Raw genomic sequence first — 55490 nt, forward strand, 5'->3', positions numbered from 1 at the left:
CAACGGTTCGCTCGAGGTGCGATAAACCGCAAAGCGGTTTACGCTGGTAACGCGGGGTGGAGCAGCCCGGTAGCTCGTCAGGCTCATAACCTGAAGGCCGCAGGTTCAAATCCTGCCCCCGCAACCACTGAGACTTGAATATTTGCCCATTCAAGTCGCTTCACAGAAAGCTCCTCCGCGTAAGCGTCGAGGAGCTTTTTTTGTTTCTGCTCCGTGTCGAGTTCGCCGGCGCGAAGCTTCTCCAGGTAATCATGCTGCTTCAGTGCCTTGAACTGTTTCTCCAGGATCGTTGCGGCTTCCATCGCCGCCAGGATGGAGGCGATCCGGCCGTGGACTTCAAGGGATGCCGGCTGGTGGCCGGGTGTCTTGCCGATGACGACCTTCTGGATGAACTGGCGCACGATGTTGACGAAAGGCTGCTTCGTCTCGGAATCAGCGTGCTCGCGCATGTAATAGAATGCGGAGTTGATGATCAGCTCGACGGCCTGCGGACTGACCTCCGCCTTCAGTTTCCTGATCTTCTCCCCGAAATCCTCCACCGCCGGCATCTGCTTCAGACGCGCTTCGAGGCCGGCACGGCGCTCCTCGAGTTTGTCGAGCATATCGTCGAGTGCAGCCAAACGAGGGCGGCCTTCAGCCGCGCGGTCGCTGATCTGCTGGATGATCTGGCGCTGTTCCTGCTCGGCAGCCTTCAACTCCCGGGAAATCTGCTGGTGCTCGTCGGGTTCGTTCTGGATCGAAGCTGCGAGGTTTTGGCGAGCCTGTCCGGCGACGTCGTCGAACACGCCCATGCCGAAGAAGGCGGCGGGGAGGCAGGACAGCACCCGGTCCTCCAGGTTCTTGCGGAGAATGGTCTTCTGGTTGGTGCAGCACGCGCCGCCAAGACCATCGACCGGCAGCTTGCTCTTGTGGTTGGAGCAGCCGTAGCGTTCCTTGGCCATGATGGCGTAGGAGCCGCCGCATTCGGCACATTCCAGCATGCCGCTCAGCAGGTAGCTCGGCCGGTGCGTCCTGTTCAACCGGTTGGTGGTCGTCCGGGAAAAGTTCTCCAGTGTCGTCAGTTGCCGTTCCTTCACGCGCGCCCAGAGTTCATCGCTGACGATACGCATATGGGGGACTTCAGTGACGACCCAATCGCTTCTGTCATTGAGGCGAGCGGTTCGGCGTTCGGTCTCCGGGTTCTTGCGGTAGTTCTGCTTGTTCCAAATCATCCGGCCGACATAGAGTTCGTTGTGGAGGATGCCGGCCTGCCGCTTGCCGTCGCCACGGATCGTGTCGTCGCGCCAGTACTGTTCCTGTGGCGCCGGAACACGGCGATCATTGAGGTTCTGAGCGATTGTCGCCGGACTGACGCCGCTCGCATATTGCTCGAAGATCCAGCGGACGGTCTCGGCCTGAGCAGGGTCGATCTCACGCAGACCGCGGATACGATCGCCGTTAGCGTCGCGCTGCTGGCCGAGGCAGTAGCCATAGGAGATGCGTGTCGTTGCCTTGCCCTTGCGCGCCGCCGTCTTCATACCCTCTCGTGTGCGGAAACGGATCTGCCCGACAAGCTCGTGGCTCAGCATGGCGCGAAACGACATCTCCATGTCCGTGACGGGGGTGCCGGCGTGGACCGTCCAGAGATCGACATCGCGATAGCGCAGTTCCTTGAGGATCTTATGGCTGTGCTCGATATCGCGCGACAGGCGATCTACGGTCACGCAGAGAACCACATCGATGCGCTCCTCCTTCACGCGTGCGAGGAGTTGCTGGATGCCGGGGCGCAGCATGAAGGACGTTCCGCTGACCGCAGCGTCGCAATAGTTCTCCACCAGCTTCCAGCCCTGCTTCTCGACAAAGGACTTGCCGAGTTCGATCTGCGTTTCGATCGATACCTCGTCTTGGCGGTCGGTGGAGTAGCGGGCATAGAAGAGGACGTTCTTGGTCATCGGATACTCTCAAGTTCGGGCAGGAAAGATGGGGCATGGTAGCAGGCGTCGCAGGGCCCGGGAGCCCCGCTTGAGTGCTAAGCCGGTATGGCCATGCTGCGCAAATCGGTGATTATGCGGCAGGCCAATCAATCAGAAGACAACGGGACGAGATCTCGATCTGTTCGATGAACTCGGCGGCCATCTCGTTCAGCGTCCTGGTGATGTCGTAACCCACCTTGCAAATCAGGTCGCAGGCGCTAATCGTGTCACGAATCCGCATGCACCCAACCGCCGTCGCGATCAGCATAGCCATAGCGCCGTTCTCGCTTGCATCGCGGGAGCGCAGCTCGAACGTAATGCGATAGCCGGCGGTGTGTGTGCGCTTTCGTTGCGGCGCTTTGCCGGAGATTGCAACACGGTTGGCGGTGACCGTCACGAAGATCGGCTTGGAAAGGAAGCAGCAGCCATTCTCGATCTTACCATTTGCATTCGAGAGCGCATCCAAGAGGTAATTAAAGGCTTGGCTATTCTGGCCGACGAAGGCCACGATATTCTGGTGGTCTTCGATGGAGGCCACCAAGGTGAAGGGAAGCTTGTTCGCCCAGGCATTGGGTAGCATAAAGTGTCCTTTTTTGAGTTCGAAATTGCGTCGCAGGGACCTGTCCTCGGCGCGCGTTAGGTTCGTAGGGAAGGTGAGGCTTGGATCGTGCGGCGACGTCGCCGTGCATGGCGGGCAAGGGCGCCGGACCTTTGTTCGGTCTCGGCGCCCTTGTCGTGTTATGAGTTCGCCGCCGCGGCGCGGTACGCTGCAGCTTCAGCGGTATCACCGTTCAGATAGCCGGTGTTCGGCCCCAGAAGTGACTGTTCAACGGTTTCTACCCCGCCGATCCACTCCCAGCTGCCATAACGTGATGTCTGGATATGAACATCACCATCCGACGTCACCCTGATCCGCGCCGCGCCCGTCTCGGCCTTAATGGCCTTGCGAAAGAGCTGATCCAGCTTGCGGGTTGCTCCACGCGGCGTCAGGGTCGGTGTCTTCGTCGGAATATGTTCTACCGGCGTAATGCGGCGAGTGATGACAAATGCCTTCTGCACCCGCTTGCGTCGGCCGGGAGCGTTGTCGGCATCAACGACTTGCCCCTTACTGAAAGTATCGCAGAACAGCCAGCCGGCGACTGCGACGTAGTGGCCAGTGACGAGAACGATGCAAGGATGCGTGCGCTGAACACCAGTTCTCGCTTCGAGGTAGGCCGCAAGGGTAGGCTGACCCAGAACGTTGTGCCAGGTGCCGGTATAGCCGAAGAGCCGGAGAACCTGTTCTGTTTCCCAAAGTTGAGTTCCCATGATCGCCGGGGCGCGCTTCCAGCTTGTCCAGTCGGCGCCGTGACGCACCAGACGATAGCAATCCCGTGTGCGGGAGATCGGCTCTCCCGTAATGGCTGCCACCACAGTCGGCCCGCAGAAGGAGCGGGATTTCGTGTCGTTGACGACGTCGTGAAGGTAGCCTGTTCTGATTGCGCCGGCGTCGGGATTTGCGCAAGGGGTATTGGTCATTTCGGTATTCCTCAGGCATGCGCGCGACCGTACGGCTGCTTTTTGCAGTCGGGTTGCGTGGTGGCGCGTCAGGTTGCGGAAACCCGGCCTTGGGCAGGCTGCGAAATGACGCAGCATGTCAGCGGTCGGGCGAAGAAGCCGGACGCGCTAGGGCAGGCAGTGCCCGCGTGAGAAACTGGAAAGGTATTCAGGGGAGTTGATCTGCATGATGACCTTCGCGAGTCCAGAGTGGATTTCGAAGGAATGCGCTCGCCACTATGGATCCCTCAGACGTCCGCTCGTCCTCGATCCGATCATCTCTTGTCTGCTTAAGCTCACCACACGGAACAGGTGATGCAGACTGCTCGCTCGCTTTATCTCGTCGTTTCCGCCGCTGGTTTCCCGTCCTTCGGCAGAGGTCATTTGATTTGGTGGTTCACCACCCCCACAAGTACGGGCCGGGGAGTAGCGCCGGAATTTTCCTCTTGCCAGGGCCGTTCCAGGATGTCGCTCGAAAGTTCTTATGTCCAACCTAGCCAGGCAAGTAGCATCGGTTAGTGCGCATTCCAGCCTCGGCGGTTGCCTAAGCTGACAGCACAACTGCAGACGGCGTGTACTGCTGTCAAGTGGTTTATAAAGTGGTGGTTGATCAGGAAATAACGGCCCACCAGCGTTGTCCCTAATTGGCACAATGCGCCATCTCATAGCTCTCGACACGCTAACGTAGAGGGGAGGGCCATTAACCGGACCCAAATGCACCTCCGAAAACCCGATTCGGAATCAAACGGCGTTTGGAGAAGTAATGGGGGGAGGCGGCAACAAACTGCAAACGCCGTTAGGTGTTCCATCGCTATCGACGCACATTCGAGGACGGCGCCACCACAGTCCAAGACGTAGCCGATTATTCGTTCTGTTCGATATCGTCGGAATAGAGAAGGTGCACCTTCCTGCGAAACGGCCAGGTGCCTGTCCGGTATTTTGAGACGAGGTCGTCGAAGATTGCGTCCGATGCCCTTTCATCGAATCCCTGCGCGACCAGCATCGCCACAACACGATCCTGAAATTCCTCGAGAGCATCGTCGGCGCCCCTGGTGGCCATTGCAGAGATCGTCATGAAGAGCGCCGTCCTCGCGACGTCGTCTCGGTCAGGCCGCCGTGCCTGCCTGTTCGCATCACGCAGCCTCTGCTGCCGATCCCGCTGCTTCTTGTTTCTCTTGTCGTCGGGCATCACCGCACCACTATGTCCCTTCCGCTGGCGCCAGACCTGCCAGCTACCCGCCCGTATGGCAACGCCGTTTGCATCGGAATCGGAAATATTGGTTCATGAATCGTTTGCGCAGAGGTTTGAATCGAATGAGCGCAATTTGAAACACGTTGCGGGCACGTTGAGACAAATCGAGATCACTTGCACGCTTGCAAACGGCGTTCGCGAATCGAAGCATCAGAACAATGAATCAGAAATCTGGAATTCGGAATCAAACGAACGCAATTTGTTTTGACGTGCGGGCAACTCGGCTCGACGTTTTTTAGCTGTCCGGTAACTCGAATGCACCCTGCGGAGCGGCGGCGAGGATCCCGCGGATCGGCAGCGTGATCGTGCAGGGGAGTCAGGTCTTTAATACTTGCGATGGAAAGCAAGTAAAGGTTGAAGCAACAAATTTTCCTTATAGCTTGTAGCAGGCGAAAACTGACAAAAATCTGACCTGAAAATCGTATATATGTAAGTAAAACATAAGTCTAAGGCTGAGGTGGATTTTGACTGCGGTTTGCAGATTCTACGTTTGCGTGCAATAATACGGTTGCTCGACGGATATTTTGTCGGGCTGTTTGTATCTCGTACATGGAGTCTATTATGCGTAATTCCAACAAAGCTACTGCCCCTGCCGCCACCTCTTCCATCTATGACGCGCTTGAGATCAACGCCGCGGCGCGTGCTCGTCTCGAGAGCATGGCAAGCTTCATCGCTGATCTCGGTCGCCGGTCCACGGAACAGACCTTCGAACTCGGCGACCATCTTCATTCTGCATCCGAAGTGCTGGCCGAAGGCGCCTTCGACACGTGGGTTAAGAAGCGGTGCGGCCTCAACGCGCGCAGTGCGCGCAATTACCGAGCGGTGTTCCGTAATCTGTCCGACTACAGAGACACTCTCGTTGATCTGTCCATTGGCTCGACGGTCCTGTTCCATCTGAGTTCGGCGAGACCGGAGCAGATCGATGATGCCATCGTCTTCGCGCAAAAGCAGGGGCGGCTTACGGTGGCAGACGTAAGAACCATTCTCGCCGGCGAAGCGGCGGGTGGTAGCCAGCCTGAGGCCGATCCCTCCTCGGTCGGCGGGATCGATGGTTTAAAGGCTCTGATCGCGACGAAGACGCGTGATGGCCTGAAGTCCTATATCGCGCATATCGACATGATCCGGCACGATGTCGGAGTGGCACTTGCTGGTAAGCGCGTGTTCAAGGAAATGCTGAGCAGGGAGATCCAGGATCTCGCTCGCGTGGCGCAACAGGAGCTGGCGAGCCTTGCCCGCTTCGTTGAACCGGAAATCGCGGAAGGCTATTATCCGCGTGCGACCGTCTTTGACAAAGGAAGCCGTTGGGCCGAGGTCGATGCCTTGCTTTATAAACTCGGCAGTGTCGACTACTGGCCGAAGTCCGCCGAGATGCGCGACTGGCTTGCAAACACCGTGCTGCCGACGCTGGAGTGGACAGTCTCGAAGCAGAAAAATCCGGCGTGGTCGGTCGGTCTCGGTGAGCCTGCGGCCGACGTGCCCGCAGTCCCGAACGAAGAGGCTGAGAAGCTCAGCGCTGTCACTCCCACGAAGCCGCAGGAGCTCGTCGATACTTCAGTGTCTGAAGCGGTGAAACGGATGGATGCCGGGTTGAATGCTGCGACCGGCGGGTTGATCCGAGTCATGGAGGAGCCTGTGGCACGCAAGCAGCTTGATGACGTACCGCCGCTCAGCGCCGGTGTTCCCGCAGCAGCACAAAGAGGCTTCAAGCGACCGGCCATTCTCGATCGCGCCAAGGCGGCTGCAGGTCCCAATCACGGTTCGCCGGCATCTGACAGCGTGTCGTAACTGGTGATTGATCGCGGCTGGTTGGACGGCCGCTCTGTCGAAACGCAAGGGGCCGTCCAACGGCCCTTTGAAATCTGGTGGCTTTGCAATCCTGGGGAAGGTGGCCTCGATGAACGCATCACCGGCAGCCGGGGTCTCGTGAGCCCCGCGTTAACCTTGTACCGGCTTCGTTCTCTTTTTTGTTGTCCGGGTCCTTGAGCCCGGCTCCGGGTCCTGCCAGGTTAGGGACGTTCCGGATGGTCCGGACAGAGCGGCCCAAGCCGATGTTGGCGCATCGACAAGGGCCTGACCCTCAGCCTTCTTGCAAAAGGAATCGGGCTATGACCACGTTTACCTCCGCTATCCCCAATGGGGAAGTTCTTCGTTGCACCATCGCCGCCTCGGCTGCGACCACCATGTCCACCCGCCGCACGTTCGGCTTCGGTGACCGGGCAACCATCGGCGAGCCGCCAGCGCTGCGCCGCCACCCGCATCTCGTCCGTTTCCGCGATGTCGAGGCAGATCTCGACCTCTTGATCGATCGCGCCATTGCGGCGATCGCCGACGGCGAACCGGTCGAGGACGAGATCCTCGGGCATTACGTCAACATCGCCTCGTTGGTTCGTGCGGTCTCCTTCAGGGAAGGCAAGCTGCTGGAGCAGGCGGTCGAGCGTCTTGCCAAGGCGAACTCGTCCATCACGGTCCTGACCCAGTCGCTGAAGCTGCCGCTGGTCAAGGCGGCTCTCGAGGCTGTCTCGGGAAATGACTGGGCGCAGCTCGACGGAATCAAGCTCGACTGCGAGGCACCGGCGAGGGGGAGCTATACGCCCGACCTGATCGTGGTGAACCGCGCGCGCCATACCGCCTACATCCTCGACCTCAAGCGTTCGCTTGCTTCTTACGGCGACACCAGCCGTCTCGAGGAGTTGAAAATGAAGATGATGGCCGGGGCGATGGTCCTGCCGGACTGGCTCTACAAACACCACAAACGCCTGATGGTCGATACGGTCGAGGTCGCGATCGTCGATGGTGCCAGCCGTCCGAGCGATCATGCCACCGGCATCTGGGCACTGTCCGAAATCGATGATCTTCTCGAGATCGACGGTGTCGCCATGTGCATGGCCGAATTGCGTGCCCGCTTCGGCCGTCGTGTCCGGCAGCTTCTCGAGACCGAAGCGCGCAAGGCGCTCGACGTCATGGGCATGTCGGCCATGGAAGCCGCTACCGCTGTTGCTGCCGATCTTCTCGGCAAGGCGCCGATCCGCCTGAATGGACCGAGCGTCAGCTATGAAGAGCAGCAGGCGGCTCTCTGGCAGGAAGAAGACGACGGCGCCGATGACCTCGGCTGCTTCGCCGAGGCGGAGGACGACGAACCTGAGCCTGTCCGCATCCGCGTCGGCTTCGCGCGTCGCCCCGCGGCGCACTGAGCGCTGGCTGCGGCGATAGCCGCAGCTCCCCTCACCATTCTGTCTTCTCATGAGCGCCGGACCTCTTTGCGGTCTGGCCAAGGAGCTGCCATGTCTTTCGACACACGTCCGCCATCGCGCTTTCGCCGCGAGGCCGCTTCCACTTCGATCCATCCCGCAACTCGCTGGCAGCGCGTTGATCAAAGCGATGCCACGATCGCAACCGACCTCCCGCCGATCGAGCACCTCACCAACGATCCCGCCATCCTGATCGGACTGGCATTGAGCTATTCCCGCCAGAGCGGGACGCTTGGCAATGCCATTCCGGACATTATCCTATCCAGATTGCGCGCCCATGCCGATCATGGTGACCCGGCGTGCCAACTGTTGATCGACTGGCTCGATCTTTGGAGCGGCAAGCCCGTTCGCGGTCCCAAAACGGCAATTATTGCCGCTGAAACCGGAGGCCGGTCCGATGGATAGGATCTCCCTCTTCTTCATCCGCCGCCTGCATCATCTCGCCCGCCGCGAAGCGCGCCGGAATGCGGCGCTTCACGGCCTCCTCGGATCGTGGACCAGTGAAGAGGGCGTCTATACGCTGCGGCTTTACGGTCCGGCCTTTGATACAGCGGCGCTCACCGGCGATCTTCAGCGCGATCTCGACTGGTTCCGGAGCCGCTTTGGCGCTGATCTCATCCGGCCGCCCGTGTCTGCTGGTGCGGGTACCGGCTTCGGCAGGAACGCCGATAGCACGGCCGCGACCACGGCAATGCGATCGACGGCCACGTTCGTACCCGTTCGGCGGAGGAGCAGCCGGAAGGGGCATGGGGCCACGGCGGACATTGGCCTCGACCGTCGCTCCTACGCGATCCGGCTGGTCGGCATGGCGGCGGAGCCGCCGCTGGTGAGCCATGTCGTGGCCGCCCTGGTGCTGGCCCGTGCGATTGGCAGGGGCACAAAGTCGTTGCGTGATATCGTTCGGGCGATCACGCATGTGACACCGGTCGTGGCGCTGCATGCGCCGCTTGCCGGCTTCGAGCGGGAGGTCTCGCGGCTCCTGCAAAAGTCGCGTTTCGTTCCCGGTGGTCCGTTCGGGATCGTGGATGGGGACTACACGTTCAACGACGATTACCTCGACGTGCAGGACGGAGAGACCCGCAGGCGTGTCGTCGAATTCCGAGGCGGAAGCGTACATCGAGTGACCGGCGCCGTCCTGCGGCGACGGATGCTCGGCGCCTTCGCTCGCGACCTGCCCATCGTCGCGATCGCCGAGAAGCAATCGGACATTCCCGCCGTGCTGCAGATCACGGCCGACGTGTCGCTGGAGACCGGGCAGTTCGACCGGGCGTTCATCGGCGATGTGGTCGAGGCGCTCTATCCGGACGCGGCGATCGGCGACATCGACCTGCCCGCGGATTCGGATGCGCGCTGGCTGTCGCTGGAAGATGTGATCCTCGCCTTCCGGCCGGGACGGGATCTTGCCAATGCGCTGTCCGTCCTTGCCCGGCTCGCCCGGCGCAATCGGGATGACTTCGAGGACGAAGAAGAAAACGGGGGCGGAAGAGGCACGGCCGCCGCATCCGCGCCGAAGGGATCGGACAAGAAGAAACCTGCGACGTCCTCCGAGACCTCGACACCGGCATCATCAGACAGCGACAGTGGTGGGCGCTGGAAGAAGGATAAGCCGTCGGGGGCCGAGATCGTTCAGCCGGATCCCCCGATTGAGTCGAGCCCCCGATCATCGTCCGGCGATGGCGGCGCGAAACGGGCAAAGCCGCCGCTAACCGTCGAGATCCTATCCGGCTACGGCAAGGCCCGCGACTGGGCGCTCGACCTGAAGGCGGACCTCGCCGGTTACTATGCAGGCAAGCTTGACTGGTCGGACATGAGCAGCAGGCTGTTGCTTTATGGCCCGCCCGGAACAGGAAAGACCACCTTCGCGCGGGCGCTTTGCAACAGCCTGCAGATCCCGCTAGTCGTCACCTCCGTTTCGACATGGCTGCAGGGCGGACATCTCAACGATGTCGTCGACAAGATGGCCAAAACCTTCACCGAGGCGAAGTCGGTCGCGCCCTCGATCCTGTTCATCGACGAATTCGACGGCATCGGCAAGCGTCAGCCGGCGGAGCGGGAACATGCCGATTATTGGAATACCGTCGTCAACAAGGCGCTCGAACTGCTGGATGGCGCGGTCAAGAGCGAGGGTGTCATTATCATCGGCGCAACCAACCGGCCCGATGACATCGACGAAGCTCTCAAGCGGTCGGGCAGGCTGGAGACGCATATCGAGATCCCGAAACCGGACAAGGCGGCGCTCGTGGACATTCTCGCCCATCATCTCGGTGACGACGTTGAAACATTGGCCTTCAAGGTGGGGTCGGCCGATACGTTGAATACCCAAGGCGCGCCCGGAAATCAGGAGCTTCCGCTGGATGATGATCGCATGGTGCTGGACCCACAACAGGCCGACATGCCGGATCTGACCGAAGATGTAGAACGGAAAGGAGCAGGCCGATGACCGCGACGCCAAGCAATACGATGAACGATGCGCCAGCGGGCTCTGTGGGAGCCCGTCCGGCCCAGGCTGTGCTCGAGCGGCTGGCGACCCGCGCGATGGGCCTGAGCGGCGCGGATATCGAGCGGATCATTCGCCAGGCACGCCTCAAGGCGCGCCGGGAAAAGCGGTCGATCCGTTATGAGGATCTCGAGGAGGGCATTCGGCTTGATCGGCCGCCGGTCCCCTACGACCTTCGCTGGCGCTTCGCCGTTCACGAGGCCGGCCACGCGGTCGTCCACCATGCCCTCGGTCTCGGGCCCATCCATGGTCTGAACATTGACACCGGACAGGGCGGCTACAATCTCCTCGGCTTCCATCCATCCGGGACCGATACCCCTCAGTGGTTCGAAAACATGCTCGCCATGATGATGGCCGGGCGGGCCGCCGAGGCCCTCGTCCTCAAGCGCGTCTCGGGCGGCTCCGGCGGGACCGACAACAGCGATCTGGCTCGAGCGACGAGAATTGCCTTTGACATGGAGCGCATCCTCGGCCTCGGCGTCGAGCATCCACTGCTCTATCGTCCGCACCTCAGTCCGGGCGAGGTCTTCGATCGTGATCTGGAGCTGGCCGCTCGCGTCCATGCAAGGCTGGAGGCCGCTCTGGACCGAGCGACGGCGATCCTCACGGAGCGCAGGGATATCTTCAATGGGTTGATCAGGGCGTTGTTCGACGCGCAGGCTCTCGATGAGCAGGCAGTCGTCCGAATCCTGACGAGGAGTGACCTGCAAACGGAGGCTGACAGTCGCGCTGCAGATCAGCCAAGCCGGAGGGAAGGATGAGTGTCCGCTAAAAGTTCATTGATCGAGCCTCAATCCAGACTGGAGTCTCTCGACAAGGAAATCAAGGAGCACACGGGTTCTTGCAGGTGTTGCGATAGATGTCGCGGAGAGTATCGCGCCGGTGGGACAGGTGGAAGGGTCATTTCCGCACTGGCATGGCCGAGCTGCTTCTCTGCGTAGCGCTCGTCGACTTCGGCCGAGGACGCGAGACCGGCACGCAGCGAGCGGCTGCCCTTTTGCCAATCGTTCCACGGAGATGGTGTAGGCGGCGGTTTTCCGGAACTCGTAATTTTATTACGCATTTGTCCATGTAGGAACAAATGAAGCGAGTGGGCGTTTGAGAAACGGCGAGTCTAATCCTTACTCGCCTGCCGCTACTCTCACGGCGCGGCAAGAGAGCTGCTTTGGCGTTTCCCCTTTAACTCGTCAACAGCAGGCTCTTAAACACGGCAGGGACCGCGCTCCCATGGTTCCCTGCCGCGTTTTACTCATTGGTTGAAGAAAAAGATTCGAGCTTCTTCTGCTGCCGCTAAAAACGCGCGGCGCGCTTCCTGTGTTGGAATCTTGCCCTCATGGGCATCAATCAGAGCTTGTTTTGCGACAAGGAATAAGTTCCCGTTTTGGCTTCCGGGCCATTTCTCCAGCATATATTCGGCTGCTTTTTCGGTGCTGTTGATGGTAACATATCGACCAACCAAGCGCGTTTCGATCGTCACCGGCACGGTCCACCATTGCAGCGTCATCTTCGTATCCTCCCGATATTAAACTATGATCGCTGAACGGGGTTCCAGAGCGTGTGGTGCGCTTTTTTGCCAGCGACACTCAGCCCAGCGGGAAGGGCAAGGAGATGATATTCACCCAAGCGGACCTTGAGATGGTCGATCGCCATATCGCAGAATGCGAGCAACAAGTGCTGGAGCAGGAGCAGAAACTTACTTTGCTACGCATGAAGGGCTTGGACACCGAATTGGCAGAAGACATTCCGGCAGCCTTTTACGAGACGCTGCTCATACACCACGCCAATCGCGACGTGATTGCTTCTCACCTGGAACAGCAGTGTGGTCGGCGTCGCAGTTTTTCGGAGTGACTGTGACCTCTGCGGGAACAAATGAAGCGGGTGGATGTTTAGTCGTCGGCGAGCTGTCCCTAGACTCGCCAGCCGCCCTCGCGATGCGGCATGAGAGCCGCCCCGATCAGTAGTTGGCTCTCAAGCACGGCAGGGACCGCGCGCCCTGCGTTCCCTGCCGCGTCTTTCTTGAAAATCGCATGGGCGGCGTTTCGCTGGAACGCGGCGTCCGCTATCATATTTTGGCTGATTGGCGGGCGGCCAGCGTGGCATGCGGCAATTGAAAACCCAGGTGCGGCAAGCAGAAATTCTAACGCGTCAATTCCCATGCGGTTTGGAGCGCGACTTCACCGGCGTCTATGGCGCTCTGGATTTTCTCGAAAAAGAATGGCCATTGCGAGATGAAGAGCGCCATGGGCGCGCTGTGAGAACTTGTCCCGGTGCGCTCGGCCGAGCAAGGCTTTCCGTTGTCATTTGTTTAACGCATCTTTCAACGCATTGGCCGGCTGGAAGGTCAGCTTCTTTGCCTGTGCCTTGATCGTCGCGCCGGTCCCCAGATTGCGTGATTCATACTCCGGCGTGTCCTGTCGGATAGGAACGATCCATTGCGGGGTCGCTCCTCCCTAAGAACTGTACGTGCGAGTTTCCCCGCATAGGGCTCAAGCCTCCGCTAAACCCTGTTTGACCAGAGCCGCCGGTTCCTGTGTGTCGGGAGAGTATGCGGACTCACCGCGTGGATCTGTAATTTTCGATGGCAGACCCTCCTCGCAGTGAAGTAGCTGTCCCACTTCGGATCAAACGGATTTGCGTCTGCCCGGATTTTGCAGTGGCGACGAATAGGAACGTCGGATGCAACAGAAGGGCGGCCGCGAAAGGCCGCTCTCGGTTGTTAGAACCCTTCGAGGACGACCTTGCCGATGGTCGAGCCGCTCTCGAGCTGAGCATGCGCCTTCTTCAGGTTGTCGGCATTGATCGTGCCGAGGCGCACCGTCGTCGTGGAGCGGATGCGGCCGGCATCGGCGGCGGCGCCGACCTCGTCGAGAATCCGTCCCTGTTCGATCATGTCGGGCGTCTGATAGATCGAGCGGGTGAACATCAGCTCGTGATGAATCGACACTGCCTTGCGCTTGAACAGCATGATGTCGAAGCTCTTCGGGTCGTCGATTAGGCCGAAGCGGCCCTGCGGCGATATCAACTCTGCGATCTCCACCACATGCTTCTCCGTCTGGGTGGTGGAGAACACAAAGGCAGGCGCGCCGATGCCCAGATCCGCGATCTGCTGTGCCAGGGGCTTCGAATGGTCGACGACGTGATGGGCGCCCATCTTCGTCACGAACTCACGCGTCTGCGGACGCGACGCGGTGGCGATGACGGTCAGGTCGGTGAACTGCCGGGCAATCTGGATGGCGATCGAGCCGACGCCGCCGGCACCGCCAATGATCAGAATGGCGTTCGCAGCACCCGACACCGGCTTTTTCACATTCATCCGGTCGAAGAGAGCTTCCCAGGCTGTCAGCGTGGTCAGCGGCAGAGCGGCGGCGTCGGACCAGTCCAGCTTGGACGGCTTGTGGCCGACGATGCGCTCGTCGACGAGATGGAACTCCGCGTTGGTGCCCGGCCGAAGGATCGAACCCGCATACCAGACCTCGTCGCCTGGAGCGAACCTGGTGACCTCGGGGCCGACGGCGGCGACGATGCCTGCAGCGTCCCATCCGATAACCTTCCAGTCCATGCCCTCCGCCGGGGGCGTGCTGCGACGGATCTTGTAATCGACGGGGTTCACCGAAACCGCCTTCATCTCGACCAGGATATCGTGGCCTTCCGGGACCGGCTTGGCGATCTCGATGTCTACGAGGGAATCTGCCCCGTCGATGGCCGAGGGGGTCTTGTATCCGACTGCTTTCATTTTCTGTGCTCCTTGAACTGCTTTCACTTGGCGAAGTTGCGAAGCGCTTCTTCGCCAGCTTCCTGGTCCTGCGCCCAACTTCCGCCGGAGATGCCGAGGCCGCCGACGATCATGCCGTCGTCCATGATCGGGAAACCGCCGGCCGCCGCCATCACACGCGGGACGTGGCGAAGGTTCGACGCACCTCGGTCTTCAAGGAGGTCGACCCACTGCGCGGTCGAGAGGCCGAAGGAGGCTGCCGTGTAGGCCTTGTCGATGGCGATGTTGACGGCGAGGTACGAGCTGCGGTCGCTGCGCTCGAAAGCCTTGAGGTTTCCTGCAGCGTCGACGATGGCGACGACTGGTTCGAAGCCGACGCGCTCCGATGCGGCGATGGTTTCTGCGACGAGCCTTGCGGCGGCTTCCCGTGTGATCGAACGGGAGGTGAAGCTATTTTCTGACATTGGAAATTCCTTGAGGTTGCTTTCCTGGGTGGCTTCAGCGGTCCTCCAGTTGGTGGGATCGTCGAACCAGTCACCTCCATATAGCCGTACGGGCGTTCTGTTTGGATACGCACAACGCTTGCCAATAGTATCCTTCTGGATACCGTGAAGCTGATTGCAGGAAGCGGCGACTTCTCGTCTTTACGACGTAAATTCAATAGATTGCTTGCGCTAGGTGATCGTCTTTCCAATGTCGCCGCAGGCCGCGGAATACGAATCTCGCATCTTGCAGCGACGAGAAACCTGCAATAACTACAACAGTACGAACTACATGCGAAGACGCATCTAAGGATCAAAAGGATATCGTCATGGCCAAGGCTCGTCATTCCCGCTTCGACTGCAATCCCGGCTGCTCGGTCGAGGCGGCGATCAGCCTGATCGATGGCAAGTGGAAATGCGTCGTCCTCTTCCATCTTCTAGGAGGAACCATGCGGTTCAACGAGATCCGCAGGCAGGTGGCGGGTGTCACGCAGCGCACGTTGACAAACCAGTTGCGCGAGCTCGAGGACGACGGTCTGATCGAGCGCAAGGTCTACGCGCAGGTTCCGCCGAAGGTCGAATACACGATCTCGCCGCTGGGACGCAGTCTCGAGCCGATCCTTGTCGCATTGAAGGCATGGGGCGACGGGAACATCGGCAGGTTCGGGAAGCCTGTCGCGGCGAACGCTGCCTAGCTCTTCGCCAGTCCTTCAAGGCAAGGAAACCGCGTCGCGCACCAGTCTCCTTCCAGCCCGGTCATGTGCTCGCACCCCAGAGCGGCCCGACGACGAAGCCGCTTGAACGAGAGAGCTGCTCCGAAGGCCTTCACGAGCTCCGACTGCTGGTAAGATCCCTTCCGGTCACAGCGAAGCTGCGGTTGGTATCCTTTAAAGAGCAAGCCGATTAAACTCGCGAAATCGTCGAACATCAACTTCAGCAGTTGGTCTCGCTGCATCCCCACCATATCCAGCGTTACAGTCTTCATTGGTCTCCCTGCAGGCCGCGCCAGCGCAACAGTAGTTGCGAAATGTCGACACATATGCGACCGAAGGCAGAGGTGGAGCGGCGGCCAGCTGGTTGCGTTGACGCGCCGAGTCGAAAACCGCGTACACCATCTAAGTTCTGCTAACGTATAAGACCTTGCCCGGAAATATTGGCGGTCATGCCGATGATCTTACTGCCTGATTGCCGCAAACGCTCGCAAGTGCTTCCGACCGCTGAACCATTCAGGTCGCCAGAGCGACGTTATAACCTGCTTCAATAAGCCGTTGCGCGGTTGCAATTCCTCCCTGAGCCTGCTCCCGTCACCACCACTACGCGTCGTCCCATTCGCAGACCGTTCCCGGAGATTGGGATCGACGGCTGCTGAGCGGTACGTTTGCGAATGATGCGGTCGGTCGCGCAACAGGATTCGCAAGCCTATCGCACTGACGGCTGCGAAATCTCTTGTTGCCTCGCCTGCATTTTCGGGAAGACGGCTTGACCTTATTCCCCGTATACGAAGACGCCATCCTCTCGCGCAGCCGCGATCATCGCACTTCGTGCTGCTTCGGTGCTAATTCGCCCCTCAACCGCGTCAAGAAGCGCTTGCTTTGCGCCTTCATAGGCCCTTCCGGTTTTCTCCTTCGGCCATTCGTTCAAAAGAAATCCCGCGGCACGTTCGGTGCTATTGATCCTGACCGCTCGACCCAAGTGTCTTGTTTCGAGCATCAGGGGGTGGTCCCACCATTGTCTGTCCATAGCGATATCCCTCCGCAATCCGAACAAAGCACTGGGAGCTATGTTCCCGGAGAGGCGGCATAAGGAAAATCAAAACAGGAAGTCGCGGTTTCTTGGTCCTGCAGAGCGGCCGCACTCGCCGGTTCCGCAGTTGCGAACATTGCCGTAGTTAAGCTGCGGAGGGTTCGCCTGTGAAGTAGATTCCCGACCTTGCGACAATTACAACGGCTGCGAACTCAAGAGCGCCCTCGGGTCTAAATCCTCCAAGATCGGCACCTCTTTGCCTTCGATTCCATCAGCGCCGAACAAGCAAAAAACCCGCCACCGTATGGTGGCGGGAAATCTGTCTGGGAGGATCGCGCCGAGAACCAAGGCAAAAAGGGCGACGTTCAGTCTAGTGTAAGTGGCTTAGGGTACTTGATCTGAAAACGATACTCCGGCCTCCGGTTCCGCGGCAAATTCTTGAAATTTAATAGCTGAAAATTACATCATTTTCAGTCGGCAAATCCAAAAGAGGAGGCAGGAAAGGAATGATCCGCAGGTATCTCAGCAAGCGTGATTTGGCGCTTGATTCAATTGATTTGGACACCTGTCAACGCGCCTTTGATGCCATTCTGCTGAAAAGGAACATCGAGCGCGAAAGTGAAGAAGGCGAGCTAGTGGCAGCAATGGTCATCGAACTTTTCAGGGAAGGAGTTCATGATGAGCAACAGCTTGTCGATCTCGTCGGCATCAACGATCGCCATCGCCCTGCTAGGGGGTCGCGCACCAAACGGCGGCCCGCATAGGGTCGGTTGATTTGCAAATGGCGCAGTGGAGAGACGCTCTCAACTCTTCGGGCTGTTCGTGACGGCTTGCCGATTGCGATACAATATAACGCAACCCGAATGGCGCTGATTGTGGACGCTTGAATGACCGGGTTGCCAAGGGGAGAGCTTGGCTATGGTACGCATGCCGACAGCAGGTATCCAGACGTTCCCGAGCGCAATGCCGCCAAAAATTCTCACGCCGTTGTCCACCACTCCTATTGAGCCGTCAATTGTGGGCCGGGGCCAGGGCTTGGCGCCCGCCTTGTTTATTCCGACTCCACGGAGCGGTAGAAGGCTCTCTGTAAGCATTTGCGAACGTTGTCCTAATAGCTCCTGCGAACAAGGAACCATGCTTCGATTGCTCAGTTAGGAATTGATCTAGCGATTCCTACGGGAGAGCCGAAATGAACATTCAATCTGATGATCCAAGCCCTGCGGATCTGACGTCTCGAGATGCAGACGATCGCCAAGGCATAGGAGCGGGGACGAGCCAGAAACCGAATACGGACGGTTCGGAAGAAGCAATCCGGCAGAATTTACAGGAGCTACGGCAGTTTACCGATGAGCAAACAGAGAAAGCGAAAACCGCCGTCAGCGACGCGGCCGAAGATAAGAAGAATCTTGCTGCACGCCAACTCGACGGTATCGCATCGGCATTCGAAAAAATCGGAGCCGAACTCGACGATCGAACCAACAGGCCGTCGGCCGATACACCAAGCAAATTGGCGGTTCCCTTCAGAATTTCGCGCACGACATGGAGGGTCGTGATCTTGGGGAAATCGCGGGAATGGTTGAAGACTTCGGGCGGAGGCAGCCGCTTGCCTTTCTCGGCATCGCGGCGATTGCCGGCCTGACAGCCAGCCGGCTGCTCATGGCCTCAGCCCCCCGTCGGAACAGCCCGACGGATTCCCGGACCTCGACTCCTTCAATGCCTGAAGGTGTCGAGCCCCTCAAAAACGGGTAGTACCAGAAGGATCGCGACAATGGCAAATCATTGGGATGACCGCTCTCTGACCGAACTCATGGCCGGCCTAGTGACCGATATAACCGGGCTCTTTCGCAAGGAAATCGACCTGGCGAAGGCGGAGGCATCGGAGAATCTGAACCGCGCGCTGGGAGGCATCGAAACCCTGCTCATTGGCGTCATATTCGCAATCGGTGCCATCGGCGTGTTGTTGGCCGCGGCCGTCAAAGGCCTAGCCGCTTTTCTCGTCGCACGGAACATAGCTGAGCCGAATGCCGACACGCTTTCGGCGCTTATTGTCGGCGTCATCGTCGCGGGCCTTGCCTGGGCAATGGTAGCGCGCGGGATTTCCACGCTGCGTGGCAGCAACCTAAAGCTGGATAGAACGGCGACGTCGCTGCGGCGGGACGTGGACGTCGTAAAGGAGAGAGTGCAATGAACGACAATTCTCACTCCCACTCGGCTGCCGAGCTGCAGCGAGAGATCGAGGCGGATCGGCAGAGGATCGAGGAAAAGCTCCATGCCATCGAGGAGCGCATGTCCCCCGGCCAACTCGTAGACGAACTGCTCGATTACGCGAGGGAGAGCGGCGGCGCTGAATATGTCAAAAATCTCGGCAAGGCGGTTAGGACCAACCCTATTCCCGTCACTTTGCTGGGGGTAAGCCTCGCCTGGCTGTTCGCCAATTCTGGCGCCCGCACCGAGCGGCGTGACGCCGAGGAGGAATACCCTCTGGCGATCGTGACGGGCGCCATAAGACGTATGGGTCCCATAGAGGTAAGCTTTGGCGAACGGTATAGCAACTTCACGGATGAAGGGGGCAATCGTTTCAGGGCGATGACGGACGCCGCCGGCCGACGGGCCGGCCACTTTGTCGATCAGAGCGGGAAAGCTTATCGCGGTTTTACCGACGCGACCGGCAAACAGATCCAGGACATTCGTGACGAGGCTGGCGCCTTGTTCGATGAGGCTTCCGGCTGGGTGTCTGACACTTGGCGGCAGCTCAATACCTCTGCCGATCGGCTGAAAGAGTCGATTGCGCAAGCCGGAAATTCCGTTGCTGGCAGTGTCCAAGGTGCAGCGCAATCGTTTGAGAATCAAAGCATGCAGCTTAGCGAAGCTATTCTCAGGCGTTTTCGCGATCAGCCGCTCGTCGGCGGTGCGCTTGCATTTGCGGTCGGCGCAGCGATTGGAGCGGCGCTACCTTATACGGAGTTCGAGGACGATGCCGTGGGCGAAGTTTCTGACCAGCTACGCAGGGATATCACCTCAAGGACGACTGAAGCGGCCAGCGAAGCAATCGGAACTGCACGAGAGGTCCTAGACAAGGTGGGAGACACCAGCGCAAAATACGGTCCCGCGTAAATTGGGGTGTCAAAAAGCAAAAGAGTGGGCTTCTCCCCACGACTGTTTGTTTCGTACCGCAGCAGTATTACCTGCTAGCGATGAGTTCAGCCGTTTCGCTAGGCGGCTGACCTGCCCGACGTGGCCCGTCGAAGGGCTGATAGCTATTGTCCTCTCGACGATAGGACGACGTATAGCGGCTTGCACACCAATCGGCTGGTTGTGCAGATATCGATGATCCGGCCCCGGCGCCTTCGTCCATAGAAAAAGCGGCCCACGGATCTACCTGCGGAAAAGCTCATGTTCATAGAGTTCTTGTTTCAAGCTCGGCGACGGAGCAACTGAGTTTCAGATGGTAGAGATCCGTCAGATCGAGCTTGTCCCATGGCACGATATGGCCGCTTGGCCGCTCCTTGAAGCCGAAGGGACGCAGGATGGCATGACCGATCGTGGTTGCCGATAATCTTTCGAACAATCCAAGAGCGCCCAGGTGATATTCGACAATGACGAAATCTTCTCCATCGGCTGCCGCCTTGATTTCCTCCAATCGCCCGACCGGCCGATCATTTGTGTCGTGAACCTGCATTCCAAGCAGGAGTTCCAGGTGGATCTCCGTCACGACAGTCCTCCCGGAATGTAGCGAAGGATATGTTGCCTCAGCCATTCCTGCGATTGTTCGAGCGGCGTTTCGCTTTTGTCGACATCGGCTTCGATATCGACGCCGACATCCGTGATTTTTGACCATGGGATCCGATAGGGATGCTGACCTTCGACCGCTCGCGATGTCGTGGAAAAGGCGAGCATCCAACGATACAGCCGTTGGCTCAGCCTTCGGATCCGCGTTGAGGTCCCCATTTCGATGAAGGCAACCTTGGGCTGGCTGCCATTTTCTGCGGTGAGCACGATCCCGTCGACTTTTCCGATACGAGTCTGCCGACGGTCGACGACCTGCTTATCCAGAACATCGCGAACAAGATACATGTCAGCCTCCGAGGATTTCCAGGGGTGTGGTTACAATCGAAAGTACGAATGCCATCGCGACGATGAAGACGACGGCAGCGTTGCCGACCCACCCATTTCTGTGTTCTCCCACGTAAATCGGGTCGTTCATCAAGATGAGGAAAGGAACCACGCCGAACGGCAGGCTGATGGCGGTTATCGCCATCGAGAAGATGGTGAGTTTCAGCGGATCGATGCCGACGGCTATCGGGATCATGGCAATCAGAAGCGAAGCCGTATAGACGAGGCAGAATGCCGGGTTATCTTTCGGTTTTGCGTCTTCCGACCAATTCCACCCGAAGCCCTGCGCAACCTGATAGGCCTGCGCAAGGCCCACTTCGAGGGTCGCGCCCAAGCAGGTGATCCCGAGTGACGTTGCAAAGAGATAAAGCCCCCATTTTCCGAAGGCGGGAGTGAGGATCATGGCAATCTGCTCATATCCTTCGATGTCTTCGATCCCTCCAGCGGGATAGATCATCGCAGCCAGTATCATGATGGCGGCGGTGATAATCGCGCCGAAGCTCATGCCGATGATTGCGATCGCGCGGTTGGCGCCGAAGTAGCTCTTGTCCCACTTATCTTCGATGGCGCCCGAAGAATAGAAGTAGAGGAGATAGGGAGAGATGAGGGCGCCCAATATTCCGACGACGATGAAGCTATAGTGCAGCGGATCTTCGCGGGGCAATGTCGGCACCATGCCTTTCGCGACTTCGTCCCATGGTGGCCTCATGACGAAGACTGCAACGACGAATGACAGAGCTATCAGCCCCAAAGACGATATGCCGTTCTCAATCAGGCCGAACGTGCCTCGCCAGAGCAACAGCCAGACAGCAAATGTCACCGGCAACGACCACCATTGAAATTTCACTCCGGTCAGAAACTGCAGTGCAAGCGATACGCCCCCGATTTCGGCGGCAAGAACGAGAAGATTGACGATAAATGCTATGGCTACCGTCAGAAGAAAAATGTTGGAGCCGAAGCGGGCTCGAATTCCGTCGGCGATCGTATAATGGCTCGCAATTGCGAACCGCCCCGACATTTCGACGAGGAAAATCACGCAGATCGTCCCGAGCATGATGGCCCACAGAGGGGTGAAACCATAAGCCGCCCCCGCCTGACTTGCCGTTGCGATATTCCCCGTTTCAAGAAAGCCGCCGATGCTCGTGACGACACCAAGCGATATCTGCAGCAGCTTTTTCATTGTGCTGTTCCGGCGCTTGCTTTCAACTCAGCTTCGACGCCTCGCAAATCCTCGAGATGCTGCGAAACCGTACCTATTCGGTCATTGACGATGTCGTCATGCGTGGCACCGATAATCGTGTTCAACCGGCCAGCCAGTGCGGTCAAGTCCTGGGGAGAGGTCGGAAGCTCCTTCGACAGGCTGCCGATCTCCTTTCCGCATCGCTCCATGGTGAGTGCTGTAAAGCTGTTCGACACAAGCATTTTTGCTCGTCCGTCCAGGGCCATGTCCGCCGTCGCAGTCCAGGAGAGCAACGCACGAATTTGGCGTTTGGTCTGCTGTTCATCCGAGCAAGCGGTCATGCTCACAAGCAGCAGGGCGATGATGAAAAGCTTCAACACAGTGGCCTCACGGAATGCCCAAGCTCGATCTCCGTAATATAATCGAATGGCGGCTGTAGGGTTCCCGATGCCAAGTGCTGAAGCCTCTCGATCCGTGAGAATTCAAGCCCTGTGGCCTGCGGAGGGATCGATGAAGAAACGTGATGCCGATGAAGATTCAGGGATCTCCGTGTCCTTTCGGAACCGTGAGTTCTGAACCTACGCGGGCAGTTCATCCTCGCGCGCGACGGCCCTGGAATTCTGACGAAATCTTCGAAGGACTAGGAACCAATCGGCACCAGACGCTTTGCTCAAATAGGTGCGGATTGAATGTTTGAAGGACGGCCCACCTCATCACAACAGAGTTCAGCGGCAGCAGATAACAAATGTCCAGATCGGATAATCCTGGTAACAACGATGCGGCCGAAATCCGCAAGGACGCGAGGGGCCAATATCGCCGGCTCGTTAAGAAAAGCCGCAACAACGGCGTCGCTAGCGCCAAACCGAAGGTCATTACTGGATCGGCCGACGCAACGGTGAACAAGAGGCCGCCTGCCGAGAAGAAACCGGAAAAGGACTGGGATCTGAACTACGATCCCGCGGATATGAACGAAGGCAAATATCGAGGCTAAATCGCTATTTATTTCGAGCGGGAACCTAAGACAGGGACGTTGGTTTGATAGGTGGATCGCGTAGATTTAGTCCCTTCCTGCCAGCCCTGTGCCACCTGCGCGGTCCACCCTCTTCCTTTTGCGGGGTCGTACTTCGCGCCGAAACCATGCGCATCATATCCGCGCGCATGGACGACGCGTTCGGGAATGCGCTCGTGATCGAAATGGAAGAGTTTTTCGCTTAAATGAGAGTCTTCGATAAGAGCAGGACCACGTGCCCCGACCCGCAGGCTGTTCTGATCATCGGCAACTGGACCGCCCTGAGCAGTCGTCAAGACCGGTTGCCAATCTTCCGCAAATTGATGAAGTTCGCCTCCTTCATCTCGAAAAAGTTTTTGGTCATGAACTGTGGCGACAGCACGTCCGGCGGCCTTAGAGGTCCTCTTGGCCATGGTGTTATCCCGTAAGGTAATATGTGAAGCAGCTACGTGGAAAAGCCGCTCGTCGAGCGGCTTTTTGTGAGACCTGCGTTGGTCTCAGGCCGCCTTGCCTTTAGGATTGGCCGCGGACTGCGCAAGTTGCGTCAGTTTTTTGTCCGTGGCCTCTTCTTCAGCCAGGCTCGCTTGCAGGAGCGGCACGGCGTCCTTGAGGCCAAGCTGCTTGGCCCATGCGATCAATGTGCCGTAGCGCGCGATCTCATAATGTTCGACCGCCTGTGCCGAAGAGATGAGCCCAGCGTCGAGAGCCTTCGTGCCCTTATACTCTTCCATGATCTCTTCACCTTCGGCGATGATGCCCTGGATCGCTTCGCAGGTTTTGCCGCGGGCTGGCTTGCCCAAAAGTTCGAACACTTGATCAAGGCGTTCGATCTGGGCCTGCGTCTCGTCACGATGCTTCATGAATCCTGCCTTGCCTTCCTCGAGCTGGGCGGCCCGGGCCATTTTCGGCAAAGCCTTCAGGATTTGTTTTTCGGCAAAATAGATGTCCTTAACGGTATCAAGGAATAAGTCGTTCAGCGTCTTCTCTGTAGCCATTAGATCCTCCTGGCGCCTGATTGCGTCGTCACCGAACATGGAAAGCACCTGAATGTTCCGGGAGGTGTCTCGGGTCAGAGCGTTGCAAGCTGTTGGCAGAGGGCGCTCGCATGTGACGGAGCGCCTTCGGTTGGCGTCAAACTGTGCGGCGGTCCGTGACCAGCAGGTCTTCCTCCTCGTCGCGTTGCTTTCCACCGAGAGCGGCGGCCGCCGCGGCGATGAACGCCCCGATCACAAGCGAGAGCGATCCAAGGAGCGCTGTTGTTGCAGCCGCCTTCCTTGCCTTGTCGGTGGCGGCCTGAACGGCGACCTTGGCATCATTGATCTGCTTCAGGACGGTATCGACCCGAGCACGGGCATCTGTTTCGGACAGGCCCGTCCGTGCGGAAACGATGCCGGCAATATATGCCTTATCGCCATCCGGAATTCCTCCATTTGCAGCACCTTGAAGCAGGATGCGGGAAACTTCTGTGGCCGCCGCTCCGTCGTCGTTGCGCGCCCGGTCGCCTGCGCGTTGTGGCCGAAGCAATGCATCGGTAAAGTAGGCGGTAGAGAGGTCCGTGCCCTCCTTCGAAGCGGCCGTCGTCGCACCCACGACACCGGCGGTACTAGCGACGCTGCCGACGGCACTCGCGCCGGTACCGGCAAGCGATGTCAGCGACGATGCCAGGAATCCGGCAACGAACACGGTGGCCAAGGCCCAACTGAGGAAACCGTGCGCGGTGTCGCGAAAGAATACCTCGTCCGTATGGACTGCTGTCCATTTCGTGCGCAGCCGTCCAGTCAAATAGCCGCCGAGAGCGGAGGACAGCCATTGGACGACCACGAGCCAGATCGCCGCTGTCGCGCCAATAGTGGCTGCGGAACTACTCTCGCCGGACCACGGCGATACCATTGTCAGACCCAATCCCGATCCGAGTAGAAGGAGGATGAGCGTGACACCCGTCGCCGCAACGGCGCCGCCAATAATCGGCCCCCAGGCGAGGGCGGACCTGGAGGATTCGATTGGTAGGATATCCGTCGACGTATCTTCGCGTGGAGACATGACAGCCTCCTAACGCATGAACAGAACAAGTAGGATGACGATCGGCAACGGTATGCCGAGAAGCCAGAGTAGGATGCCGCGACCCATTTGAAAAACCTCCACAAAGATTTGCGGAAATCCGAACTCTGAGGGTTGTGTTTTGTTCCTGCATCCTTTGGCGGTGACCTGTAATCGTCATCAGGCTGGAGTGAACATGATGAGCGTAGCACAGCCGCCGAAGCGCCGGTTTTTCACTGTCGCGGCCTACATCGAGAGACCCACCGGCAAGCCTTACATGCTCATCGATCTCTAGCGGCGGTCTCGGCTGAGGCCATTGCCATCGGCTGTCATCGCCGACAGGGAACAGAAGAGCTTGTCGTTGGTTCTTTGTGGGAATTAAGGATCTTCATCATGGCTACGCAACCGAGAAACGAACCACGGATAACATCCGGCAAACCTGCAGCAGGCGGATGGGGTTCAGCAAAGTCGGTGAGTAGGATCCTTCTTCGGGAGCATATCCCGATATCAGGCCCATCCCTGTTGGCGCATCAGAACAAGCCCGACGGTTACATGTGCGTCAGTTGCGCGTGGGGCAAGCCTGCCAAGCCCCATCCGTTGGAGTTCTGCGAAAACGGCGCCAAGGCCACCAGTTGGGAAGTCACACACCGAAGGGCCGATCGCGCCTTTTTCGCAGCCCATACGCTCGGCGAGCTGGAAACCTGGCCCGATCATGATCTCGAAGAGCAGGGACGATTGGCGCATCCCATGCGTTGGGACGCTGAAAAGGATAAATATATACCCGTCATCTGGCAGGACGCTTTCGAAGAGATCGGCCGCGAATTGAGGGCGATATCCCCGGACAAGGTCGATTTCTATACGTCCGGTCGCGCATCGCTCGAAACCTCGTACATGTACCAATTGTTCGCCCGCATGTTCGGCAGCAACCATCTGCCGGATTCGTCGAACATGTGCCATGAAGGCTCGTCCGCAGCACTGCCGGAAAGCATCGGCGCATCCATCGGCACGGCCATTCTGTCCGATTTCCAGAATTGCGACTGCATCTTCTACCTTGGACAGAACGTTGGCACGTCCTCGCCGAGAATGCTTCACGATCTGCAAGATGCCGTCAACAGAGGCGCCAAGATCGTCACCTTCAACCCACTTCGCGAGCCTGGGCTGGAGCGCTTCGTCAATCCCCAGATGCCCGGTCAGATGCTCACTGGCAAGGAAACGCTGATCTCGTCGGAATATTATCAAGTCAGGAACGGCGGCGATATCGCGGCACTTTTTGGCGTCTGCAAGGCACTGATCGAGGCCGACGATGCGCTGAAGGCATCCGGGACAAGCAAGGTTACGGGAACCGATACGATCCCGGATGATCCTTCCGACGCGGGAACGGTAGCTTTTGCCGCAGCGATGGCTGCTGCCGACAAGAAACATGTCCTCGATCACGATTTCATCCAGCAGCATACCGCGGGTTTCGAGGAATTCGCTGCTGCCGCGCGAAACCACGATTGGGCCGAACTGGAGCGCGTCTCCGGCTTGACGCGAGCGCAGATGCGGCAGGCTGCCTCGACATACGCCAACTCGAATGCAGTTCTGATGGTCTACGGCATGGGTCTAACGCAGCATCTCATGGGCGTCCAGAATGTGCAGATGGTCGTCAATCTTGCGCTTCTGCGCGGAAACATCGGCAAGCCGGGAGCCAATATCTGCGCGGTGCGCGGCCATTCGAATGTTCAGGGCCAGCGCACGGTCGGCATCACCGAAAAGCCGGGTCTCGTGCCGCTGGACAAGCTGGCCGCGCTTTACCAGTTTGAACCGCCGGATTGGATCGGCCACACCACGGTCGAGACTTGCAAAGCGATCCTCAATGGCGAGGCTCGGGCGTTTATCGGTCTCGGCGGAAATTTTCTGCGGGCTATCCCCGAGACTGCGGCAATGGAGAGTGCGTGGCGGAACCTCCGCCTGACCGTCCAGATCGCCACCAAGCTCAATCGCAGCCATGTCATTCACGGCAAAATCGCCTATCTCCTGCCATGTCTTGGTCGGATCGAGATCGACGAGCAGGCGAGCGGACCACAGGCCGTCTCGGTGGAAAGCTCGGTCGCACATTTTCATGGTTCGCGCGGAAGAGCCCGGCCGGCCAGTCCGCAATTGCTTTCGGAGCCGGCGATCATCGCCGGCATGGCAAAAGCGACGCTGACGAAAGGGGTCGTGCCATGGGACCGTTGGGTTGACGACTATTCGACGATCCGCGATGCCATCGAGCAAACCTATCCGGAGACGTTCAAGGACTTCAACAAGCGCATGTTCCATCCCGGCGGCATTCCAAGACCGCTGCCGGCGCGGGAGCGCAAGTGGGTCACCCGCAACGGCAAGGCCAATTTCATCACGCCCGACCGCCTGTTTCCGGAGTTTGCTCTCCACGCGCAGGGTGATGATGTCCTTCATCTCGCCACCTTGCGTTCCAACGACCAGTTCAACACGACGATTTATGGCTTTAGCGACCGCTATCGCGGCGTCGAGGGAACGAGGCGGGTTGTCTTCGTCAATAAAGCCGACATAACGCGCCTCGGTTTCCGCAACGGCGAAGCCGTCGATCTGGTGACGGCGATCGATGAAGAGACGGAGCGCAGGGTTTCGGGCTTCACTATCGTTGCCTATGAGATTCCGGAAGGATGTTGCGGTGCCTACTATCCCGAAGCCAATCCGCTGTTTCCATTGGATCATCATGACGCCAAGTCGAAGACTCCGTCCTACAAGCTGTTGCCGGTGCGCCTTATGCGTTCCGGTGCCGTGCCCGCGAATTGAAGCCTGCACAGGTTGGAACATCGAACATGGCGTGGGTGGTCAGCAGAGAATTCCTTGATCGCGCGTTCCTGATCGCTGCTTTTCTGGTGGCCCTCGGCGCGGCCGCCTTGATCGGCGATACGCGCGAAGCACGGCAATATCGAACGGATCCCCCGGTAGGGGCCGCGCTGGATGAGCTGCGCCTGCTGCCGAACGGCATCAGCGGCACTCCCCCTGAAATCTACTTCGCCCTCGGCAAGCCTTACGAGAAAACCGCTTATGACCTCAGCCAGGGTAAACGCCTTTATTCCTGGTTCGGCTGTGAGACGTGCCACGGAGACGGGCGCGGCGCGGCCGGTCCCTCTTTCCTCGACGGATGGTGGCTCTATGGCCCGGAGATGGTGTCGATCGCAGCCTCCATCCGCAACGGCAGACCCCACGAAATGCCGGCCTTTCGCGATAAGATGACGATCGATGAGATCTGGCAGCTCGCCGGCTATATCCACACAGTCGGTGCATACAAGGTAAAGACCACCGCGCCGAGCCGAAACGACGACAAACATACGCGCCCGGCGGAAAATCGCGCGCCGGCGGCAATCCTATTCGAAGAAGGTCCTGCCGGGATGAACGCCGCGCAGGGGCCGTCACCTTGAAACCGGGTGTTGCCGTTTTCGTGCTTCTGGCGGCAATCCTGATTGCAGGATGTAACGGCGCGCAGTCGGCCTTGAATGCCGAGGGTGCCGCGGCCGTTCAGCTTAAGCACTTGATCATCGCGATCGTGATCGTCTGCTCCGCGGTGTGGGCGCTGGTCATGATCGTTCTGATCCTGGCATTGTTGCGATCGAGGACGCAGCGGCAAAGTCCAAGCGCCGCGAGCGAGCGGCGGATGGGAACGTTGGTGACCGCAGCGGTTGCAGCAACCGTGCTCATCATCGCCGGCCTGACGATCGCGAGCTTCTATGGAACCCGCGGTCTCGGCATGGCTGAGGATGCCGGCGTCACGATCAAAGTGCGCGGCCAGCAATGGTGGTGGCAATTCATCTACGACGATGCCGATCCGGCCAAGACGTTCCAGACGGCCAATGAGATGCATATTCCCGTCGGCGTAGATATTCGCATTGAGCTCGAAAGCACCGATGTCATTCATTCCTTCTGGGTACCGAGCCTCGCCGGCAAGCGCGACCTCATTCCCGGCCGACAGAACACCATAATTATTCGAGCGGATCGTCCAGGCGTCTATCGCGGTCAATGCGCGGAGTTCTGCGGACTTCAGCACAGTCACATGGCGCTGTTTGTCATTGCCGAGGACGTGGCCGATTATCAGCGCTGGGCTGCCGCACAGCGCGGCAACAGCGCATCGCCGCCGGATCCGGAAGCGATTGCCGGCAAGGCCCTCTTCATGCGCAAGCCCTGCGCCTTCTGTCATACCATCCGCGGTACCGACGCATCGGGAACGACGGGGCCGGACTTGACCCATCTCGGCAGTCGGCAAACGATTGCGGCGGGCCTGCTGGACAATACACGCGGCTCGCTCGCCGCATGGATCGCCGATCCTCAGACGCTGAAACCAGGAAACAACATGCCGATGGTTCTCCTCTCGAGCGACGAACTGCGGCAGCTTTCCGCCTATATGGAAAGCCTCAGATGACGAAGGACGCCAAATCAGCTGTACCGACGGATTTGATGTTCGACGATGACGAGCTCGAAGGACGGCTGGCACAAACCTGGATGACGGGGGCCGGCGTCTGGGGCGCCCTCACGACAGTCGATCACAAGATCATCGGCCGCCGCTACATCACGACCGCATTCGTATTTCTCGCCATGGGCGGTCTCCTGGCGCTCGCGATGCGGCTGCAACTGGCGCAGCCGGAAGCGCGTTTTATCGGCCCGGATCGCTACAACCAGATTTTCACGATGCATGGCGCGAACATGATGTTCCTATTTGCGGTGCCAGTCATGGAAGCCATGGCGGTCTATCTGGTGCCGCTCATGGTTGGCACCCGCAATATTGCCTTTCCGCGCTTGAACGCCTTTTCCTATTGGATCTTTCTAGCCGGCGGATTGCTATTATGGACCTCGTTTGCTCTGGATACCGCGCCCGACGTCGGATGGTTTGCCTACGTGCCCTTATCCGGGCCGCAATATGGCGTCGGCAAGCGCGCCGACCTTTGGGCGCAGATGATCACTTTCACGGAAGTTTCGGCATTGGCCGTTGCGGTGGAACTTGTCGTCACCGTCTTCAAGCAGCGGGCGCCCGGCATGGCGCTGGACCGCATCCCGCTGTTCGTCTGGTCGATGGTCGTCACAGCCTTCCTCGTCATCATGGCCATGCCGGTGATCATGCTCGCCAGCTCATCGCTCATCCTGGACCGTCTGGTCGAAACGCAGTTTTTCAATCCCGCTGAGGGCGGTGACGTACTGCTATGGCAGCATCTGTTCTGGTTCTTCGGGCATCCGGAAGTCTACATCATCTTCCTGCCGGCCGTCGGCATGGTATCGACGATAACAGCGACTTTTTCGCGCCGCCCCGTGTTCGGGTATCTTCCGTTGGTGATGGCGCTGATCGCTACCGGGATTCTGGCATTTGGCCTTTGGGTGCATCACATGTTCGTCGTCGGGCTGCCGCGGCTCGGCGAGAGCTTCTTCACCGCCTCCAGCATGGCGATCGCCATCCCCGCCGGGGTGCAGATATTTTGCTGGCTTGCGACGCTGTGGGGCGGGCAACCCGTGTTGAAAACGCCGATGCTGTTCGTCCTCGGTTTCATCGTTACCTTCGTCATCGGCGGACTGACCGGCGTCATGGTCGCCTCCGTGCCGTTCGATACCCAGGTGCATGACACCTATTTCGTCGTCGCGCATTTCCATTACGTCCTGGTCGGCGGCGCCCTCTTCCCCTTGCTCGGCGCCATTTATTATTGGTTCCCCAAGATGACCGGCCGGATGATGAGCGAGACGCTCGGCCGCTGGGCCTTCGGGCTGCTTTTCGCCGGCTTCAACCTAACCTTCTTCCCAATGCATATTCTGGGCCTCGAGGGCATGCCGCGGCGCATCTACACCTATCAGCCGGAAATGCCTTGGGCCGGCATGAATATGTTCGTCAGCCTGAGCGCCGTCGTCCTCGCGCTGGGGTTCCTCGTCTTTTTCATCGACGTCATCCGCAGCGCTCGATCGGGTCCGATCGCCGGCGAGAATCCGTGGGGCGCGTCGACGCTCGAATGGGCGATCCCGTCGCCGCCGCCTTGCTTTAACTTCCGCCGCATTCCGGTGGTCGGCGATCGCGACCCGTTGTGGACGCAGCCCGATGAGCTTGCGGTTGCGACCGGGCTGCGCACCGACCGGCGTGAATTGATCGTCAGCAGCGTTGTTGAGGCACAGCCGGAAGCCAACGAGTCCTCGCCGCGAAATTCGATCTGGCCGCTATGGGCGGCTCTTGCCACCACGGTGATGCTGATTTGGTCGATCTTCTCGCCATGGGCTGTCGTATGGGGATCAATTCCCATCGGCATCACGTTAATCGGTTGGTTCTGGCCCAAACAGACGCCGGAGGACGAATCGTGAAGGAACGCATCGTACTCGACGTTTCAAAGTTGCCGCCCCATGGTATGGGCACGGCAAGCCCGACCTGGTGGGGAACCTGCGCCTTCATGCTCATTGAAGGTTCCGGCTTCGCTTTGGCCATCGCAGTCTATTTCTATCTGATGAGCATCGCGCCGCAATGGCCTATCAATGCGCCCGCGCCCGGCCTCATCCCCGGAACAGTGTTGACGGCCATCTTGTTGGCGAGCGTCGTGCCGAACATTCTTTTATCCCGCTGGGCGCGGCAAAGAAATCTGCGCAAGGTGCGGATCGGGCTCGTCATTATGTCGGTGCTCGGGGCAATACCACTGATCTTGCGCGCTTTCGAATTCACCGTCCTCCATGTGCGCTGGGATGACAATGCCTACGGCTCGATCATATGGACACTGCTGGGCCTTCATTCGACCCACATCATTACAGACCTCATCGATACACTGGTGCTGGCCTGCCTGATGTTTACGAGGCATGCCGACAACCCGCGCCGCTTCGGCGACGTCGAGGATAATGCGATGTACTGGAACTTTGTCGTGGTGGCTTGGATTCCCCTATATACATGCATCTACTGGGTGCCACGCCTATGATGACCGCAGCGGCAAAATACGGCGGATTGATCTTTGCTCCCCTTGTTTGGGCGATCAACACCCAGCTCGGCCAAATCCTCCCCTATGTCGATTGCAGCCGTCGCATGCACTGGTCGCTTATCGCATCTTCCGTGGCCATCCTTCTTGCGGTGGCGAGTTCGTTAGCACCGCAGATCGGTTCGAAGCCGGAGGAGGCGCGAACGGGGCTGTACATCCGCCATCTCAGCGTCTTGATAGGGCTCGTCTTCGCCTTCGCGCTTGTTCTGCAAGGGGGAGCCGCATGGCTCTTGAACGCATGCGAACACTAGGCGCTTTGATATTTCTGCTGATGATGGCGCGGCAGGCGGCAGCGCACGGCGCGGAAGCGCATTTGTTTCATTCGATCTGGACAATCGATCCGTGGATCGGAACGCCGTTAGCGATCATCGCTTTTCTTTATGGCCGGGGTTCCTGGAAATTGTGGCGGCGCACCGGAAGGAGCCGGCCCGTTATGGCGAAACGCGCCATTTGCTATTGGGCAGGCTGGCTGACGCTTGCGGGCGCACTGCTGTCGCCGCTGCACTGGCTCGGAGAGCAAGTTTTTACTTTTCACATGATCGAGCACGAAATCATCATGGCGGTCTCCGCTCCGATGATTGTCATCGCGCGGCCTGCGGGTTTGTTCCTATGGGGCATGCCGGAACGACTGAGGCGCTGGACGGGCAGGGCCATGCGGCGAGGCACGGTGCGATCAGTCTGGCGCTGGCTGAGCGGCGGAACCAATGCCACTCTGCTGCATGCCGTCGCCATATGGGCTTGGCACGCGCCGGCCCTTTTCGATGCCGCCGTCGACGACGTCGCACTGCATCGTCTGCAGCATCTAAGCTTCTTCGCCACTGCCGTGCTGTTCTGGTGGTCGGTCTTCTGGTGCAGCAATCATGGCGTCGCTGCGTGGCATCTTTTCCTGACCATGCTGCACACGGGCGCGCTCGGCGCCCTGATGGCGCTGGCCCCCCGCGTTCTTTACGTCGAGCAGACGCATGCCGCGGCAACATGGGGACTCACGCCGCTGGAGGACCAGCAGCTCGCCGGCATGGTTATGTGGATTCCCGCCGGGACGATTTATGCCGGGGCGGCACTCGTATTGGCTGCGCTATGGATTGCCAACGCCGGCAGGGGAGTGGACCATGTTCAGCGCATCCGTCCTTTATAGAAATCGCAGCGTCTGGCTGGGCGCAGCAGCCATTGCATTGCTCTGCGCTCTGATCGGCACGAACATGGTAAAGAACTGGCAGCAGCGGCTACAGGCGGCGCGCCTGCTCACCCAGGGCGGCGATCCTTCCCGCGCACCGCCGATCTTTCGTCGATATGGCTGCACCGGATGTCACCAAATCCCCGGAATCGCGGGTGCGGACGGACAAGTGGGCGGCGCTTTGTCTGGGCTTCAAACGCGGGTGTATATCGCCGGCGTAGTCAACAATACCGGCGACAACCTCGTTCATTGGATTGTATCGCCGCAGACCTTCTCTCCCAATTCGGCGATGCCGAAAACGGGGATTTCGGAAGCGGAGGCGCGCGATCTTGCCGCCTATCTCTACATTCACTAATTCGTTCAAGGATGGGGCGTGGGACGAGCCGGCAGTGACTTGATGTAGCGTGCAATGGCGTCGCGATCGCTCTGGGGCAACATTGCCGTATTGGTCACGACCTCGGCCATGGACGAGCCGACGCGGCCGTGGTCCGGCGTGTTGCCGCTCTTCAACAATTCCGCGATATCGGCTTCGGACCAATGTCCGATCCGGCTTGGTGTAATGTTGGGAATAAAGCCCGTGCCCTCGGGATCGGTGCCGCCGGCAAACCGGGTTTCGGGCTTGATGGCACCGAAAAAATTGCGTGACGAATGGCATTCCGCGCAGTGGCCTATGGTCTCGACCAGGTAGCCGCCCCGAGACAGGACGGTATCGCCGCCGACCGATGCCTGCGTCTGCCCCTCATGGAAGAACAATAGCTTCCAGAAGCCCAAGACGCGGCGTATGCGGAACAGAAGAAACAGATCATGCGGGGGCGGATGGCCGGAAACCGGTGCCAACGTCTTCAGATAGGCCCGCAGATCCTTGATGTCCTCGAGCCGCATGCCGGTATAGCTCGGATAGGGAAACACCGGATAATAGTGCCGACGTTGCGGCGAAACCCCGCCGATCATGGCGTTGGCGAGATCAACGGTGCTCCATCTTCCGATGCCATCAACGGGGTCGGATGAGATATTGGGAGCGCGAAACGTGCCGAAGGGCGCTGCGAGCGCGATGCCACCGCCCAATCGCAGTCTGTCCTGCTGGCCCGGGGTGGCGTGACAGGACGCGCAGTCGCCGGCAGCAAAAATAAGCTGCCCCCGAGCCGGATCACCATTGCCTTCAAGGCGCGGATCATTTTGAGTGAAAGGTACGGTGGGTTCCGTCACGAACCAGATCGCAGTGGCCGTCAATGCTGCGGCCAGGCACAGCCAAACTAGAATGCGCATAGCCCTCTCGACCGACACGCCGGGCCTGAGTGAAGTCGCCTCCCATAGAACTGACGAAAGGGCCATTCGTTCCACTCTAAAGGCTGGCGGTAGCTCCTCCTTCCTATGGCAACAGAAGCTTCTGGGTGGCGAGATCGACGTCGAGCTATTTTGTCGTTGCCTGTTCTTCGCCCGCTTATCGGGAACAAACGCTGACTGGAGCGGTTTGATGTGGCTAGGTAGCCACACTTTGCCAAAGGTGCTGCATTGGTCAACTTGGTCAAAGGCTACTGGTTGTCGAAAAGCAACCGCGCGTTTTACTTAGGAATTTGGCGGGGCCCATGAACAAGTACGAACTCCATCTTGCACGTCTCGCAGCCTATGCGGAAATAATGATGAATGGCGAGATGGCTGAACAATTCGGCGCAATCTGTTCACGTCTCGGCGCCGACGGAACTATCGAAGTTCTTCTCATCACCACGCGCGAAACGCATCGTTGGACTATTCCCAAGGGATGGCCGATCAAAGGTTTGAAGCCGAACGAGGTTGCGGAGCGCGAGGCTTGGGAAGAGGCTGGTGTCAAAGGCAAGGCCGAGAAAAAACCCTTTGGTTACTACACCTATTTGAAGATCTTCGATTCGGAAAACGCCACCCCATCTATGGTCGAGGTTCATCTTCTACGAGTCCAGAAGCTATGTGCCAAATTTCCGGAACGTAAAGAACGCACCACAGAATGGTTCTCGCCTTTGGAAGCTGCCAAAAGAGTGCAGGAGCCCGAATTGAAGGGCCTGCTGGTGCGCTTGATGCATTTTCCGATCGAAAACGTAGTGGCCGAAATGGACAGGAGAAAAAGCTGTTCGTGATCCCTACCATCCCTGTCCATGCCAAGACGCAGACCGCTTTGCGGGCGCAGCGGTGCGAAAAGCCGGCTTCAAATTGGATCATGGATAGCAATGCTGCCTGTGCTCGACGATCGGCGCGCCCGCTTTAGCGATGGCGCGACCAACGCTCTCATCCGCAATCGTGATGCGTTCCGAGACAAAGGCTTTAACGTGCTGCTCGTCGAGGAACGAATCTCACTTCTGCCACGGATTTCATGGCCGGTCTCAAGCGCCCTGTTATCATTGTCGCCACGAGCAAGGGAACGCAGCGTGCGGCGGAAGGATTGCGCCGGGGTGCGCGTCCGGACAAGCTGGTGCTGACCTCCGGATTTCTGACCAAAGCATCCGGTCCGGCCAAAAGCGTCGCCGCTATCCTCGGAAAGTCAGCGCTCCTACCTACGCCACTCGTCATATATCATCGTGAAGACAATTGCCGCTTCACAAGCCCGACCGGTGTGGCACCGTTTAAAGCATGGGCCGGAGCGAAGCTTGGAGTGAAGTGGTTGAGCGGAGGGAGCGAACAAGGCAATCCGTGTACCTTCAGCGCGCACCATGGTTTTGCGGGGCAGGATGCCGAATTCGTTTCTGTCATTACCGATTTCGCTGGTCGTAAGGCGGAATAGCCAGTCGGAAGCCGAGCCGTACGTTTGCGAATTGCCGGCAGCACAGCGAAATCCCGTATCGCGACAACGAGCTGCAAAATCCACCGTTGTCTCCGCACATTTTCGCGAGGGCCGCACGAGCCTACTCCCCGTACACGAATACGCCGTCCTCTCGTGCCGCCGCAATCATCGCACTGCGGGCTGCCTCGGTGGTGATTCTCTCCTCGACAGCATCAAGAAGCGCTTGCTTTGCCCATTCGTAGGCTTGTCCGGTTCTCTCCGTCGGCCATTCGTTCAGGAGAAAACCAGCAGCGCGCTCGGTGCAGTTAATACTGACCACGCGGCCAAGGCGTTTCGTTTCGAGCATCAGAAGATGGTCCCACCATTGTCTGTCCATAGCCATATCCCTCCACAACCCGAACCAGCAATCGGGAGCTTTGTTCCTGGGAGGGCGGCGTCAAAATTAAAACTCGTCGAGGTTTCTTCACGTGAACCAGCTAACGAGCATTCCGAGCATGCACGCGGCCATGGCTATCGTCGAGCCCCATCCCAGCCAGCGCAGCCAACCCTTGATAACGAAGTCGCCCATGATCTCTGGTCGGACAGTCATCGACATCATGACTGTCATCACCGGCACGGCGACAACACCATTGATAACGGCAGACCAGTAAAGCGCCTTGACCGGATCAATGGGACTGAAGGTGATCGCCGCGCCGAAGCCTGTCGCGGCTGCGAGCGTGCAATAGAACGCCCCGGCCTCTTTTGGTTGACGCGACAGACCCACCGGCCATCGAAAGGCTTCTCCGATGGCATATGCCGCAGCACCTGCCAGGATCGGGACCGCCAGAAGTCCTGTCGCCACGATGCCAAAAGCAAAGATGGCAAAAGCAAAATCGCCGGCGATCGGGCGGAGCGCTTCGGCCGCCTGGGCGGATGTCTCGATGGCGGTGGTCCCGGCTATGTTCAGAGTTGCCGCAGTTGCGAAGATGATCGCCAGCGCGATGATGTTGGAAAATGCCATGCCGATCAGTGTGTCGGCGCGAATGCGCGAAAACGCATCGAGTGCCTGACGCGGGGCTTTCAACAGAGATTTTCTGTCATGGTTGGCGTGGATATCTTCAGCTTCCTCCGAGGCTTGCCAGAAGAACAGATAGGGCGAAATCGTCGTGCCGAAGATGGCAAGCAGCGTCGTGAAGAACGCGCTGCTCCAGTCGATACGGGGCACTAATATACCTTCCAATGCTTCGTGCCATGGAATGCGCACGGCAAACAACACCGCCACGTAGGAGAACAGGCTCAACGTCATCCATTTCAAGATAAGGGCGTAGCGATCGTAATTGACGAACACGATGCCACCGACGCAAATTGCCGCGAAGCCAACGACATAAAGGGCCGCAGGCCCTCCGATCAACAGGGTTGTCGCGTCCGCCATGGCGCTGAGATCCGCGCCGATGTTGATGGTGTTTGCGATGAACAGCAGCGTCACGATGGAAAGGAGAAGCCAATTCGGGTAGTGCCGCCCGAGATTGCCTGCAATGCCATGACCGGTTGTCCTGCCGATGCGGGCACTGATTTCCTGAATTGCCGCCATCAGCGGATAGGTTAGCAACATCGTCCATCCGACCCCGAACCCGAGCTGGGCGCCGGCTTGGCTATAGGTGCCAATCCCGGACGGATCGTCATCGGAGGCGCCGGTGATAAGGCCCGGCCCCAATCGACCGAACATCTTCTTCGCTGCGGGCGCGAGAACGGAAAGCGGCCGATCCTGCTTGGGAGCCGTCAGATCATCCATGGTGACCGATCCACAGGGCGTAGGAGGCAGCTCCGGCCAGCGCCCGCCCGAGGAGGGGCAATGGAACGGTGTGTCCGAAATGCTCCAGAAGCGACAAGAAGGTGGCGCCGAAAAAGATCGCCACAAGAACTCCGATCGTTTGTACCTTGGGGATCATTCCCTGTCCTCGAGAGTGCATCTATAACCCTCTTCAAAGCATAAAGGTTCCTGCCACTGCGACAGACATGATCGTGGGTTCAGATAACAAAGTCTGTCCGGTAACGTGATCATCGACAGCAACCGGTATATCCCGGAATGCGGGGCGGCTATAGTTTGAACCTGTCCCAAACCCTGATAAGGTCGGCCAAGGTTCCAGCCTGCATCTTGCGCATGACTTGGCCGCGCCGTCGCACTATTTTACGCCGCCTGACGAGGCTCCCGCAGCTTCGAACCGATCTTCTCGATCTCGTCGATTATCGGCAATAGCTCACCACCAAGCTTGGTGAGCATGTATTCGGCCGAGGGTGGCGAACCGACGTGACCTCCCGCCCAAAGACGCGGTCGACCTCAAGGCTATGGAGCGCGCGCTGCGCATTTTGCCAAAGAGGGAGTGAGCAGTAGCGAAGCAGCCGGTAGGGGACAGACATAAACTAGCTTTCCCGCAAGCTGAACTTGCGCTTGAAGGTCTTAGCCCAGCTTTTACGCAATTCGTTGTCCAAATGAAATAATTTCGGCTGCCTGCCGTAGGCCTGTCGCAACAACCGATACCCTGAATTTCCCGACGAGAGCGTCATCGAATATCGCACCGACGATTATGTCGGCGTCGGCGTCGACCTTCTCGCGAATGTGGGTAGCGGCCTCGTCCACTTCGAACAGGGTCATGTCAGGCCCGCCAGAAATTGAAATGAGAACGCCTTTTGCACCTCTTACCGATGCTTCATCGAAGAGCGGGTTTGCAATTGCCGCTTCCGCAGCGATCTTCGAACGGTCTTGTCCGGCTGCCTCGCCAGTGCCCATCATGGCTCGCCCCATGTCGCGCATCACTGCTCTCACGTCGGCAAAGTCGAGATTGATCAGACCCTCTTTCACGATCAGATCGGTGACGCAGCCGACGCCTGCATAGAGAACGCGATCCGCTATTGTGAAGGCATCGGCGAAGGTCGTCTTTGCATCGGCGACCCGGAATAGGTTCTGGTTCGGGACGACGATAACGGTGTCGGCGCATTCGCTAAGACGTTCGATGCCCTGTTCTGCCGCCCGCATCCGTTGCGCGCCCTCGAATATGAAGGGTTTTGTGACAACGGCGACGGTGAGAATGCCGGCCTTGCGCGCAGCCTCAGCAATGACGGGCGCCGCACCGGTTCCGGTTCCGCCTCCCATCCCCGCCGTCACGAAACACATATGCGTCCCGGCCAGATGGTCCATGATTTCATCGATCGTTTCCTCAGCCGCTGCGCGCCCGACTTCCGGAAGCGAACCCGCGCCAAGACCTTCGGTCACGTTGGCGCCTAACTGGATAATGTGGGGTGCCTTTGATAGGGCAAGCGCTTGAGCGTCGGTGTTTGCAGCGACGAAGTCTGCACCCTGCAAGCCCTCTGCAATCATGTTGTTGACGGCGTTTCCACCGCCGCCACCGATACCGATCACGGTGATCCTTGGCTTCAGCTCAACGATGTTTCGGGTCGCAATCATCGCCAATCTCCAATAAATTGCTATTTGAGCCTGTCCGTCGTGAGCGTTACCGCTTCAAGCGCCAGGCAGTTTGTCCGTCCAACGCCGGAATATCGCACTGGCATTGACCCCTCCGAAGCCGAAGCCATTGGAGATTGCATAGTCGATCTCCAATGGTCGTGCTTGATTTCCCACGAAGTCTATCCCGTCCGCCGCCGGATCTGGTGCGTTCAGGTTCAAGGTTGGCGGCGCCACCTGATCCTTGAGCGCCAAGATCGTGAAGATGGCTTCGAGACCGCCGGCGGCGCCAAGCAGGTGCCCGGTCGCCGACTTCGTACCGCTCACCGCTATTGCGGAATTGGCGCCGAAGACGCTCTTGATCGCATTGATTTCGCCGAGGTCGCCGATGGGTGTGGAAGTTGCGTGCGCATTGAGGTGTTGAATATCTTCGGGCGAGATGCCGGCTTGGGCAATCGCGATCTCCATGGCTCGGCGTGCGCCGCCCCCGTCTTCGGGTCCGGAGGTGACGTGATGAGCGTCCGCCGTGGTTCCATAACCGACAAGTTCGGCAAGCGGCTTCGCGCCGCGGGCAAGCGCATGGCTTAGCGATTCAATGACAAGAATGCCGGCGCCTTCTCCCATGACAAAACCGTCGCGCAGCATATCGAAGGGGCGGGATGCTTTGTCTGGCTTGTCGTTGAAGCCCGTGGACAGCGACCGCGCCGCGGCGAAACCACCGAGGCTTACAACGTTCATGCATGCTTCCGTTCCACCGCATATGGCGATGTCGGCTTCATTCGCGCGTATAAGACGAGCTGCGTCACCGAGCGCCTGAATACCAGCGGCACAGGCGGTAACTGGTGCGCCGAGCGCGCCTTTGAAGCCGTAACGGATCGAGATCTGGCCTGCCGCCAGGTTTACCAGAAACGATGGAATCGTGAACGGCGACAGGCGTCGGGGACCGCGTTGATCCACCGTTCGAACCGCTTCTGTTATGGCCGGAAACCCGCCGATCCCAGAGGCGATGATTGTCGCCGTGCGCAGACGATCCACTTCGGACACTGGCCTCCAGCCAGCTTGCGTGAGCGCCTCTTCCGCCGCCGCCAATGCAAATAGTATGAAGCGATCGACCTTGCGCTGATCCTTTGGGGCAAAGACGGTATTCGGGTCGAAGCCGCCCTCGGGGTCGTCTTCAAAGGACGGAACCGTGCCGCCGATCTTTGCGGGCAAGTCTCCTACCACCTCATCTGCAAGACGCCGAATACCCGAGCGACCAGCCAAAAGCCGAGCCCAAGATGTCGATACATTGGCTCCGAGCGGGCTGACGGCCCCCATGCCTGTGATAACGATACGACGCATGCGTTCTCCCGCAGTGAATCTTTCCACTCGGCCCGGGCGGTCGAGGGTAAGGTTAGTGGTGGATCCGGAAACGAAGCGTGCAAGGTATGGAACAGACGCTCTATTTCCAGAACCGGCAGTTCATTCTTCTTCTGGGCAGCTCGTAATGCGCTTGACCGTATCAAAGGCCGTTTCGAGGATCCGCCGGGACATATCTTCATCCGTCATAACGCGAGAAATCGTGACGGCGCCCACCATGAGGGACAGGACAGCCATGGCCTTGTCATAAGGTTTCGAGCTGTCCGATGCCGGAATCAATTCGTCGAGAATCTGAAGATGGGCTTCAATGCCATCCTGAAAGGGGGCTCGCACTTCCTCGCTTTGGCGCGCCGCATCAGAGCCAAGGGCCGCCAGCGGGCATCCGTCGCCTACTTCCCCTCGGTGATCAGTCGAAAGGTAGAGGCCAACGACCGCCTCAAGGGGATCGGGACTTCCGGCAGCAACCGTCGACCATCTGCGTGTCGCGCTTTCCATGGCGCGCCTTGACGCCAACGCCGCAAGATCATCCTTCGATTCGAATTGCTTGTAGAATCCGCCTTGAGTGAGGCCGGCACCTTTCATCAAATCTTTTAACCCGACGCCGTCGAAGCCATGCTCCCGGAAGAGCCGGCTTGCCGCATTGATCACCGCTTCACGATTTGCCTCTGCCTGAGCGCGACTGACTCTCATATCGATCTCCGTTTAGATTTCACTTGACATCTATAACACAATTAGAGTTAGATCACAATCTAATTTAGTTGCTGCGCCCGTCAAGAAGGGTTAATGACATGAGCCGCAAAATTCTTCTCGCCTCCTTCGGCCTTCTGGCAGCCGTCGGCGCCACAGCGTTCGTCCTAGTCGCCGAGTCCTCGGAAGGAAAGGCGCAAGCCGCCGATCCGCGCACTGCGCCACCACTCATCAGATTGGTCGAAGCAAAGAGGCCAGATACAGCCGAACGGAGCTTCACCGGCACAATCGCCGCCCGGGTGCAAACTAACCTTGGTTTCCGTGTGCCCGGCAAGATCATGCAGCGTTATGTGGACGTTGGTCAGCAGGTCAAGGCAGGCCAGCCCCTCATGCGCATCGATGAGACCGATTTGCGTCTCGCACTGACAGCGAAACACAATGCAGTCATCTCTGCGCAAGCTGTGTTGACCCAAGCGCAAGCCGACGAGAGACGCTACGCTGCTTTGGCGAAAAGCGGATTGGCAGCGGCGTCGCCGCAGCGTTATGAGCAGGCAAAGGCTGTGCTCGACACTGCAACTGCTCAGCTTGCTGCGGCGGAAGCGGATGCAAGGGTCGCCGAAAACGCAGCAACGTATTCCCTGCTAGTTGCTGATGCGGACGGAACGATTGTCGAAACGCTCGGAGAGCCGGGTCAAGTCGTGGCAGCGGGACAAACAGTCGTTCGTCTCGCACAGGCCGGCCCGCGTGAAGCGCTGGTCTGGCTCCCGGAATCCCTGCGGCCGCAGATCGGCGACATAGCTGACGCCAGCATCTATGGAAACGAAACCCGGCAAGACAAGGCGCGGCTCCGGCAGATCTCTGATGCCGCTGATCCCCAGACCCGCACTTATGAAGCACGCTGGGTTCTGGATGGTGGCGCGGCATCAGCCCCGCTGGGCGCAACAGTTACGATCAAAATCTCCAATAGCGAAGCCCAATCGCATGCAGCGGTGCCTGTTGGCGCTATTTTGGATGACGGCAGCCGGACCGGCGTCTGGGTCTTTGATGAGAAATCTTCGACCGTTCACTTCAGGCAGGTGAAAATAGAACAGATCGGTGAGGATTCCGCAGTGGTTTCCAGCCTGAAAGCGGGTGAGCCGATCGTCGCTTTGGGAGCTCATTTGCTACAGGACGGCGCGAGCGTTCGTACTAGCGCGGACAAAACAGAGGCGGCGAACTAATGACCTTCAATCTTTCCGCGCTCGCGGTTCGCGAGCGAGCCGTTACCCTGTTCTTCATCGTGCTGCTGGCTGCGGCCGGTGTCTACGCCTTCGTCAAGCTCGGACGCGCGGAGGACCCATCGTTCACCATCAAGACCCTGACCGTGACGTCCGTCTGGCCGGGCGCGACAGCCCGCGAAATGCAGGATCTTGTCGCCGAACCACTCGAAAAACGCCTCCAGGAACTCACCTGGTATGATCGAGTCGAGACGACGACGCGGCCCGGATATGCGTTTTCGACGGTCACGCTGAAGGATAGTACGCCGCCCACCGCGGTCGAGGAAGAATTCTATCAGGCCCGTAAAAAGCTTGGAGACGAGACACGAAACCTGCCCCAGGGTGTCCTCGGCCCGTTCGTCAACGACGAGTACTCCGACGTCAGCTTCGCCCTTTATGCGCTCAAGGCCAAGGGCATGCCGATGCGCGAGCTTGTGCGACAGGCCGAGGTGATCCGCCAAGATCTTCTGCATGTGCCGGGCGTCAAGAAGATCAACATTCTCGGAGAGCGACCCGAACAGATCTTTGTCGAGTTCTCCTATGCGAAGCTGGCCACCCTCGGGATTTCGGCCCAGGACATCGCGGCCGCATTACAGCGCCAGAATACCGTAACGCCGGCGGGATCGATCGATACGCGCGGCCCGCAGGTCTTCATTCGCTTCGATGGCGCTTATGACAGCATCCAGGCGATCGCCGATACGCCGATCGTGGCAGCGGGACGCACGCTGAAGCTCTCGGATTTTGCCCAAGTGCGGCGTGGTTATGAAGATCCGGCCACCTATCTCATCCGTCACAATGGCGAACCGGCCATCATGCTTGGCGTGGTGATGCAACAAGGCTGGAACGGGCTGGAACTCGGCAAGGCGCTTGAAGAGAGGTCGGCGACAATCGCCCAAGGCCTTCCGCTCGGCATGACGCTCGCCAAGGTCAGCGACCAGGCCGTCAACATCCAGGAAGCCGTCGGCGAATTCATGCTGAAATTCGCCATGGCGCTGGGCGTCGTGTTGTTCGTAAGTCTGATCAGCCTCGGTTGGCGTGTCGGCATCGTCGTCGCTCTGGCCGTTCCGCTCACGCTCGCCGTGGTCTTCCTCATCATGCTGGAGACCGGCAGGTTCTTCGACCGCATCACGCTCGGTGCGCTCATCTTGGCGCTCGGCCTTCTGGTCGACGATGCCATTATCGCCATCGAGGTAATGGTGGTGAAGATGGAAGAGGGGATGGATCGCATCAAGGCGGCCGCCTATGCCTGGAGCCACACGGCGGCACCCATGCTGTCCGGCACGCTCGTGACGATTATCGGGCTGATGCCGGTCGGCTTCGCCCGCTCGACCGCCGGCGAATATGCCGGCAACATCTTCTGGGTGGTAGGCTTTGCCCTTATCGTCTCCTGGATCGTCGCCGTGGTCTTCACGCCCTATCTTGGCGTCAAGATGCTGCCGGCGATCAAGCAGGTCGAGGGCGGCCATCACGCCATCTACGACACGCCGAATTATCGGCGTCTGCGGGGGCTGATCGAGTTTGCCGTACGCCACAAGTTCGTCACATGCGCGGTGGTCGGCATCGCTATGGGAATCTCTGTCGTTGGAATGGGAGCGGTAAAGCAGCAGTTCTTCCCGACATCGGACCGCCCAGAAGTGCTGGTCGAGGTTCGTCTGCCCGAGGGCACCAGTATCGAAACGACGACGGCAACGGTCGAAAAGCTCGAAGGATGGCTTCAGAAACAGCCCGAGGCAAAGACCGTTACGAGCTATGTAGGGCAGGGCGCTCCCCGTTTCTTCTTTGCTATGGCGCCGGAATTGCCAGACCCGTCCTTCGCCAAGATCGTCGTGCTGACGCCTGACGCCGAGGCCCGCGAAGCTTTGAAGCAGCGTCTGCGGACCGCCGTGTCAAACGGGCTCGCTTCTGAAGCCTATGTCCGTGTTACGCAGCTCGTATTCGGTCCTTACACGCCGTTTCCGGTCGAATTCCGCGTGATGGGTCCTGATCCTCAGCAACTGTACCAGATCTCCGGAAGAGCTCTCGACATCATGAAGAGCGTGCCCGATGTCCGCCAGGCAAACCGCGACTGGGGCAATCGCACCCCCGTGCTGCGCTTCGTCCCTGATCAGGATAGGCTCAATCTGATCGGTCTTTCGTCGGCGGAGGCCGCCCAGCAGATGCAATTGCTGCTGAGTGGAATTCCGATCACGCAGGTTCGTGAGAACATCCGCAAAGTGCCTGTCATCGCCCGCAGCGCTGGCGAAAATCGACTCAATCCGTCAAGACTGGCAGATTTTTCGCTGATGAGTCGGGACGGTCGACAGGTTCCGCTCGACCAGATCGGCCATTCGGAAATCCGGTTTGAAGAACCGATCCTGAAACGCCGCGATCGAACGCCCGTTATCACGATCCGTTCTGACATCAATGAGGCGACACAGCCTCCGGAGGTCTCACAGCAGGTTCTGAAGGCGCTTCAGCCGCTGATTGCCTCGCTTCCAGTCGGATATCGTATCGAAATGGGCGGAAATATTGAGGAATCGCTCAAGGCGAATGTTGCACTTGCGCAGATCTTCCCCGCAATGATCGCCGCCATGCTGATCGTTATTGTTCTTCAGGTCCGCAGCCTGTCGACGATGACCATGGTTATGCTGACGGGGCCACTCGGTCTTGCCGGGGTGGTCCCCGTCCTGCTCCTCTTCCATCAGCCCTTCGGCTTCAATGCCATTCTGGGACTGATCGGACTGGCTGGCATCCTGATGCGCAACACCTTGATCCTGACCGAACAGATCAAGGAGAACAAGGCAGCCGGTCTCGACGACTATCACGCCGTGATCGAGGCGACGGTGCAGCGGACACGTCCCGTCATTTTGACGGCCCTTGCGGCGGTCCTTGCCTTCATTCCTCTCACCCATTCGGTGTTCTGGGGATCGATGGCTTACACGCTGATCGGCGGTACGGCGGTCGGCACGGTGATGATCCTGCTGTTCTTGCCAGCTCTCTATGCCACCTGGTTCCGCATCAAGCCGACTGCGGGACAAGTACATCTTCCAGAGCAAGATGCTCCAGAACTGCAACGCGCTATGGCGGCGGAGTGACATCATGTTTCGGATATGTACGGACGTGACCGGCCATGACGCGAAGGAGAAAACGAACGGTTCAACGTCGATGATCCGCGATGCTTATTGGCCGTCCGATCGACCGGAACCGGAATTTGAGGGACGAGGACCTTATTTCTCAGCTTCGGATGAAGCAATTTTAGCGCAAGGGCGTGATCGCATCCTGGATATTGCGGAAAAACACATTCGCCGTATCGGTCACCGTAAGACAACGGTTGCCGACATTGCGTCTGATCTCGGTACAAGTCGAGCGAACGTGTATCGCTTCTTTCCTGGCAGGGCCGCGATCGACAATGCTGTCTGTGGCCGTGTCGTGAAGGCGCTGACTGAAATTGCTTTTTCTATCGCACGGACAGACGCCACGGCGAGCAAAAAGCTCGTTGAACTTTTGAACGTCCTTCATCAGCACAGCAGAAGGACGCTGATGGAAGAAAGACCCATTCACGAGTTGTTCGTCGCTGCTACGAACGAAAATTGGGCAACGATGAATGCGCATAGTGAGCGAATCCGGGCGATCCTGGAAGCGATTATCCGCCAGGGTCTGCAATCGGGTGAATTCCAAGCTGAAAACGTCGACGATGCCGCACAAGGAGTGATCACGGCGTTTCTGCCGTTTTCCCACCCGGTCCTGGTCGCGCAATGTTTCCAGGAGGAAGACGAGATTGCTGCGTCGGTCAACGCCCAAATTCGTTTCATCATGCGGGCGCTCGGCAAATCTGACCGGCGGGGCACCGAGGCTTCGGAGGCAACGCTAGCGGCGACAGCGAATAGCGACCCCGACTACCTAAGCCACTTTTCCGTGCCAGTAATCTACGAATGCTCGTAATTTTGGAAGTGCTTGTTTTCGGTCCGGAAAATAGATGAAAAAACCGGGGCTCGTTGGCATGAAAGTTTCGAGGCAGGTTTCAAGGAGACCCTGGCGGATCAGCGGCTCGACGACAGCAGCGATATTGTAGGCTAGCCCTACGCCTGCCTGCGCGGCTGAGAGAGAAGTCGCAGGTCCATTTACGGTTAGACGTCCTTCCACGTCCATTGCGAAGGCTCGGGTCTCATTCTCGTTCGTGCGCTCTACAAAATCCCAGCGGTAGACCGCGCCTCCAGCGAGCCGAATGTTGATACAGGCATGATGCTCAAGCTCTTCCGGCCGCACAGGCTTCCCACGCTCTGCAAAGTAAGCAGGTGATCCCACGACAACCCTCGCAGAAGCTGGGGTTAGCCTTACGGCCACCATATCCTGCGCGATCATCTCCCCGATCCTGATGCCGGCATCGTAGCCTTCTCCGGCGACGTCGACAAAACGGTCCTCAAAGGTCAGTTCGAGTTCGATGTCCGGGTAGGCGTCGGTAAATCCCTTGAGTTTGGGTTCGATAAGCGTCTGCGCCACATAAGGAACGCTCAAGCGCAGCAGCCCTCTTGGGTTATCACTGAGCCGTTGAGCCGCCTCATATGCAGCTTCAACGTATGCGATGCCCGCCGTAGCTTGCTCCAAAAAGAGTTGTCCCGCTTCGGTAAGGCCAACCGAACGCGTTGTGCGGGTGAACAGCGGTGCGCCCACACGCGCTTCCAGTTGCTTGACAGTCCAACTGATTGCAGCAGGTGTCACACCGAGTTCGAGCGCAGCAGCGGTAAAACTGCGTCGTTCAGCGACACGGGTGAAGACGACTATTCCATCCAGTAGGTCCGCTCGCATTATCAAATCTACCTTATAAACCCATTTAGTTTTTTGCAGATTATCAAATCGAATTCCACCAAATATCTTCAGAAGCTTAGCGAGGAGTGGCCGTCAATGCCCATTACATCGATCACGCGCCGGAGCCTCGGTCTCGCTATTGGGGCGACCGCCGTTCTCTTCAGCGCAGGGAAAAATACCATGGCACAGACACTGACCGAACGAAGCCAACCAGTGCCGCAGAAAGTCAGCTTTGAAAGCGGTGACGGGTTCGTCGTAGCCAATCTTTATCTTCCGGAGGGACATAATCCATCGCGCCGCTATCCAGCCGTCGCGGTCGGCGGATCGCTAACCTCGGTGAAGGAGCAGATGGGCGGAAATTATGCCGGCGAGCTTGCCCGGCGCGGCATCATTGCGCTCGCAATTGACTATCGCAATTACGGCGAGAGTAGCGGTGCGATGCGGCAGTTCGAGGACCAAACTTCAAAGGCAGAGGACTTGTCGGCCGCCCTGCGGTACCTGAAGAAACGTAGCGACGTGGCCGGGACCGGTATCCTCGGAATTTGCACGTCCGGCGGCACGGCTCTTTACACAGCCGCGAAAGATCCCAATGTGGGCGCGCTAGCCATCGTTGCAGGATTTTTCTCCGACCCGGAACTGGTGTTGAAGATGTTCGGCGGCCAAGAAGGTATCGACAGCCGGATCGCGGCTAGTCGAGAGGCGCGTAAGCGCTATGACGACGAAGGGGTAATCCAAACGGTCTTCGTCTATATGCCGAACGACAAAACTGCGGTGAGCTCCGGCCCCAACGAATACTATATGGATCGGTCACGCGGCGGGAGCGTTCGTGCCTGGCGCAACGAGTTTGCAGTTATGGCGTGGGAGCCTTGGCTCGCGTTTGATCCTTTGGCGCAGGCTCCGCATGTTACGGTACCAACTCTCATAGTTCACTCAGATGGCGCAGCGTTCCCTGATCAGGCTTGCAAAATGTATGGCCTTTTGGCGGGTCCGAAAGAATTACATTGGACAGAGGGAAAACACTACGACTTTTACGACCAAGCCGAGACAGTGCGCCAGGCTGCTGACCGGGTTGCGTTGCACTTCCATGATAAGCTCGGTTAAGACGAAGCAGAGGAGCCGGTGTGTCAAGGCGAGGCGATCACCAGATTAGGGTAGCGTCAGGCAAGAAACCGCTCCTCGTTTGCTCGATCGTCCATTGTTCATCATAGCGTGCCGCACACGTCGCGGCTTCGAACACAACCCGACGTGGTCGCGCTAAGCACGTTGGCAATGCTGCGGCGTCATCAATCGACTGCGCAGCACTCCTGCCACGTATCTCGGCCGCTGCAGCCGAACCCGGCACCCGCGACAGCGTCACCGGAAAATGCTCCAAAACAGCGCGAGCGTTCATTTTATATGTTGATCGACATCCAAAATCGAGTTAGATTGCGAACGACCTCTAATTGAACGTCGTGCGAAGCAAAATGCGGAATTCCACTAAGGGAACAAAAAATCCGATCCCGCTGAAAGGTTCCTAGCATTCGTTCGCGCAAACCTCAGGAGTATGCATGTCCAATCAGAAAGTCGCCGTTATCACCGGCGCATCATCCGGGATAGGCGAAGCCACAGCGCGCCTTCTCGCACAAAATGGCTTCAAGGTGTTTGGAGGCGTACGCAACCCTAACCGGGCCAATTCAATTCCCGGCGTGCGCTTCGGAGCCGTTGACGTCAACGATGACGTATCGGTTACGAACTTTGTGGAGTGGGTTCTGACCGAAGCGGGCAAGATCGATATTCTGATCAACAACGCCGGCGTTTCGCTGGTCGGCCCTATCGAGAACACCTCAACCGCGGAAGCACAAAGAGTATTCGATACCAACGTGTTCGGGCCGTTGCGCATGATACGTGCCGCTCTGCCATCCATGCGAACCGCCCGGAGTGGGCTTATCATCAATGTTAGCTCGGTTTTGGGCTTCCTGCCTGCACCGTTCATGGGAGTATATGCCAGCAGCAAGCATGCGCTTGAGGGGCTGTCGGAGTCGCTGGACCACGAAATCCGCGAGTTCAACGTCAGGGTCGTGCTGCTCGAACCCACCTTCACCAACACGAAGCTCGACGTAAACGCGGCACATACCGAGGCCCCCTTGGACGTCTATGAAAAGCAGGCCTATGCGACCATCGAGACGGTGCAGGCACAGATCAAATCTGCTCCGTCGCCGCAGGTAATAGCGAAGAAAATCCTGGCCGCCATCAATGGTCCGTACCGAATGCGTCAACCGGCCGGCGGCAACGCGACGCTTCTAAGCCGGCTGCGCAGATTCATGCCGGCGAACGCGGTCGATAAGAGTTTGCGCAAGACATTCGGCTTCGGTAAGTGAAGTGCGCGCCTACAAGCGTTGCTGAAATACCAGATGTTCTCATCTCTGGCATCGCTTTGCTTGCTCTGCACCTTCGCCGGCGACGGGCGATTTGGTCTGATGTTTGATAATTTGCGAGGTGTTGCGACACCTCGCTGTCAATAATCCATCATTTGACGACAGGCGCTTAGGTCGAATTTCGGATATTAGTGAGCTCGGCTTTAGGGAGATGACGGGGAGGGGGAGGCTTCGGGCGTGGGGAAGTATCTGACCGATTGTGTAATCTATGGCGGGGCCATTGGAAGAGGGACGACGCTCCCTCGGCCTAGCAATCTTAGAGTCAGTTCGAAATCTCCCTCGGTTTTATGGGCGTTCACACTGCCTGAGACGCTTGGGGTCAGAGCTCTAACGACATGGGGCAATATTGCGAGGAAGTGATCAAGCGTTTCTGTCAAGATCGGTCGTCTGCGCTGTGTCATCCTGACGGTGACCAGCTTCGACCAGCGGCCAATGCCCGGGCGCGACCGACCTCACCGCCGTCGTCCTCGAAAGACTTGCGAGAAAGGCGGCCGGCATCACGATTGTCGACTCGTCCGTCGATATCCCAGCTCCCCAACCTTGCCGTCTAGCACGAGCGGACCCGTCGCGATCCGAACGTCAATGGGCATGCGCCTTGCTCTTCGGGACCTACGGCTGATTTGAGGCAGGCGACCTCAAATCGCCTGCGCACGGTCGACCGGCAATCGCAAAACACCTAACGAATAATTGAATAGGAAAGTGATGACCATAAGCTCTCGGTCACCGGCTGTCGGGGGACTTTCGTCAAGCCCGCGCCAATCGCTGCGACGTGTGACAATCAAACGCTTTCTGGACTATACATCTCGAACCCGAATGTGATCCGGAACACACCTGCGTCTCGGCGGGCGTTCTTTGCTTTCACAAGTGTGCTGATGGTTTCTGAAGCGAAGCGCTCGATAGGGTGTGAGATGATCAGCGAGATCGTACCGTCTATCAATGCGGCACGCGTATCCTCAAAGAGTTCATAGCCTACAGTAACGAAGTCATCCCGTTTTGGAGTGGCGCGAAGCGCAGCTATGGCACCGGTAACGCCACCCCCTGAAATGTAGAGGCCACACATGTCCGGATGGTCTGTAAGCAGTTTCTCTACATGTTCACGCGCAACCACGGCGGACTCGTAAGTTGGCAGGGGTTCGAGTAAGGTGAAGCCCGAATTATGTTCACGGAAATAAGAGCGAAAGCCGCTTTCGTTCATTTCCTGGTTACGCAATCGATGGCTCCCCACGAGGATGCCAATCTTGCCAGGCTCTCTCACCATCCGGTCAAAAGCCCATGCGGCGGTCCGTCCTACCTTCCAATTATCGAGCCCTACAAAGCTGACGCCTCCTTTTGCGGTAAGTGGACCAATAAGCGAAACGACGGGCACTCCATTCTCAAGAACGGTATCAATAGCATCTGCCACGGCTGGATGCTGTGGTGCCACAATTGCAAGGGCTTCGCATCGGCCGCCTAAAGATTGAATATGGGCCGCGACTTTTTCGGGCGTGAGGTCCTCCATGTACTCAACAGTGAGATCAATATTGCCAGCGGTGTAGGCCTCTGCTGCTTGCGTAATGGAATCACCGAGTAGCCGGTAGAAGCGACGTTCTCTTCTCTGCAATAGGACGCCAATGCAGTGTGTCACCTGTTGTGCCTTTGCGGCCTGCTTGATCGTGCCAAGACCATAGAAGCCTATTTCTTCAGCCGCCGCCAGAACGCGGGTACGCGTATCGCTCCGAACCGATTCAGGTTTGGAAAGGACTCGATTGACTGTCGAAACGGATACGCCTGCGGCTTTTGCAAGGTCTGGAATGGTTGGTCTCTTCATGTCAAAAAGTCCATTTGACCGATGATACAAATCTCAAAACCTCTCACACGGTACCTGTTGCCGAAATGAATTGAGACGATTTTCTGAAACGATAGTAATCCACATTGACGTAAAAGATGTCAATGTAGCATTCATTAGGCGTTGACAGTGCACATCGATCTTCGAGCCGTCAGCGCTTTGGGGGAGGCCCAGCCACACTTTGAAAGAGAAAATCCTGCGTGCAGACGCCGGGATCGTGGGAGTGTGCCTGCCTTCTGAAGGCGGGCCGATCTGCCAAAACCATATGTCGAGCCGCAAGCGTGCGGCTTTAACCTGAGGGAGGAATTCGACATGTCGTTCACTATGAAAATTGCTACCGCAGCCATGGCCGTCATGCTGACTTCCAGCGCCCATGCAGGGGATACGGATATCGCTGTCATTGTGGGCTCGGCCCAGGATGGCTTCTGGAACATGGTCAAAAAGGGCGTTGACGATGCCTCGCTGATGGTCAAGGCAAATGGCGGTACCGTCAACTTTATGCAGACCCAGAACTATGACAACTTCGGTCCCGACCTCGCATCGCTGATCGAGCAGGCTGTAGCTCAGGGCGCGAAGGGTATCGCTATCCCGAACTGGCTGCCGGAATCCGAGACCCCTGCTCTGAAGGCTGCGCGTGACAAGAATGTCGTTATCATCTCCTTCAACGCTGGCCAGGGCGAAATGGATAACTACGGTTCGCTGAACTATTTCGGTTCGGACGAATATCTGGCAGGTGTTGAGGGCGGCAAATACCTTGCTTCCCACGGCGCCAAGAAAATCCTTTGCCATATCCAGAACCCCGGTGCCGTGAACCTCGAAACTCGTTGTAAGGGTGTTCAGGACGGTGCGAAAAAGGCTGGTGCTGACACCTTTATCCTTCGCGTGCCTGCTAACCTCGACCAGGACATGAACGGCACCTCTGAAGCCATCAAGTCCGAGCTGATCGCCGATCCGTCTATCGACGCCGTCATCACCCTCGCCGCATGGGCCGCTGATGCTGCTGCCAACTCCATCGACCAGCAGGGCAAGGCCGGCAAGATTCAGCTCGGCACCTTCGACATGTCCGCCTCGGTTCTCGACCGCATCTCGAAGGGAACCCAGACCTTCGCTATCGACCAGCAGCCTTACCTGCAGGGCTTCCTCGCTACCTCGATGCTTTTTGCGAACCTGAAGTTCGGCACGGCTATCGCAACGAAGCCGGTTCTGACTGGTCCGGCTATTGTCGACAAGACCAATGTCGCTTCTGCGATTGAAGGCGTGAAGCTCGGCGCACGTTGAGGCTGCTCAAGCCCGAGACCCAGCCGCAATCCTGGCCGGGTCTCATCAAGCCTACCTCTTCATGACTTCGCCTATAAAACTGGGGACTGTGCTTTCATGATCGTCACAAACCTGAAAATCGATGTCGTTGAAAAAAACACCGTCGAGAGCAAATCGGCCAGCTCATCCCTTAAGGCCTTTTTTCGTAGCCCCGCCGCTGGCGCGTTTATGGGTTTCGTGGCTGTCTTCATCCTTTTTGCGATGTTTGGATATAGCCGCAACTTTCTGTCCGTGGCCGGTGTCACAACTTGGGTGAACTTTGCATCACTCGTCGGAATGATCGCAATTCCGGTCGGGTTCCTGATGATCGCGGGTGAACTCGACATTTCGACCGGTGCCGTGCTTCCTGCATCCACGATGACCGTTGCTGTTGTGTGCGAGCACTACCAGATGCCCGTCGTTGTAGGTATTGCCGCAGCGCTGGCAATCGGTGCACTGATCGGCTTCATCAATGGCTACATCGTCACTCACACACGCGTGCCCTCCTTCATCGTGACTTTGGCTACCCTGTTTGCTGTCGCTGGCATCACCCTTTATCTGTCGATCTTTTTTATCAACAACACCAATTCTTTCTACCACGCCCCAGATTGGGCAAAGGCGCTCTTTGGCGGGAAGGTTTACGGCTTCAATTCCTCCGTGTTCTGGTGGGCCGGTCTCATCGCAGCCTTCGTCTTCTTCCTCCATTACTCCCCAAAGGGCAGCTGGGTCTTCGCGCTCGGCGGCGACCAGGAAAGCGCCAGAAACGCCGGTATTCCTGTGACCGGGATGAAGATTGCGCTCTTCATGCTGTGCTCCACTTCAGCCGCTTTCGCTGGGGTGCTTCAGGTGATGACCTTCAGCTCCGCGACTTCGCAGGCAAATTTCGGCCTTATTTTCAACACCATCATTGCGGTGGTCGTAGGTGGGGTGCTTCTCACCGGTGGTTTCGGTACCGTAATGGGCATCGTCTTTGGTGTTCTGACCCTTTCCATCGTCACTCAGGCCATCGGCTTCACCGAGATCGACAGAAACCTGTCTTTCCTCATCATCGGTGTCATGCTCCTGATCGCCGTTCTGCTCAACGACACGTTCCGCCACCTGGCCACCAGCTGGTCGGCGCCCAAGAAGAAGTGAGGGGGATCATGTCCGAAAAGAAATCTGTTCTCGAACTGCGCAACGTCGAAAAGTCCTTCGGTCCTATCGACGTTCTGAATAACATCAGCTTGAAGGTTGGCCAAGGCGAAGTGCTTTGCCTGCTCGGCGACAATGGCGCAGGAAAATCCACGCTCATTAAGACCCTTTCTGGCGTCTATCATCCTACGCGCGGCGAAATCCTGATGGACGGTCAACCGACAGTCTTTTCAAGTCCCCGCGAAGCTCAGGAGCGTGGCATCGCGACCGTTCACCAGTTCGGCGGCACCTATCCCTTGATGTCCATCGGGCGGAACTTCTTCATGGGTTCGGAACCGACAAAGGGTTGGGGACCTTTCAAGTATTTTGACCGAAAGACAGCAAACCGGGTGGCTGTAACAGAAGTCCAGAAGATGGGGATCACGCGCATCACCGAGGGAGATCGTCTTGTCGGTGGTCTTTCCGGTGGCGAGCGCCAGTCGCTCGCCATTGCCCGTGCTGTGTATTTCGGAGCCCGCGTGCTCATCCTGGATGAGCCGACTGCGGCGCTAGGCGTCAAACAGGCGGCGCATGTGCTGCGGATCGTCAACGAAGCCAAGCGCCGAGGACTGGCCGTTATCTTCATCACCCATCAGGTTATGCATGCCATGGCAGTCGGTGATCACTTCGCCGTGCTGATTCGTGGCGCAATCGCTGCCGATTTCCGAAAGGGCGAGAAGACCCGCGAACAGATTGCTGACCTGATGGCAGGTGGAGAATCCATGGCTGATCTCGAAGCCTCAATCGAAGGCTATATGCAAAAGCATGATGGGCATCCGCCACCGCTTGCTCATTGAGGGCGTCGTGGCCGGAGGCATCCGGATACAATTAAATCTACTGACATGCAGCAGTTGGCCAGCAGGCTGACTGAACGGAAGGAGTTTGTCCAATGTTGCGAATGGCAGTCGTTGGCGCAGGGCTGATGGGCGCTGACCACGCAAAGATCGTTGCAGAAGAAATGCCGGGAGCCGTGCTCCAGGTGGTCTGCGATATGGACGAGTGCCGCGCGAGAAGGGTGGCCGATGCCCATGGTGCAGTGGATGTGGCAAGCAATCCGGAAGCCGTGATTGTTCGTGCGGATGTGGATGCCGTTATCGTCGCAAGCCCCGACTTCACCCATGCGCCGCTGTCGCTCGCCTGCATCAGTGCGGGCAAGAAGGTACTCTGCGAAAAGCCGCTGTCTCAATCCTCCCAAGACTGCCTGGCCATCATGCAGGCCGAACAGGCGGCGGGAAAGCGCTTCGTGCAGCTCGGCTTCATGCGCCGCTACGACCAGTCCTATGTCGAGATGAAGAAAGCGATCGAGGACGGCGAGCTCGGTCGGGCGCTGATGATGCACAACTTCCACCGCAATGTGGAAACGCCCGCGTCCGACTTCACCGGTGCGATGGCGATCACCAATTCCGCCCCGCATGAATTCGATGTGGTGCGCCATGTGCTCGGCACCGAATACGTCTCGATCTCGGCCTTCCAGGCGAGGCGGTCGGATGTCCGCGTCGCTCCCGTATTCATGGTTCTGGAAACCGTGGACGGCCAACTGGTCAACATCGAGATCAACAATAATGCCTCCTATGGATACGACGTTC

At 58.4% G+C, this 55490-nt stretch carries 57 protein-coding genes, 1 tRNA gene and 4 pseudogenes (1 of these 62 running past the window's edge); 35 read left to right on the forward strand and 27 right to left on the reverse strand.

Going from position 1 to position 55490, the window contains the following annotated elements:
* Positions 1–50: 50 nt before the first annotated feature.
* Positions 51–127 (forward strand) — tRNA-Met (locus ACXHXG_RS28855).
* On the opposite strand, the gene ACXHXG_RS28860 is transcribed toward ACXHXG_RS28855, so the two are convergent.
* The 4 genes from ACXHXG_RS28860 to ACXHXG_RS28875 all read right to left on the reverse strand — a co-directional run bounded on the left by ACXHXG_RS28860 (position 84) and on the right by ACXHXG_RS28875 (position 4563).
* The gene (locus tag ACXHXG_RS28860) at positions 84–1931 is read right to left on the reverse strand and encodes a recombinase family protein (protein ID WP_457901589.1); all 1848 of its coding nucleotides are present in this window, start codon (positions 1929–1931) and stop codon (positions 84–86) included. The genes ACXHXG_RS28855 and ACXHXG_RS28860 overlap by 44 nt on opposite strands.
* Positions 1932–2043: 112 nt before the next feature.
* Positions 2044–2532: a hypothetical protein gene (locus tag ACXHXG_RS28865; protein WP_457901506.1), complete on the reverse strand. Its 489-nt coding sequence runs from the start codon at positions 2530–2532 to the stop codon at positions 2044–2046.
* Positions 2533–2690: 158 nt separating this feature from the next.
* Positions 2691–3470, reverse strand: coding sequence for a hypothetical protein (locus ACXHXG_RS28870; protein ID WP_457901507.1), 780 nt, complete (start codon positions 3468–3470; stop codon positions 2691–2693).
* A gap of 880 nt (positions 3471–4350) precedes the next feature.
* On the reverse strand, positions 4351–4563 hold the full coding sequence (locus tag ACXHXG_RS28875) for a hypothetical protein (RefSeq protein WP_457901508.1): 213 nt from the start codon (positions 4561–4563) through the stop codon (positions 4351–4353).
* Here ACXHXG_RS28875 and ACXHXG_RS28880 point away from each other — a divergent pair.
* The 6 genes from ACXHXG_RS28880 (at position 4562) to ACXHXG_RS28905 (ending at position 11246) form a co-directional block, all read left to right on the forward strand.
* The gene (locus ACXHXG_RS28880) at positions 4562–4948 is read left to right on the forward strand and encodes a hypothetical protein (RefSeq protein ID WP_457901509.1); all 387 of its coding nucleotides are present in this window, start codon (positions 4562–4564) and stop codon (positions 4946–4948) included. The genes ACXHXG_RS28875 and ACXHXG_RS28880 overlap by 2 nt on opposite strands.
* A 353-nt stretch (positions 4949–5301) precedes the next feature.
* The gene (locus ACXHXG_RS28885) at positions 5302–6525 is read left to right on the forward strand and encodes a hypothetical protein (RefSeq protein WP_457901510.1); all 1224 of its coding nucleotides are present in this window, start codon (positions 5302–5304) and stop codon (positions 6523–6525) included.
* Between the two features lie 320 nt (positions 6526–6845).
* Positions 6846–7931, forward strand: a complete 1086-nt coding sequence (locus ACXHXG_RS28890; RefSeq protein WP_457901511.1) for a hypothetical protein — start codon at positions 6846–6848, stop codon at positions 7929–7931.
* A 90-nt stretch (positions 7932–8021) separates the two neighbouring features.
* Positions 8022–8393: a hypothetical protein gene (locus ACXHXG_RS28895; protein ID WP_457901512.1), complete on the forward strand. Its 372-nt coding sequence runs from the start codon at positions 8022–8024 to the stop codon at positions 8391–8393.
* Positions 8386–10428: an AAA family ATPase gene (locus tag ACXHXG_RS28900; protein ID WP_457901513.1), complete on the forward strand. Its 2043-nt coding sequence runs from the start codon at positions 8386–8388 to the stop codon at positions 10426–10428. Before ACXHXG_RS28895 ends, ACXHXG_RS28900 begins: the two co-directional genes overlap by 8 nt.
* Positions 10425–11246: an ATP-dependent metallopeptidase FtsH/Yme1/Tma family protein gene (locus ACXHXG_RS28905; protein WP_457901514.1), complete on the forward strand. Its 822-nt coding sequence runs from the start codon at positions 10425–10427 to the stop codon at positions 11244–11246. The genes ACXHXG_RS28900 and ACXHXG_RS28905 overlap by 4 nt, the downstream gene beginning before the upstream one ends.
* A 29-nt stretch (positions 11247–11275) precedes the next feature.
* Here the strand turns inward: ACXHXG_RS28905 and ACXHXG_RS28910 are convergent.
* A pseudogene (locus ACXHXG_RS28910) lies at positions 11276–11470 on the reverse strand (hypothetical protein); the annotation flags it as partial.
* Positions 11471–11734: 264 nt separating this feature from the next.
* The gene (locus ACXHXG_RS28915) at positions 11735–11989 is read right to left on the reverse strand and encodes a DUF982 domain-containing protein (protein ID WP_457901515.1); all 255 of its coding nucleotides are present in this window, start codon (positions 11987–11989) and stop codon (positions 11735–11737) included.
* A gap of 56 nt (positions 11990–12045) precedes the next feature.
* On the opposite strand from ACXHXG_RS28915, the gene ACXHXG_RS28920 reads away from it, so the two are divergent.
* Positions 12046–12333 (forward strand): hypothetical protein, encoded by a 288-nt coding sequence (locus ACXHXG_RS28920; RefSeq protein WP_457901516.1) that lies wholly within the window; start codon positions 12046–12048, stop codon positions 12331–12333.
* Between the two features lie 250 nt (positions 12334–12583).
* Positions 12584–12770 (forward strand): annotated as a pseudogene (locus ACXHXG_RS28925) (DUF982 domain-containing protein); the annotation flags it as partial.
* A gap of 431 nt (positions 12771–13201) precedes the next feature.
* On the opposite strand, the gene ACXHXG_RS28930 reads toward ACXHXG_RS28925, so the two are convergent.
* Both ACXHXG_RS28930 and ACXHXG_RS28935 read right to left on the reverse strand, forming a co-directional pair.
* Complete coding sequence (locus ACXHXG_RS28930) at positions 13202–14218, reverse strand: zinc-binding alcohol dehydrogenase family protein (protein WP_457901517.1); 1017 nt, start codon at positions 14216–14218, stop codon at positions 13202–13204.
* 23 nt (positions 14219–14241) lie between these two features.
* Complete coding sequence (locus ACXHXG_RS28935; RefSeq protein ID WP_260304462.1) at positions 14242–14661, reverse strand: GlcG/HbpS family heme-binding protein; 420 nt, start codon at positions 14659–14661, stop codon at positions 14242–14244.
* Between the two features lie 347 nt (positions 14662–15008).
* Between ACXHXG_RS28935 and ACXHXG_RS28940 the strand changes: the two genes are divergently transcribed.
* On the forward strand, positions 15009–15374 hold the full coding sequence (locus ACXHXG_RS28940; protein ID WP_260304461.1) for a winged helix-turn-helix transcriptional regulator: 366 nt from the start codon (positions 15009–15011) through the stop codon (positions 15372–15374).
* On the opposite strand, the gene ACXHXG_RS28945 is transcribed toward ACXHXG_RS28940, so the two are convergent.
* Together ACXHXG_RS28945 and ACXHXG_RS28950 are read right to left on the reverse strand one after the other, a co-directional pair.
* The gene (locus tag ACXHXG_RS28945) at positions 15371–15664 is read right to left on the reverse strand and encodes a hypothetical protein (protein WP_457901518.1); all 294 of its coding nucleotides are present in this window, start codon (positions 15662–15664) and stop codon (positions 15371–15373) included. The genes ACXHXG_RS28940 and ACXHXG_RS28945 overlap by 4 nt on opposite strands.
* A gap of 500 nt (positions 15665–16164) precedes the next feature.
* Positions 16165–16419 (reverse strand): DUF982 domain-containing protein, encoded by a 255-nt coding sequence (locus tag ACXHXG_RS28950; RefSeq protein WP_349254315.1) that lies wholly within the window; start codon positions 16417–16419, stop codon positions 16165–16167.
* 509 nt (positions 16420–16928) lie between these two features.
* Here ACXHXG_RS28950 and ACXHXG_RS28955 point away from each other — a divergent pair.
* The 4 genes and pseudogenes from ACXHXG_RS28955 to ACXHXG_RS28970 all read left to right on the forward strand — a co-directional run bounded on the left by ACXHXG_RS28955 (position 16929) and on the right by ACXHXG_RS28970 (position 19536).
* Positions 16929–17186: a hypothetical protein gene (locus tag ACXHXG_RS28955; protein ID WP_457901519.1), complete on the forward strand. Its 258-nt coding sequence runs from the start codon at positions 16929–16931 to the stop codon at positions 17184–17186.
* A gap of 425 nt (positions 17187–17611) precedes the next feature.
* A pseudogene (locus tag ACXHXG_RS28960) lies at positions 17612–18171 on the forward strand (nutrient deprivation-induced protein).
* Between the two features lie 19 nt (positions 18172–18190).
* Complete coding sequence (locus tag ACXHXG_RS28965; protein WP_260305969.1) at positions 18191–18610, forward strand: phage holin family protein; 420 nt, start codon at positions 18191–18193, stop codon at positions 18608–18610.
* Positions 18607–19536 (forward strand): DUF3618 domain-containing protein, encoded by a 930-nt coding sequence (locus ACXHXG_RS28970; protein WP_457901520.1) that lies wholly within the window; start codon positions 18607–18609, stop codon positions 19534–19536. The genes ACXHXG_RS28965 and ACXHXG_RS28970 overlap by 4 nt, the downstream gene beginning before the upstream one ends.
* A gap of 67 nt (positions 19537–19603) precedes the next feature.
* Here the strand turns inward: ACXHXG_RS28970 and ACXHXG_RS28975 are convergent, their stop codons facing one another.
* From ACXHXG_RS28975 to ACXHXG_RS28995, 5 genes are read right to left on the reverse strand one after another with little or no spacing between them, the layout of a single operon-like run.
* The gene (locus ACXHXG_RS28975; RefSeq protein WP_104825294.1) at positions 19604–19777 is read right to left on the reverse strand and encodes a BA14K family protein; all 174 of its coding nucleotides are present in this window, start codon (positions 19775–19777) and stop codon (positions 19604–19606) included.
* Between the two features lie 42 nt (positions 19778–19819).
* Entirely contained in the window at positions 19820–20134 is a 315-nt protein-coding gene (locus tag ACXHXG_RS28980; RefSeq protein WP_457901521.1) for a PRC-barrel domain containing protein, read from the reverse strand.
* Positions 20131–20496, reverse strand: coding sequence for a PRC-barrel domain-containing protein (locus tag ACXHXG_RS28985; protein ID WP_283053489.1), 366 nt, complete (start codon positions 20494–20496; stop codon positions 20131–20133). The genes ACXHXG_RS28980 and ACXHXG_RS28985 overlap by 4 nt, the downstream gene beginning before the upstream one ends.
* A 1-nt stretch (position 20497) precedes the next feature.
* Positions 20498–21715, reverse strand: coding sequence for an Nramp family divalent metal transporter (locus ACXHXG_RS28990; RefSeq protein WP_283053491.1), 1218 nt, complete (start codon positions 21713–21715; stop codon positions 20498–20500).
* On the reverse strand, positions 21712–22092 hold the full coding sequence (locus ACXHXG_RS28995) for a hypothetical protein (RefSeq protein ID WP_104825298.1): 381 nt from the start codon (positions 22090–22092) through the stop codon (positions 21712–21714). Before ACXHXG_RS28995 ends, ACXHXG_RS28990 begins: the two co-directional genes overlap by 4 nt.
* Before the next feature lie 368 nt (positions 22093–22460).
* Between ACXHXG_RS28995 and ACXHXG_RS29000 the strand changes: the two genes are divergently transcribed.
* Positions 22461–22706, forward strand: coding sequence for a hypothetical protein (locus ACXHXG_RS29000; RefSeq protein ID WP_283053494.1), 246 nt, complete (start codon positions 22461–22463; stop codon positions 22704–22706).
* Positions 22707–22831: 125 nt separating this feature from the next.
* On the opposite strand, the pseudogene ACXHXG_RS29005 reads toward ACXHXG_RS29000, so the two are convergent.
* The 3 genes and pseudogenes from ACXHXG_RS29005 to ACXHXG_RS29015 all read right to left on the reverse strand — a co-directional run.
* Positions 22832–23137: pseudogene (locus ACXHXG_RS29005) on the reverse strand (catalase); the annotation flags it as partial.
* 84 nt (positions 23138–23221) lie between these two features.
* Complete coding sequence (locus tag ACXHXG_RS29010) at positions 23222–23719, reverse strand: YciE/YciF ferroxidase family protein (protein ID WP_283053497.1); 498 nt, start codon at positions 23717–23719, stop codon at positions 23222–23224.
* A 136-nt stretch (positions 23720–23855) separates the two neighbouring features.
* On the reverse strand, positions 23856–24764 hold the full coding sequence (locus tag ACXHXG_RS29015) for a hypothetical protein (protein WP_457901522.1): 909 nt from the start codon (positions 24762–24764) through the stop codon (positions 23856–23858).
* Positions 24765–25154: 390 nt separating this feature from the next.
* Here ACXHXG_RS29015 and ACXHXG_RS29020 point away from each other — a divergent pair, with 390 nt between their 5' ends.
* The 8 genes from ACXHXG_RS29020 (at position 25155) to ACXHXG_RS29055 (ending at position 33279) form a co-directional block, all read left to right on the forward strand.
* Positions 25155–27557 (forward strand): FdhF/YdeP family oxidoreductase, encoded by a 2403-nt coding sequence (locus ACXHXG_RS29020; RefSeq protein WP_457901523.1) that lies wholly within the window; start codon positions 25155–25157, stop codon positions 27555–27557.
* A 26-nt stretch (positions 27558–27583) separates the two neighbouring features.
* On the forward strand, positions 27584–28189 hold the full coding sequence (locus ACXHXG_RS29025; RefSeq protein WP_283053502.1) for a c-type cytochrome: 606 nt from the start codon (positions 27584–27586) through the stop codon (positions 28187–28189).
* Positions 28186–29184, forward strand: coding sequence for a cytochrome c oxidase subunit II (coxB, locus tag ACXHXG_RS29030; RefSeq protein ID WP_283053504.1), 999 nt, complete (start codon positions 28186–28188; stop codon positions 29182–29184). The genes ACXHXG_RS29025 and coxB overlap by 4 nt, the downstream gene beginning before the upstream one ends.
* Positions 29181–31094, forward strand: a complete 1914-nt coding sequence (gene ctaD / locus ACXHXG_RS29035; protein ID WP_457901524.1) for a cytochrome c oxidase subunit I — start codon at positions 29181–29183, stop codon at positions 31092–31094. The genes coxB and ctaD overlap by 4 nt, the downstream gene beginning before the upstream one ends.
* Complete coding sequence (locus tag ACXHXG_RS29040; RefSeq protein WP_457901525.1) at positions 31091–31693, forward strand: cytochrome c oxidase subunit 3; 603 nt, start codon at positions 31091–31093, stop codon at positions 31691–31693. The genes ctaD and ACXHXG_RS29040 overlap by 4 nt, the downstream gene beginning before the upstream one ends.
* Entirely contained in the window at positions 31690–32001 is a 312-nt protein-coding gene (locus ACXHXG_RS29045; protein WP_457901526.1) for a hypothetical protein, read from the forward strand. The genes ACXHXG_RS29040 and ACXHXG_RS29045 overlap by 4 nt, the downstream gene beginning before the upstream one ends.
* Positions 31974–32885: a cytochrome c oxidase assembly protein gene (locus ACXHXG_RS29050; protein WP_457901527.1), complete on the forward strand. Its 912-nt coding sequence runs from the start codon at positions 31974–31976 to the stop codon at positions 32883–32885. The genes ACXHXG_RS29045 and ACXHXG_RS29050 overlap by 28 nt, the downstream gene beginning before the upstream one ends.
* A gap of 64 nt (positions 32886–32949) precedes the next feature.
* Positions 32950–33279 carry a c-type cytochrome gene (locus tag ACXHXG_RS29055; RefSeq protein WP_457901590.1) on the forward strand — a complete coding sequence of 110 codons (330 nt, stop codon included), beginning with the start codon at positions 32950–32952 and terminating at the stop codon, positions 33277–33279.
* 5 nt (positions 33280–33284) lie between these two features.
* On the opposite strand, the gene ACXHXG_RS29060 is transcribed toward ACXHXG_RS29055, so the two are convergent.
* On the reverse strand, positions 33285–34190 hold the full coding sequence (locus tag ACXHXG_RS29060) for a c-type cytochrome (protein ID WP_283053513.1): 906 nt from the start codon (positions 34188–34190) through the stop codon (positions 33285–33287).
* Positions 34191–34510: 320 nt separating this feature from the next.
* Between ACXHXG_RS29060 and ACXHXG_RS29065 the strand changes: the two genes are divergently transcribed.
* On the forward strand, positions 34511–35032 hold the full coding sequence (locus tag ACXHXG_RS29065) for an NUDIX hydrolase (RefSeq protein ID WP_457901528.1): 522 nt from the start codon (positions 34511–34513) through the stop codon (positions 35030–35032).
* A 233-nt stretch (positions 35033–35265) separates the two neighbouring features.
* Positions 35266–35673: a hypothetical protein gene (locus ACXHXG_RS29070; protein WP_457901529.1), complete on the forward strand. Its 408-nt coding sequence runs from the start codon at positions 35266–35268 to the stop codon at positions 35671–35673.
* A gap of 121 nt (positions 35674–35794) precedes the next feature.
* On the opposite strand, the gene ACXHXG_RS29075 is transcribed toward ACXHXG_RS29070, so the two are convergent.
* From ACXHXG_RS29075 to ACXHXG_RS29100, 6 genes are all read right to left on the reverse strand, one after another.
* Complete coding sequence (locus ACXHXG_RS29075; protein WP_457901530.1) at positions 35795–36049, reverse strand: DUF982 domain-containing protein; 255 nt, start codon at positions 36047–36049, stop codon at positions 35795–35797.
* 87 nt (positions 36050–36136) lie between these two features.
* The gene (locus ACXHXG_RS29080; RefSeq protein WP_457901531.1) at positions 36137–37444 is read right to left on the reverse strand and encodes an NRAMP family divalent metal transporter; all 1308 of its coding nucleotides are present in this window, start codon (positions 37442–37444) and stop codon (positions 36137–36139) included.
* Positions 37437–37601 carry a hypothetical protein gene (locus ACXHXG_RS29085; RefSeq protein ID WP_457901532.1) on the reverse strand — a complete coding sequence of 55 codons (165 nt, stop codon included), beginning with the start codon at positions 37599–37601 and terminating at the stop codon, positions 37437–37439. The genes ACXHXG_RS29080 and ACXHXG_RS29085 overlap by 8 nt, the downstream gene beginning before the upstream one ends.
* A gap of 521 nt (positions 37602–38122) precedes the next feature.
* On the reverse strand, positions 38123–39115 hold the full coding sequence (gene ftsZ, locus ACXHXG_RS29090; RefSeq protein ID WP_457901533.1) for a cell division protein FtsZ: 993 nt from the start codon (positions 39113–39115) through the stop codon (positions 38123–38125).
* A gap of 54 nt (positions 39116–39169) precedes the next feature.
* On the reverse strand, positions 39170–40453 hold the full coding sequence (fabF, locus tag ACXHXG_RS29095; protein WP_457901534.1) for a beta-ketoacyl-ACP synthase II: 1284 nt from the start codon (positions 40451–40453) through the stop codon (positions 39170–39172).
* 120 nt (positions 40454–40573) lie between these two features.
* Complete coding sequence (locus ACXHXG_RS29100; protein ID WP_457901535.1) at positions 40574–41161, reverse strand: TetR/AcrR family transcriptional regulator; 588 nt, start codon at positions 41159–41161, stop codon at positions 40574–40576.
* Positions 41162–41259: 98 nt separating this feature from the next.
* Between ACXHXG_RS29100 and ACXHXG_RS29105 the strand changes: the two genes are divergently transcribed.
* Genes ACXHXG_RS29105 through ACXHXG_RS29115 form a run of 3 tightly spaced genes read left to right on the forward strand, consistent with a single transcriptional unit; the run spans position 41260 to position 46335 of the window.
* Positions 41260–42378 carry an efflux RND transporter periplasmic adaptor subunit gene (locus ACXHXG_RS29105; RefSeq protein ID WP_457901591.1) on the forward strand — a complete coding sequence of 373 codons (1119 nt, stop codon included), beginning with the start codon at positions 41260–41262 and terminating at the stop codon, positions 42376–42378.
* On the forward strand, positions 42378–45488 hold the full coding sequence (locus ACXHXG_RS29110) for an efflux RND transporter permease subunit (RefSeq protein ID WP_457901536.1): 3111 nt from the start codon (positions 42378–42380) through the stop codon (positions 45486–45488). The genes ACXHXG_RS29105 and ACXHXG_RS29110 overlap by 1 nt, the downstream gene beginning before the upstream one ends.
* 25 nt (positions 45489–45513) lie before the next feature.
* Positions 45514–46335, forward strand: a complete 822-nt coding sequence (locus tag ACXHXG_RS29115) for a TetR/AcrR family transcriptional regulator (protein WP_457901537.1) — start codon at positions 45514–45516, stop codon at positions 46333–46335.
* Here the strand turns inward: ACXHXG_RS29115 and ACXHXG_RS29120 are convergent.
* Complete coding sequence (locus ACXHXG_RS29120) at positions 46294–47199, reverse strand: LysR family transcriptional regulator (RefSeq protein WP_457901538.1); 906 nt, start codon at positions 47197–47199, stop codon at positions 46294–46296. The two genes, ACXHXG_RS29115 and ACXHXG_RS29120, sit on opposite strands and share 42 nt — an antisense overlap.
* Positions 47200–47379: 180 nt before the next feature.
* On the opposite strand from ACXHXG_RS29120, the gene ACXHXG_RS29125 reads away from it, so the two are divergent.
* From ACXHXG_RS29125 to ACXHXG_RS29135, 3 genes are all read left to right on the forward strand, one after another.
* Positions 47380–48300 (forward strand): alpha/beta hydrolase, encoded by a 921-nt coding sequence (locus tag ACXHXG_RS29125; protein ID WP_457901539.1) that lies wholly within the window; start codon positions 47380–47382, stop codon positions 48298–48300.
* A 446-nt stretch (positions 48301–48746) separates the two neighbouring features.
* Positions 48747–49556: an oxidoreductase gene (locus ACXHXG_RS29130; protein ID WP_457901540.1), complete on the forward strand. Its 810-nt coding sequence runs from the start codon at positions 48747–48749 to the stop codon at positions 49554–49556.
* A 118-nt stretch (positions 49557–49674) separates the two neighbouring features.
* The gene (locus tag ACXHXG_RS29135) at positions 49675–49806 is read left to right on the forward strand and encodes a helix-turn-helix domain-containing protein (RefSeq protein WP_457901541.1); all 132 of its coding nucleotides are present in this window, start codon (positions 49675–49677) and stop codon (positions 49804–49806) included.
* Between the two features lie 585 nt (positions 49807–50391).
* Here ACXHXG_RS29135 and ACXHXG_RS29140 read toward each other — a convergent pair.
* The gene (locus ACXHXG_RS29140) at positions 50392–51420 is read right to left on the reverse strand and encodes a LacI family DNA-binding transcriptional regulator (protein ID WP_457901542.1); all 1029 of its coding nucleotides are present in this window, start codon (positions 51418–51420) and stop codon (positions 50392–50394) included.
* Positions 51421–51750: 330 nt separating this feature from the next.
* Between ACXHXG_RS29140 and ACXHXG_RS29145 the strand changes: the two genes are divergently transcribed.
* The 4 genes from ACXHXG_RS29145 to ACXHXG_RS29160 form a co-directional block, all read left to right on the forward strand.
* Complete coding sequence (locus ACXHXG_RS29145; protein ID WP_457901543.1) at positions 51751–52716, forward strand: substrate-binding domain-containing protein; 966 nt, start codon at positions 51751–51753, stop codon at positions 52714–52716.
* 96 nt (positions 52717–52812) lie between these two features.
* Positions 52813–53868 carry an ABC transporter permease gene (locus tag ACXHXG_RS29150; RefSeq protein ID WP_457901544.1) on the forward strand — a complete coding sequence of 352 codons (1056 nt, stop codon included), beginning with the start codon at positions 52813–52815 and terminating at the stop codon, positions 53866–53868.
* Positions 53869–53876: 8 nt separating this feature from the next.
* Positions 53877–54701 carry an ATP-binding cassette domain-containing protein gene (locus ACXHXG_RS29155; protein ID WP_457901545.1) on the forward strand — a complete coding sequence of 275 codons (825 nt, stop codon included), beginning with the start codon at positions 53877–53879 and terminating at the stop codon, positions 54699–54701.
* A 92-nt stretch (positions 54702–54793) separates the two neighbouring features.
* Positions 54794–55490 carry the 5' portion of a Gfo/Idh/MocA family oxidoreductase gene (locus tag ACXHXG_RS29160; RefSeq protein WP_457901546.1) on the forward strand. 305 nt of this gene lie beyond the right edge of the window, so 697 of the gene's 1002 nt are visible here — the first part of the coding sequence; the start codon lies at positions 54794–54796; its stop codon lies beyond the right edge, outside the window.

Source organism: Rhizobium sp. LEGMi-198b (genome assembly GCF_054114205.1).

Bases quoted from the DNA above. Each gene is read 5' to 3' on its own strand.
- ACXHXG_RS28860 (WP_457901589.1), bottom strand. From the start codon at position 1,931: ATGACCAAGAACGTCCTCTTCTATGCCCGCTACTCCACCGACCGCCAA.
- ACXHXG_RS28865 (WP_457901506.1), bottom strand. From the start codon at position 2,532: ATGCTACCCAATGCCTGGGCGAACAAGCTTCCCTTCACCTTGGTGGCC.
- ACXHXG_RS28870 (WP_457901507.1), bottom strand. From the start codon at position 3,470: ATGACCAATACCCCTTGCGCAAATCCCGACGCCGGCGCAATCAGAACA.
- ACXHXG_RS28880 (WP_457901509.1), top strand. From the start codon at position 4,562: ATGAAGAGCGCCGTCCTCGCGACGTCGTCTCGGTCAGGCCGCCGTGCC.
- ACXHXG_RS28875 (WP_457901508.1), bottom strand. From the start codon at position 4,563: ATGACGATCTCTGCAATGGCCACCAGGGGCGCCGACGATGCTCTCGAG.
- ACXHXG_RS28885 (WP_457901510.1), top strand. From the start codon at position 5,302: ATGCGTAATTCCAACAAAGCTACTGCCCCTGCCGCCACCTCTTCCATC.
- ACXHXG_RS28890 (WP_457901511.1), top strand. From the start codon at position 6,846: ATGACCACGTTTACCTCCGCTATCCCCAATGGGGAAGTTCTTCGTTGC.
- ACXHXG_RS28895 (WP_457901512.1), top strand. From the start codon at position 8,022: ATGTCTTTCGACACACGTCCGCCATCGCGCTTTCGCCGCGAGGCCGCT.
- ACXHXG_RS28900 (WP_457901513.1), top strand. From the start codon at position 8,386: ATGGATAGGATCTCCCTCTTCTTCATCCGCCGCCTGCATCATCTCGCC.
- ACXHXG_RS28905 (WP_457901514.1), top strand. From the start codon at position 10,425: ATGACCGCGACGCCAAGCAATACGATGAACGATGCGCCAGCGGGCTCT.
- ACXHXG_RS28915 (WP_457901515.1), bottom strand. From the start codon at position 11,989: ATGACGCTGCAATGGTGGACCGTGCCGGTGACGATCGAAACGCGCTTG.
- ACXHXG_RS28930 (WP_457901517.1), bottom strand. From the start codon at position 14,218: ATGAAAGCAGTCGGATACAAGACCCCCTCGGCCATCGACGGGGCAGAT.
- ACXHXG_RS28935 (WP_260304462.1), bottom strand. From the start codon at position 14,661: ATGTCAGAAAATAGCTTCACCTCCCGTTCGATCACACGGGAAGCCGCC.
- ACXHXG_RS28940 (WP_260304461.1), top strand. From the start codon at position 15,009: ATGGCCAAGGCTCGTCATTCCCGCTTCGACTGCAATCCCGGCTGCTCG.
- ACXHXG_RS28945 (WP_457901518.1), bottom strand. From the start codon at position 15,664: ATGAAGACTGTAACGCTGGATATGGTGGGGATGCAGCGAGACCAACTG.
- ACXHXG_RS28950 (WP_349254315.1), bottom strand. From the start codon at position 16,419: ATGGACAGACAATGGTGGGACCACCCCCTGATGCTCGAAACAAGACAC.
- ACXHXG_RS28955 (WP_457901519.1), top strand. From the start codon at position 16,929: ATGATCCGCAGGTATCTCAGCAAGCGTGATTTGGCGCTTGATTCAATT.
- ACXHXG_RS28965 (WP_260305969.1), top strand. From the start codon at position 18,191: ATGGCAAATCATTGGGATGACCGCTCTCTGACCGAACTCATGGCCGGC.
- ACXHXG_RS28970 (WP_457901520.1), top strand. From the start codon at position 18,607: ATGAACGACAATTCTCACTCCCACTCGGCTGCCGAGCTGCAGCGAGAG.
- ACXHXG_RS28975 (WP_104825294.1), bottom strand. From the start codon at position 19,777: ATGGACGAAGGCGCCGGGGCCGGATCATCGATATCTGCACAACCAGCC.
- ACXHXG_RS28985 (WP_283053489.1), bottom strand. From the start codon at position 20,496: ATGTATCTTGTTCGCGATGTTCTGGATAAGCAGGTCGTCGACCGTCGG.
- ACXHXG_RS28990 (WP_283053491.1), bottom strand. From the start codon at position 21,715: ATGAAAAAGCTGCTGCAGATATCGCTTGGTGTCGTCACGAGCATCGGC.
- ACXHXG_RS29000 (WP_283053494.1), top strand. From the start codon at position 22,461: ATGTCCAGATCGGATAATCCTGGTAACAACGATGCGGCCGAAATCCGC.
- ACXHXG_RS29010 (WP_283053497.1), bottom strand. From the start codon at position 23,719: ATGGCTACAGAGAAGACGCTGAACGACTTATTCCTTGATACCGTTAAG.
- ACXHXG_RS29015 (WP_457901522.1), bottom strand. From the start codon at position 24,764: ATGTCTCCACGCGAAGATACGTCGACGGATATCCTACCAATCGAATCC.
- ACXHXG_RS29020 (WP_457901523.1), top strand. From the start codon at position 25,155: ATGGCTACGCAACCGAGAAACGAACCACGGATAACATCCGGCAAACCT.
- ACXHXG_RS29025 (WP_283053502.1), top strand. From the start codon at position 27,584: ATGGCGTGGGTGGTCAGCAGAGAATTCCTTGATCGCGCGTTCCTGATC.
- ctaD (WP_457901524.1), top strand. From the start codon at position 29,181: ATGACGAAGGACGCCAAATCAGCTGTACCGACGGATTTGATGTTCGAC.
- ACXHXG_RS29045 (WP_457901526.1), top strand. From the start codon at position 31,690: ATGATGACCGCAGCGGCAAAATACGGCGGATTGATCTTTGCTCCCCTT.
- ACXHXG_RS29050 (WP_457901527.1), top strand. From the start codon at position 31,974: ATGGCTCTTGAACGCATGCGAACACTAGGCGCTTTGATATTTCTGCTG.
- ACXHXG_RS29055 (WP_457901590.1), top strand. From the start codon at position 32,950: ATGGTAAAGAACTGGCAGCAGCGGCTACAGGCGGCGCGCCTGCTCACC.
- ACXHXG_RS29060 (WP_283053513.1), bottom strand. From the start codon at position 34,190: ATGCGCATTCTAGTTTGGCTGTGCCTGGCCGCAGCATTGACGGCCACT.
- ACXHXG_RS29065 (WP_457901528.1), top strand. From the start codon at position 34,511: ATGAACAAGTACGAACTCCATCTTGCACGTCTCGCAGCCTATGCGGAA.
- ACXHXG_RS29070 (WP_457901529.1), top strand. From the start codon at position 35,266: ATGGCCGGTCTCAAGCGCCCTGTTATCATTGTCGCCACGAGCAAGGGA.
- ACXHXG_RS29075 (WP_457901530.1), bottom strand. From the start codon at position 36,049: ATGGACAGACAATGGTGGGACCATCTTCTGATGCTCGAAACGAAACGC.
- ACXHXG_RS29080 (WP_457901531.1), bottom strand. From the start codon at position 37,444: ATGGATGATCTGACGGCTCCCAAGCAGGATCGGCCGCTTTCCGTTCTC.
- ACXHXG_RS29085 (WP_457901532.1), bottom strand. From the start codon at position 37,601: ATGATCCCCAAGGTACAAACGATCGGAGTTCTTGTGGCGATCTTTTTC.
- ftsZ (WP_457901533.1), bottom strand. From the start codon at position 39,115: ATGATTGCGACCCGAAACATCGTTGAGCTGAAGCCAAGGATCACCGTG.
- fabF (WP_457901534.1), bottom strand. From the start codon at position 40,453: ATGCGTCGTATCGTTATCACAGGCATGGGGGCCGTCAGCCCGCTCGGA.
- ACXHXG_RS29100 (WP_457901535.1), bottom strand. From the start codon at position 41,161: ATGAGAGTCAGTCGCGCTCAGGCAGAGGCAAATCGTGAAGCGGTGATC.
- ACXHXG_RS29105 (WP_457901591.1), top strand. From the start codon at position 41,260: ATGAGCCGCAAAATTCTTCTCGCCTCCTTCGGCCTTCTGGCAGCCGTC.
- ACXHXG_RS29110 (WP_457901536.1), top strand. From the start codon at position 42,378: ATGACCTTCAATCTTTCCGCGCTCGCGGTTCGCGAGCGAGCCGTTACC.
- ACXHXG_RS29120 (WP_457901538.1), bottom strand. From the start codon at position 47,199: ATGCGAGCGGACCTACTGGATGGAATAGTCGTCTTCACCCGTGTCGCT.
- ACXHXG_RS29125 (WP_457901539.1), top strand. From the start codon at position 47,380: ATGGCACAGACACTGACCGAACGAAGCCAACCAGTGCCGCAGAAAGTC.
- ACXHXG_RS29130 (WP_457901540.1), top strand. From the start codon at position 48,747: ATGTCCAATCAGAAAGTCGCCGTTATCACCGGCGCATCATCCGGGATA.
- ACXHXG_RS29140 (WP_457901542.1), bottom strand. From the start codon at position 51,420: ATGAAGAGACCAACCATTCCAGACCTTGCAAAAGCCGCAGGCGTATCC.
- ACXHXG_RS29145 (WP_457901543.1), top strand. From the start codon at position 51,751: ATGTCGTTCACTATGAAAATTGCTACCGCAGCCATGGCCGTCATGCTG.
- ACXHXG_RS29150 (WP_457901544.1), top strand. From the start codon at position 52,813: ATGATCGTCACAAACCTGAAAATCGATGTCGTTGAAAAAAACACCGTC.
- ACXHXG_RS29155 (WP_457901545.1), top strand. From the start codon at position 53,877: ATGTCCGAAAAGAAATCTGTTCTCGAACTGCGCAACGTCGAAAAGTCC.